Origin of the sequence: Zhengella mangrovi (genome assembly GCF_002727065.1) — a bacterium.
GTDB classification, from domain to species: Bacteria; Pseudomonadota; Alphaproteobacteria; order Rhizobiales; family Rhizobiaceae; genus Zhengella; species Zhengella mangrovi.
In genome coordinates this window covers 57,672-115,342 of the sequence record NZ_PDVP01000012.1, presented here as the reverse complement: position 1 = coordinate 115,342, position 57,671 = coordinate 57,672, and the positions used below count along the sequence as shown (strand labels likewise).

The 57,671-nt window shown below is 65.0% G+C and carries 48 protein-coding genes and 1 tRNA gene (2 of these 49 cut by a window edge); 20 read left to right on the top strand and 29 right to left on the bottom strand.

What is annotated here, in order from left to right; genetic code table 11:
• Both hpaR and CSC94_RS17370 read right to left on the bottom strand, forming a co-directional pair.
• Positions 1 to 351, bottom strand: the 5' portion of a protein-coding gene (hpaR, locus tag CSC94_RS17375; RefSeq protein ID WP_099307636.1) for a homoprotocatechuate degradation operon regulator HpaR. 102 nt of this gene lie to the left of the window's left edge; the window shows 351 of its 453 coding nt (coding positions 1-351); it begins with the start codon at positions 349 to 351; the stop codon falls past the left edge of the window.
• Between the two features lie 144 nt (positions 352 to 495).
• The gene (locus CSC94_RS17370) at positions 496 to 801 is read right to left on the bottom strand and encodes a DUF2218 domain-containing protein (protein ID WP_099307635.1); all 306 of its coding nucleotides are present in this window, start codon (positions 799 to 801) and stop codon (positions 496 to 498) included.
• A 120-nt stretch (positions 802 to 921) separates the two neighbouring features.
• Here CSC94_RS17370 and CSC94_RS17365 point away from each other — a divergent pair, with 120 nt between their 5' ends.
• From CSC94_RS17365 to CSC94_RS17355, 3 genes are all read left to right on the top strand, one after another.
• A complete protein-coding gene (locus CSC94_RS17365; RefSeq protein ID WP_099307634.1) occupies positions 922 to 2,319 on the top strand; it encodes a pyridoxal phosphate-dependent decarboxylase family protein in 1,398 nt (465 codons plus the stop codon).
• A gap of 140 nt (positions 2,320 to 2,459) precedes the next feature.
• Positions 2,460 to 3,773, top strand: a complete 1,314-nt coding sequence (gene rimO / locus CSC94_RS17360; protein WP_099307633.1) for a 30S ribosomal protein S12 methylthiotransferase RimO — start codon at positions 2,460 to 2,462, stop codon at positions 3,771 to 3,773.
• A gap of 96 nt (positions 3,774 to 3,869) precedes the next feature.
• On the top strand, positions 3,870 to 4,985 hold the full coding sequence (locus CSC94_RS17355; RefSeq protein ID WP_099307632.1) for an acyltransferase family protein: 1,116 nt from the start codon (positions 3,870 to 3,872) through the stop codon (positions 4,983 to 4,985).
• Between the two features lie 78 nt (positions 4,986 to 5,063).
• Here CSC94_RS17355 and CSC94_RS17350 read toward each other — a convergent pair whose 3' ends face one another.
• The 6 genes from CSC94_RS17350 to pcsA form a co-directional block, all read right to left on the bottom strand.
• Entirely contained in the window at positions 5,064 to 6,143 is a 1,080-nt protein-coding gene (locus CSC94_RS17350; RefSeq protein ID WP_099307631.1) for a BMP family ABC transporter substrate-binding protein, read from the bottom strand.
• A gap of 53 nt (positions 6,144 to 6,196) precedes the next feature.
• Positions 6,197 to 7,165, bottom strand: coding sequence for an ABC transporter permease (locus CSC94_RS17345; protein WP_099307630.1), 969 nt, complete (start codon positions 7,163 to 7,165; stop codon positions 6,197 to 6,199).
• Entirely contained in the window at positions 7,158 to 8,243 is a 1,086-nt protein-coding gene (locus CSC94_RS17340; RefSeq protein WP_099307629.1) for an ABC transporter permease, read from the bottom strand. The genes CSC94_RS17345 and CSC94_RS17340 overlap by 8 nt, the downstream gene beginning before the upstream one ends.
• Positions 8,243 to 9,814, bottom strand: coding sequence for an ABC transporter ATP-binding protein (locus tag CSC94_RS17335; protein WP_099307628.1), 1,572 nt, complete (start codon positions 9,812 to 9,814; stop codon positions 8,243 to 8,245). Before CSC94_RS17335 ends, CSC94_RS17340 begins: the two co-directional genes overlap by 1 nt.
• 104 nt (positions 9,815 to 9,918) lie before the next feature.
• Positions 9,919 to 10,896: a quinone oxidoreductase family protein gene (locus CSC94_RS17330; RefSeq protein ID WP_099307627.1), complete on the bottom strand. Its 978-nt coding sequence runs from the start codon at positions 10,894 to 10,896 to the stop codon at positions 9,919 to 9,921.
• Between the two features lie 2 nt (positions 10,897 to 10,898).
• Positions 10,899 to 11,645 carry a phosphatidylcholine synthase gene (gene pcsA / locus CSC94_RS17325; RefSeq protein WP_099307626.1) on the bottom strand — a complete coding sequence of 249 codons (747 nt, stop codon included), beginning with the start codon at positions 11,643 to 11,645 and terminating at the stop codon, positions 10,899 to 10,901.
• A gap of 191 nt (positions 11,646 to 11,836) precedes the next feature.
• On the opposite strand from pcsA, the gene CSC94_RS17320 reads away from it, so the two are divergent.
• Complete coding sequence (locus tag CSC94_RS17320) at positions 11,837 to 13,084, top strand: UbiH/UbiF family hydroxylase (RefSeq protein WP_099307625.1); 1,248 nt, start codon at positions 11,837 to 11,839, stop codon at positions 13,082 to 13,084.
• Here the strand turns inward: CSC94_RS17320 and CSC94_RS17315 are convergent.
• The gene (locus CSC94_RS17315) at positions 13,022 to 13,984 is read right to left on the bottom strand and encodes an AEC family transporter (protein ID WP_099307624.1); all 963 of its coding nucleotides are present in this window, start codon (positions 13,982 to 13,984) and stop codon (positions 13,022 to 13,024) included. The two genes, CSC94_RS17320 and CSC94_RS17315, sit on opposite strands and share 63 nt — an antisense overlap.
• 303 nt (positions 13,985 to 14,287) lie before the next feature.
• Here CSC94_RS17315 and hspQ point away from each other — a divergent pair, with 303 nt between their 5' ends.
• Entirely contained in the window at positions 14,288 to 14,620 is a 333-nt protein-coding gene (gene hspQ, locus CSC94_RS17310; protein WP_099307623.1) for a heat shock protein HspQ, read from the top strand.
• An 80-nt stretch (positions 14,621 to 14,700) separates the two neighbouring features.
• Here the strand turns inward: hspQ and CSC94_RS17305 are convergent, their stop codons facing one another.
• Positions 14,701 to 15,315, bottom strand: coding sequence for an invasion associated locus B family protein (locus CSC94_RS17305; RefSeq protein WP_099307662.1), 615 nt, complete (start codon positions 15,313 to 15,315; stop codon positions 14,701 to 14,703).
• A 263-nt stretch (positions 15,316 to 15,578) separates the two neighbouring features.
• Between CSC94_RS17305 and CSC94_RS17300 the strand changes: the two genes are divergently transcribed.
• Positions 15,579 to 17,375, top strand: coding sequence for an extracellular solute-binding protein (locus tag CSC94_RS17300; RefSeq protein ID WP_245408398.1), 1,797 nt, complete (start codon positions 15,579 to 15,581; stop codon positions 17,373 to 17,375).
• Positions 17,372 to 18,214, top strand: coding sequence for a nucleoside triphosphate pyrophosphohydrolase (mazG, locus tag CSC94_RS17295; protein WP_099307622.1), 843 nt, complete (start codon positions 17,372 to 17,374; stop codon positions 18,212 to 18,214). Before CSC94_RS17300 ends, mazG begins: the two co-directional genes overlap by 4 nt.
• A 24-nt stretch (positions 18,215 to 18,238) precedes the next feature.
• On the opposite strand, the gene hflX is transcribed toward mazG, so the two are convergent.
• From hflX to dusB, 9 genes are all read right to left on the bottom strand, one after another.
• Positions 18,239 to 19,633: a GTPase HflX gene (hflX, locus tag CSC94_RS17290; RefSeq protein ID WP_245408400.1), complete on the bottom strand. Its 1,395-nt coding sequence runs from the start codon at positions 19,631 to 19,633 to the stop codon at positions 18,239 to 18,241.
• 3 nt (positions 19,634 to 19,636) lie between these two features.
• Positions 19,637 to 19,879, bottom strand: coding sequence for an RNA chaperone Hfq (gene hfq / locus CSC94_RS17285; protein WP_099307621.1), 243 nt, complete (start codon positions 19,877 to 19,879; stop codon positions 19,637 to 19,639).
• A 137-nt stretch (positions 19,880 to 20,016) separates the two neighbouring features.
• On the bottom strand, positions 20,017 to 20,880 hold the full coding sequence (locus CSC94_RS17280; protein ID WP_099307620.1) for a D-amino-acid transaminase: 864 nt from the start codon (positions 20,878 to 20,880) through the stop codon (positions 20,017 to 20,019).
• Between the two features lie 40 nt (positions 20,881 to 20,920).
• Complete coding sequence (gene trkA, locus CSC94_RS17275) at positions 20,921 to 22,297, bottom strand: Trk system potassium transporter TrkA (RefSeq protein WP_099307619.1); 1,377 nt, start codon at positions 22,295 to 22,297, stop codon at positions 20,921 to 20,923.
• Positions 22,298 to 22,316: 19 nt separating this feature from the next.
• The gene (gene ntrX / locus CSC94_RS17270) at positions 22,317 to 23,678 is read right to left on the bottom strand and encodes a nitrogen assimilation response regulator NtrX (RefSeq protein ID WP_099307618.1); all 1,362 of its coding nucleotides are present in this window, start codon (positions 23,676 to 23,678) and stop codon (positions 22,317 to 22,319) included.
• Complete coding sequence (locus tag CSC94_RS17265; RefSeq protein WP_099307617.1) at positions 23,668 to 25,935, bottom strand: sensor histidine kinase NtrY-like; 2,268 nt, start codon at positions 25,933 to 25,935, stop codon at positions 23,668 to 23,670. Before CSC94_RS17265 ends, ntrX begins: the two co-directional genes overlap by 11 nt.
• A 153-nt stretch (positions 25,936 to 26,088) precedes the next feature.
• Positions 26,089 to 27,546 (bottom strand): nitrogen regulation protein NR(I), encoded by a 1,458-nt coding sequence (gene ntrC, locus CSC94_RS17260; RefSeq protein WP_099307616.1) that lies wholly within the window; start codon positions 27,544 to 27,546, stop codon positions 26,089 to 26,091.
• Positions 27,547 to 27,549: 3 nt separating this feature from the next.
• Complete coding sequence (locus CSC94_RS17255) at positions 27,550 to 28,692, bottom strand: two-component system sensor histidine kinase NtrB (RefSeq protein WP_099307615.1); 1,143 nt, start codon at positions 28,690 to 28,692, stop codon at positions 27,550 to 27,552.
• Complete coding sequence (gene dusB, locus CSC94_RS17250) at positions 28,689 to 29,717, bottom strand: tRNA dihydrouridine synthase DusB (protein ID WP_099307614.1); 1,029 nt, start codon at positions 29,715 to 29,717, stop codon at positions 28,689 to 28,691. Before dusB ends, CSC94_RS17255 begins: the two co-directional genes overlap by 4 nt.
• 175 nt (positions 29,718 to 29,892) lie before the next feature.
• Here dusB and CSC94_RS17245 point away from each other — a divergent pair, with 175 nt between their 5' ends.
• Positions 29,893 to 31,086: a bifunctional 2-C-methyl-D-erythritol 4-phosphate cytidylyltransferase/2-C-methyl-D-erythritol 2,4-cyclodiphosphate synthase gene (locus tag CSC94_RS17245; RefSeq protein ID WP_205853346.1), complete on the top strand. Its 1,194-nt coding sequence runs from the start codon at positions 29,893 to 29,895 to the stop codon at positions 31,084 to 31,086.
• A complete protein-coding gene (locus CSC94_RS17240) occupies positions 31,083 to 31,574 on the top strand; it encodes a CinA family protein (RefSeq protein WP_099307612.1) in 492 nt (163 codons plus the stop codon). The genes CSC94_RS17245 and CSC94_RS17240 overlap by 4 nt, the downstream gene beginning before the upstream one ends.
• 17 nt (positions 31,575 to 31,591) lie before the next feature.
• Here CSC94_RS17240 and CSC94_RS17235 read toward each other — a convergent pair.
• The 3 genes from CSC94_RS17235 to wrbA form a co-directional block, all read right to left on the bottom strand.
• A tRNA-Leu gene (locus tag CSC94_RS17235) sits at positions 31,592 to 31,677 on the bottom strand.
• Positions 31,678 to 31,712: 35 nt separating this feature from the next.
• On the bottom strand, positions 31,713 to 32,678 hold the full coding sequence (locus CSC94_RS17230) for an alpha/beta fold hydrolase (RefSeq protein WP_099307611.1): 966 nt from the start codon (positions 32,676 to 32,678) through the stop codon (positions 31,713 to 31,715).
• 124 nt (positions 32,679 to 32,802) lie between these two features.
• Positions 32,803 to 33,402 carry an NAD(P)H:quinone oxidoreductase type IV gene (gene wrbA / locus CSC94_RS17225; RefSeq protein WP_099307610.1) on the bottom strand — a complete coding sequence of 200 codons (600 nt, stop codon included), beginning with the start codon at positions 33,400 to 33,402 and terminating at the stop codon, positions 32,803 to 32,805.
• A 175-nt stretch (positions 33,403 to 33,577) separates the two neighbouring features.
• Here wrbA and CSC94_RS17220 point away from each other — a divergent pair, with 175 nt between their 5' ends.
• The 9 genes from CSC94_RS17220 to CSC94_RS17180 all read left to right on the top strand — a co-directional run bounded on the left by CSC94_RS17220 (position 33,578) and on the right by CSC94_RS17180 (position 47,537).
• Positions 33,578 to 34,330, top strand: a complete 753-nt coding sequence (locus CSC94_RS17220; protein ID WP_099307659.1) for a competence/damage-inducible protein A — start codon at positions 33,578 to 33,580, stop codon at positions 34,328 to 34,330.
• A 114-nt stretch (positions 34,331 to 34,444) separates the two neighbouring features.
• Positions 34,445 to 35,284, top strand: a complete 840-nt coding sequence (locus tag CSC94_RS17215) for a universal stress protein (RefSeq protein ID WP_099307609.1) — start codon at positions 34,445 to 34,447, stop codon at positions 35,282 to 35,284.
• Between the two features lie 176 nt (positions 35,285 to 35,460).
• A complete protein-coding gene (locus tag CSC94_RS17210; protein ID WP_099307608.1) occupies positions 35,461 to 36,297 on the top strand; it encodes a universal stress protein in 837 nt (278 codons plus the stop codon).
• 104 nt (positions 36,298 to 36,401) lie between these two features.
• Complete coding sequence (locus CSC94_RS17205; protein ID WP_205853345.1) at positions 36,402 to 39,191, top strand: bifunctional acetate--CoA ligase family protein/GNAT family N-acetyltransferase; 2,790 nt, start codon at positions 36,402 to 36,404, stop codon at positions 39,189 to 39,191.
• Positions 39,192 to 39,229: 38 nt separating this feature from the next.
• A complete protein-coding gene (locus CSC94_RS17200; RefSeq protein ID WP_099307607.1) occupies positions 39,230 to 40,147 on the top strand; it encodes a histone deacetylase family protein in 918 nt (305 codons plus the stop codon).
• Positions 40,148 to 40,258: 111 nt separating this feature from the next.
• Positions 40,259 to 40,756, top strand: a complete 498-nt coding sequence (gene gpt, locus CSC94_RS17195) for a xanthine phosphoribosyltransferase (RefSeq protein ID WP_099307606.1) — start codon at positions 40,259 to 40,261, stop codon at positions 40,754 to 40,756.
• A 160-nt stretch (positions 40,757 to 40,916) separates the two neighbouring features.
• Positions 40,917 to 41,405 (top strand): NUDIX hydrolase, encoded by a 489-nt coding sequence (locus CSC94_RS17190; protein ID WP_099307605.1) that lies wholly within the window; start codon positions 40,917 to 40,919, stop codon positions 41,403 to 41,405.
• 100 nt (positions 41,406 to 41,505) lie between these two features.
• On the top strand, positions 41,506 to 43,068 hold the full coding sequence (locus CSC94_RS17185) for an inorganic phosphate transporter (protein ID WP_099307657.1): 1,563 nt from the start codon (positions 41,506 to 41,508) through the stop codon (positions 43,066 to 43,068).
• 698 nt (positions 43,069 to 43,766) lie between these two features.
• On the top strand, positions 43,767 to 47,537 hold the full coding sequence (locus tag CSC94_RS17180; protein ID WP_099307604.1) for a vitamin B12-dependent ribonucleotide reductase: 3,771 nt from the start codon (positions 43,767 to 43,769) through the stop codon (positions 47,535 to 47,537).
• 152 nt (positions 47,538 to 47,689) lie between these two features.
• Here the strand turns inward: CSC94_RS17180 and CSC94_RS17175 are convergent, their stop codons facing one another.
• A complete protein-coding gene (locus CSC94_RS17175; RefSeq protein WP_099307603.1) occupies positions 47,690 to 48,730 on the bottom strand; it encodes an Ldh family oxidoreductase in 1,041 nt (346 codons plus the stop codon).
• 71 nt (positions 48,731 to 48,801) lie between these two features.
• Here CSC94_RS17175 and CSC94_RS17170 point away from each other — a divergent pair, with 71 nt between their 5' ends.
• Positions 48,802 to 49,674 (top strand): amidohydrolase family protein, encoded by an 873-nt coding sequence (locus CSC94_RS17170; RefSeq protein WP_099307602.1) that lies wholly within the window; start codon positions 48,802 to 48,804, stop codon positions 49,672 to 49,674.
• A 47-nt stretch (positions 49,675 to 49,721) separates the two neighbouring features.
• Here the strand turns inward: CSC94_RS17170 and CSC94_RS17165 are convergent, their stop codons facing one another.
• From CSC94_RS17165 to acnA, 5 genes are read right to left on the bottom strand one after another with little or no spacing between them, the layout of a single operon-like run.
• Positions 49,722 to 50,720: a TRAP transporter substrate-binding protein gene (locus tag CSC94_RS17165; protein ID WP_099307601.1), complete on the bottom strand. Its 999-nt coding sequence runs from the start codon at positions 50,718 to 50,720 to the stop codon at positions 49,722 to 49,724.
• Between the two features lie 45 nt (positions 50,721 to 50,765).
• Positions 50,766 to 52,088, bottom strand: coding sequence for a TRAP transporter large permease (locus CSC94_RS17160; protein WP_099307600.1), 1,323 nt, complete (start codon positions 52,086 to 52,088; stop codon positions 50,766 to 50,768).
• Positions 52,085 to 52,633, bottom strand: a complete 549-nt coding sequence (locus CSC94_RS17155; RefSeq protein WP_099307599.1) for a TRAP transporter small permease — start codon at positions 52,631 to 52,633, stop codon at positions 52,085 to 52,087. The genes CSC94_RS17160 and CSC94_RS17155 overlap by 4 nt, the downstream gene beginning before the upstream one ends.
• Positions 52,630 to 53,733, bottom strand: a complete 1,104-nt coding sequence (locus CSC94_RS17150; protein WP_245408397.1) for an isocitrate/isopropylmalate dehydrogenase family protein — start codon at positions 53,731 to 53,733, stop codon at positions 52,630 to 52,632. The genes CSC94_RS17155 and CSC94_RS17150 overlap by 4 nt, the downstream gene beginning before the upstream one ends.
• Positions 53,730 to 56,330, bottom strand: a complete 2,601-nt coding sequence (gene acnA / locus CSC94_RS17145; protein ID WP_099307598.1) for an aconitate hydratase AcnA — start codon at positions 56,328 to 56,330, stop codon at positions 53,730 to 53,732. Before acnA ends, CSC94_RS17150 begins: the two co-directional genes overlap by 4 nt.
• A 226-nt stretch (positions 56,331 to 56,556) precedes the next feature.
• Here acnA and CSC94_RS17140 point away from each other — a divergent pair, with 226 nt between their 5' ends.
• Positions 56,557 to 57,471, top strand: a complete 915-nt coding sequence (locus CSC94_RS17140; protein ID WP_099307597.1) for a GntR family transcriptional regulator — start codon at positions 56,557 to 56,559, stop codon at positions 57,469 to 57,471.
• Between the two features lie 64 nt (positions 57,472 to 57,535).
• Here CSC94_RS17140 and CSC94_RS17135 read toward each other — a convergent pair whose 3' ends face one another.
• A protein-coding gene (locus CSC94_RS17135; protein ID WP_099307596.1) for a 5-formyltetrahydrofolate cyclo-ligase crosses the window boundary here: on the bottom strand, positions 57,536 to 57,671 show its final stretch. 578 nt of this gene lie beyond the right edge of the window; the window shows 136 of its 714 coding nt (coding positions 579-714); the start codon falls outside the window, past its right edge — the gene reads right to left on this strand; it ends in the stop codon at positions 57,536 to 57,538.

Genomic DNA, 57,671 nt, shown 5'->3' with positions numbered 1-57,671 from the left:
GTCGAGATGCTGGAGGATCAGCACCCTGCCCTCGTCGGTGATCCGGACGAGGGTGCGGCGGCGGTCGGTCTCGTCGGTCCGCCGTGTGACCCGTCCCTGCCCTTCCAGGGTCTTGAGAATCCGGGTCAGGCTCGGCAATTGCAGACAGGCAGCCTCGGCGATCGCGCTCTGTTCCACTTCGCCCAGTTCATCGAGCACGCGGAGCACGCGCCACTGCTGTTCCGACACGCCACTCTTCTGAAGCATGTCCCGGATCGGCCCCATCACGGTCTCGCGGGCGCGCAGCAATGCGATGGGCAGGGAACGCGTGGTCGGCGCGAATTGGCCGGGTGCCTTGGAATCGTCGGTCATGCCCCCACTCTATCGACTGTTTTTTGGAACGTGCCAAGCCATGGTTGACCATCACTCCGGATAAACTTAACACATTAACCAACAGGGCGGCCGGGCATCCCGCGGTCCGGACCCGCAAGAGGCGGGGTCATCAGTTTGAGTTCATCAGGCAGCGGTCACATTTCGCCAGTCGAAGACAAGGTCCTCGCGAAAGGCAAAGCGAACGATGTGTTTTTCGACCACGTCCTTGAGCCGGTCCCGTTCTTCGGCACTGGCCGATTCGATGCTGACCAGCAGGGCCTCCTCTTCCGCCGCCATCTCGCAGAGGCCGGACGGAAGCTCGATCCGGCTTTTCTCGGGCGTGAAGTTGACCGGGAACTTGTGTGCCCAGTGCTTGCTGAGCTGCTGGAGGTATCGCGAGCCGGCGGCGGTCGGGACCCGCGCTGCGGCGGAAAAGGCCTGGTCTGTCATGGTTGAATCTTTCTTCGTTTGCGTTGCCCTTCAGATGGGATCAAGAAGCGGCTCAGACAACGGCACTGGCGAAGACACACTGTACCGGCCAGGGGCGGCCGGGATGAAGGAGGCAAGGACATGACGCCGGAAGATTTTCGATCCTGGTCGCGAAAGGCGGCCGACTGGGGCGCCGATTACCGCGATACGCTCCGCGACCGGCCCGTCCGGGCCAAGACCGCGCCGGGCGACATCGCCGCGCAATTGCCGCCATCGCCTCCGGAACACGCCGATGCGATGAACGCGATCATGGCCGATTTCGAGCGGATCGTCGTGCCGGGCATGACCCATTGGCAGCATCCGCGGTTCTTTGCCTATTTCCCGGCCAACGCCGCCGATGTTTCCGTCCTTGCCGAGTACCTTGTGACGGCCATGGCCGCCCAGTGCATGCTGTGGCAGACCAGCCCGGCTGCGACCGAGATGGAAACGCGGATGATGGACTGGCTTCGGCAGGCCATCGGCCTGCCTGGCGGTTTTTCGGGCGTGATCCAGGACAGCGCCTCGTCCGCCACCCTGGCGGCGGTGCTCACCATGCGCGAACGCGCCCTCGCCTGGGCCGGGAACCAGGCAGGCCTCTCCGGCCAGCCGCGGCTTCGCGTCTATGCGAGCGCCGAGGTGCACACCTCGGTTGACCGTGCCATCTGGATTTCCGGCATCGGGCAGGACAACCTCGTCCGGATCCCGGTCTCCGGACCCATGAGCGGCATGGATGCGCAGGCGCTGGAGGCAGCGATCGTGGCCGACCGGGAAGCGGGCTTCCTGCCGGCAGGCGTCATTGCCTGCACGGGCGGAACGGGCACCGGGGCCTGCGACGATCTGCGGACTGTTCTCGGTGTTGCCAGGGGCCACGGCCTCTACAGCCACGTCGACGCGGCCTGGGCCGGATCGGCGATGATCTGCCCGGAATACCGGTCGCTGTGGGAAGGCGTGGAGGGTGCCGACTCCGTCGTCTTCAATCCGCACAAGTGGCTCGGGGCACAGTTCGACTGCTCGGCGCATTTCATCGCCGATCCGGAAAGTCTGGTGAAGACACTGGCCATCCAGCCGGAATACCTCAAGACCCACGGTCACGACGGGCTGATCAACTACTCGGAATGGTCGGTACCGCTCGGGCGCCGATTCCGTGCGCTCAAGCTGTGGTTTCTGATGCGCGGCTACGGCCTGGAGGGCCTGCGCGAGCGCATCCGCAACCACGTCGCATGGTCGCAGGCCCTGGCCGAGCGGTTGCGTGCCCTGCCCGGCTTCGAGATCGTCACCGAACCGGTGCTGTCGCTTTTCACCTTTCGCCTTGCAGGGCGACCGGACGACGCGCAGATCGCCTTCGTCAACCGGATCAACGACGATGGGCGCATCTACATCACCCAGACCCGGGTCGACGGCCGCATCGCCATCCGTTTCCAGGTCGGCCAGTTCGACGCCACAGAGGCCGATGTCGCCATGGCCGGTGACGTGATCCGCGAATTGTCGCAGCACGGGTGACGCCAGCCGGCGCGCGGCGCCGGCCTGCCTTGCCCTCGACATCAATCCGGTCTATGCGCAGCGCCGTCGGCTGCGGTCTGGCCTGACGGCCGTTTTGCCGGCCTGCCGCCCTTCCTGCCCAAACGGACGAAGAGAGCCCCATGTCTGCACCACGCGTCAGTTTCGTTTCCCTCGGCTGCCCCAAGGCGCTGGTCGATTCCGAGCGGATCATCACCCGCCTGCGTGCGGAAGGCTACGAGATCGCCCGCAAGCATGACGGCGCGGACCTCGTGGTGGTCAACACCTGCGGGTTTCTCGATTCCGCCCGCGACGAGTCGCTGGGCGCGATCGGCGAGGCCCTGAACGAGAATGGCAAGGTAATCGTGACCGGGTGCCTGGGCGCCGAACCGGACGTGATCCGGGAACGCCATCCGAGCGTGCTCGCCATCACCGGGCCGCAGGCCTACGAGAGCGTCATGGCCGCGGTGCACGAAGCCGCCCCGCCGGCGCATGACCCGTTTCTCGACCTGGTTCCCGAGCAGGGCGTGAAGCTGACGCCGCGCCACTATGCCTATCTGAAGATCTCCGAGGGCTGCTCCAACCGCTGTTCGTTCTGCATCATCCCGCACTTGCGCGGCGATCTCGTGTCGCGGCCCATCGGTGACGTTCTGCGCGAGGCGGAAAAGCTGGTGAAGGCAGGCGTGAAGGAGATCCTCGTCATCAGCCAGGACACAAGCGCCTATGGCCTCGACATGAAATATGCCGAGAGTCCGTGGCAGGACCGGCAGGTTCGCACGCGCTTCCTCGACCTGGCGCGGGAACTGGGCGACATGGGCGTCTGGGTGCGGATGCATTACGTCTATCCCTACCCGCACGTGGACGAGGTCATCCCGCTGATGGCGGAAGGCAAGATCCTTCCCTATCTCGACATTCCCTTCCAGCACGCCAGCCCGGCGGTGCTGAAAAACATGCGGCGTCCCGCGCACCAGGAAAAGACGCTGGAACGGATCCAGCGCTGGCGGGACATCTGCCCTGATCTCGCCGTCCGTTCGACGTTCATCGCCGGCTTCCCGGGCGAGACCGAGGAGGATTTCTCCACCCTGCTCGACTGGCTGGACGCGGCGAAGATCGACCGGGCCGGCTGTTTCAAGTACGAGCCGGTGAAGGGCGCGCGCTCCAATGACCTTGGCCTCGAAGACGTGCCGGAGGACATCAAGGAGGCGCGCTGGAAGCGGTTCATGGAGCGCCAGCAGGGCGTTTCCGCACAGCTCCTGAAAAAGCGTGTCGGCAAGCGCCTTCCGGTCATCATCGACAAGGCGGAAGGAACGGTGGGCACGGGCCGCACCAAGTACGACGCGCCCGAGATCGACGGCGTCGTTCACGTCACGTCGCGCCGGCCGCTGCGCGTCGGCGACATCGTCACGGTCAGGATCGAGGCCGCGGACGCCTACGACCTGCACGGGACCGCCGTCTGAGCGGTTAACCCTGCCCGTTCACCCTGTCGCACGGATTTCCTGTTTCCTGGCCCGGACCGATGGCATTCTCCGGCCCGGAAACGGAGATGGACCCCCATGGCAGCACGGGATGAAACCGGGCGCGGCGCATCAGAGCGCATGGCATCGCTTGACCTGCTGCGCCTGTTCTCGGCGGTTGCCGTCGCCGGTTACCATTACCTGTTCCGCGGTTCGGCCGGCACACCGGCCTACCTCGACCACGGCGTCTCCACGGCCGCACCTGTCGCGATCTTCGGCTATCTCGGGCTGAACCTGTTTTTCATGATCTCGGGCTTCGTCATCGCCTGGTCCGCCGAGGGACGTTCGTTCACGGGTTTCGTCATCGCACGCTTTTCCCGGCTCTATCCGGGCTTCCTGGCTTGCATGACGATCACCTTCGTCGTCCTCCTGCTTGCCGGGGATCCGCGGCTGCCGGCCGGCGCCGGGCAATACGGGGCCAATCTGGCAATGCTGGCGCCGGCTTTCGGCCAGCCTTTCATGGACGGCGTCTACTGGACCATCATCCTTGAAATGGTGTTCTATTTCTGGGTTTCACTGGCCATCCTGTCCGGCCTGTTCTCCAGCCGGCGGCTGCTGCTCGTCGCGGCCTGGCTGGTCATCGCGATGATCAACGAGAGATGGCTTCAAAGCGGCGCCGTGCGCCTGGCGCTCATCACCGAATACGCGCCCTTCTTTGCCGGCGGCATTCTTGCCTATCACCTGGTCGCGCATCGTCGCGGCGGCGACGTTCTCATGCTGATGGCGGCGGCCTTCCTGATGGCGCTGAGCCACATGGCGGGCATGCAGGCCTGGATGCTCGAGCATTACGGAACGGCGCTCACGTCGCGCGAACTCGTCCTGGCCGGGATCGCGCTGCACCTGGTCTTCTGGGCGACGGTCATGGCGCGGCGGTTCGTTTCCCCGACGCCCCTGGTGCTGATGCTTGGCGGCCTGACCTATCCGCTCTACCTGCTGCACCAGAATATCGGCTACGTGACAATCAATGCGCTTGCCCCGTCCATCGGCGAGGCCGGCGCCCTGTCCGCCGCGTCGGTGATGGTGCTTTTGCTTTCGTGGTCGGTATGGCGGTTCATCGAGGCGCCCGGGCGCCGCTGGCTAGCCGGCCGGCTCCACGCGATGGCTTCTTATGCCTGGCGCTTTCTTCCGGCCGGCCGCACAACGGCTGCTTCCTGAGTTCGCAAACCGGTCAGAAACGACAGGAGCGCGGGACCGTCCGGCCCCGCGCTCCAGAAATGCTTCGATGCCGTGTCCTTACTGCGGCAGCTTGTCGTCGACGCCTTCGACGTAGAAGTTCATGCCGAGCAGCGTGCCATCGTCGGACACCTCGCCATCCTTCAGCCAAGGCGTGCCATCCTGCTTGTTGACGGGGCCGGTGAAGGGATTGAACTCACCCGACTTGATCTTCGCTTCGACGGCCTCGGCCTTGGCCTTCACGTCGTCCGGCATGTTGGTGTAGGGCGCCATCACGACTTCGCCTTCCGGCATGCCGGCCCAGACATCGACCTGTTCCCAGGTACCGTCGAGCACGGCCTTCACCCGCTTGATGTAATAGGGCGACCAGTTGTCGATGATCGACGTCAGCTGGGTCTCGGGACCGAACTTGATCATGTCCGAGGCCTGGCCGAAGGCCTTGATGCCACGCTCGGAAGCCACCTGCATGGGCGCGGTGGAGTCGGTGTGCTGGGTGATGATGTCGGCACCCTGGTCGATCAGCGCCTTGGCCGCGTCGGCTTCCTTGCCGGGATCGAACCAGGTGTTGGCCCAGACCACCTTGACCTTGAAGTCCTTGTTGACGGACTGCGCACCGAGCATGAAGGCATTGATGCCCATCACCACTTCGGGGATCGGGAAGGAGGCGATGTAGCCGGCCGTGCCGGCCTTCGACAGCGATGCGGCGATCACGCCCTGGACGTAGCGGCCTTCGTAGAAACGGGAATTGTAGGTCGAGACATTGGGATGCTCGCGCTTGTAACCCGTGGCATGCTCGAACTTCACGTCCGGGAACTTGGCGGCGACCTTGTTGGTGGCATCCATGTAGCCGAAGGACGTCGTGAAGACGATGTTGCAGCCGGAGCGGGCAAAACGCTCGATGGCACGCTCGGCGTCGGCACCTTCCGGCACGCTTTCCAGGTAGGCGGTCTCTACCTTGTCGCCGAGTTCCTTCTCGACGGCGAGGCGGCCCTGGTCGTGCTGGTAGGACCAGCCGAAGTCGCCGATCGGACCGACGTAGATGAAGCAGGCCTTGACCTTGTCCATTTGCGCCATGGCTGCGGTCGTCGCGGCAGCGGTCAGCGCCGTGGCCGTGGCGAGGGAGAGGATCAGTTTTTTCATGTGTTCAACCTCTTGAGTGTGAATGTCGCGGGGCTACCCGTCTTTTTTCTTGTCTAGCGGTCCGGCACGAACGGCCGCCCCAGCGAGGCCGGCGTGTTCATCATCGTCAGCCGCCTGTTCCGTGAGATAAGCACAAGCACCACCACTGTTGCCAGATAGGGCAGCGAAGAAAGGAACTGCGACGGCACGGATTTCACCAGTTCCGCGATCCAGAACAGCGGCGCTGGAAGGAATCCCAGCTCATTCAGGCTGATCGCCTGGATGTGAAGCTGGAGAATGGTGATGGCACCGAAGAGGTAGGCGCCGGCCAGAACCCGCCACGGACGCCAGGATGCAAAGACCACCAGGGCCAGCGCGATCCAGCCGCGTCCGGCGGTCATGTTTTCCACCCATTGCGGCGTATAGGCCAGCGACAGGTAGGCACCCGCGAGGCCGGCACAGCCACCGCCGAACATGACGGCAAGGTAGCGGATGCCGATGACCTTGATGCCCAGCGCATGGGCCGAACCGTGGCTGTCGCCCACCGCGCGCAAGGTGAGACCGGCGCGCGTGCGGAACAGGAACCAGGCGGTGGCGGCCGTCAGCGCGATGGAGACGTAGAACAGCGGATCCTGGCCGAAGAACAGCTTGCCGACATAGGGCAGGCTGGAAAGGCCGGGTATGCTGATCGCCCCCATGCGGACGCCCGGCATGCCGACGAAGGCCTCGCCGATCTGGCCGGACAGGCCTATGCCCAGCAGCGTCAGCGCCAGGCCCGTCGCTACCTGGTTGGTGACGAGCGTCAGCGTCAGAAAGCCGAAGAGAAGCGAGAAGGCCGATCCGGCGATAATGGCGGCAAGCGCGCCCAGCCAGGGCGATCCGGTGGAGAGCGCAACGCCGAAGCCGGTGACCGCGCCGATCAGCATCATGCCCTCGACGCCGAGATTGAGAACCCCGGAGCGTTCGACCACGAGTTCGCCGATGGCGGCAAGAAGGAGCGGCGTCGCGGCGGTGGCGACCGTCAGGAGGATGGCCTCAAGCACGATTTGCCTCCCCGGCGCCGCGCACGATGCGGACGCGATAATGGATGAGGGTGTCGCTCGCCAGGACGAAGAACAGGAGCATGCCCTGGAAGACGCGCGCGGTCTTGTCCGATATCTGGAGGGATATCTGGGCCGCCTCCCCGCCGAGGTAGGTCAGCGCCAACACAAAGCCGGCGACGATCACGCCAAGCGGGTTCAGACGGCCGAGAAAGGCGACGATGATGGCCGTGAACCCGTAGCCGACAGACAGCTTCTCGTTCAGGGCCTGGACCGCGCCGGAGACTTCCGTGATGCCGGCCAGGCCGGCGAGCGCGCCCGACACCAGGAAGGCAAACAGCGTCATGCTGCGGGGCGAGAAGCCGGCGAACCGGCCGGCACGCGGACTTTGCCCGAGGACGCGGACCTCGAACCCCTTCAGCGTGCGGGCGAGGATGAACCAGACGACGATGGCGGCGACGAGCGCGAACACGATGCCGATATTGGCGCGGCCGGAGGCGGGCAGGATTTCCGGCAGCAGCGCGTCGGCGTGGAAGGTGACGGTGCCGGGAAAGCTGAATCCCTCCGGGTTGCGCCATGGCCCGCGGACGAGCCAGTCGTTGAAGAGCTGGGCGACGTAGACCAGCATGAGGCTGGTGAGAATCTCGTTGGTCCCGAAGCGCATCTTCAGGACCGCCGGGATGCCGGCATAGGCCGCCCCCCCGATCATCGCGAGAAGGATCATGATCGGCAGGACCAGCGGCCCTGTGAAGCCCGGAAAGATCACCGGCAGCAGCGAGCCAAGAATCGCGCCGGTGATGAACTGGCCTTCCGCGCCGATGTTCCAGTTGTTGGACAGGTAGCAGACGCACAGACCCGTGGCGATGAGGATGAGCGGCGCCGCCTTGATGGCCAGTTCGTGCAGCGACCAGGTTTCGGTCAGCGGCTCGATGAAATAGGAATAGAGGCCGACGACCGGGTTCTTGCCGAGAAGAGCGAACATGATCGCACCGGCGAGGATGGTGAGGCCAAGCGCCACGAACGGCGACAGCGCGCTGAACAGCACGGAATGGCGCGGGCGCTTGACGAGTTCGATGCGCATCACAGGCCCTCCGCGTGGGCCGTCGCCTTGTGCCCGGGTTCGGCGCCGCCCATCAGCAGGCCGACGCTCTCATAGGTCGCCTCCGCGATCGGCACCGGACTCGACAGCGTTCCGTTGTGCATCACGGCGATGGCATCGGACATCTCGAACAGTTCATCGAGGTCCTGGCTGATGACGAGGACGGCCGAGCCGGAGCGCGCCAGCTCGATCAACGACTGTCGGATGCGGGCAGCAGCCCCGGCATCGACGCCCCAGGTCGGCTGGTTGACGACCATGACGGCCGGCCGCCGGTCCAGTTCGCGGCCGATGATGAACTTCTGCAGGTTGCCGCCCGAGAGTGCGGCGGCTTCCGGGTCTTCGCCGCTCTTGCGAACATCCATCTCCTGGACGATACGCCGCGCGCCCGCCGTAAGCGCGCCGTAGCGGACCGTGCCGAGCGGGCCGAGATAGGTCCGGCTGTCGGTGGCGTGCCGCGACAGCAGGAGGTTCTGCGACAGCGGCAGGCCGGGCGCCGCGCCATGGCCAAGGCGTTCCTCCGGCACGAAACCGGCACCCAGTTTCCGGCGCGCCGAGATGGAAAGCTGCCCGGCGTCCGTGCCGCGAATGCGCACCGCGCCTGCCTCCGGCTGCCGTACCTCGCCCGAGACCGCCTCGAAAAACTCGCCCTGGCCGTTGCCGGCAACACCGGCGATGCCGATCACCTGACCGGCGCGCACCGACAGGTCGATGTTGCGCAGCGGAACGGAGAATGGCGTCGCCGCCGGGCGGGACAGGCCGCGGATATCGAGCAGGGCTTCTCCGTCGCCGCCGGCGTGGTCCGGCCGCGAAACGGCCTGGACTTCCTCGCCGACCATCATGCGGGCCAGCGATGCAGCCGTCTCGTCGCGCGGATTGCAGTGATCGACCACCTTGCCGTGGCGAAGAACCGTGGCGCGGTCGCACAGACGCTTCACCTCTTCCAGCCGGTGCGAGATGTAGAGGATCGACTTGCCCTCGTCGCGCAGGCGTTCCAGCGTTTCGAACAGCTTGTCGGCTTCCTGCGGGGTCAGGACCGATGTGGGTTCGTCGAGAATGATCAGTTCCGGCTTCTGAAGCAGGCAGCGGATGATCTCGATGCGCTGGCGTTCGCCGACGGACAGGTCGCCGACGAGGGAATGGGGATCCAGCGGCAGTCCGTAATCCCGCGACAGCTTGCGCGCACTCTCGGCAATCTGGGCGATCGGCGTCGACCTGTCGAGGGCCAGCGCGATGTTCTCGGCAGCCGTCAGGGCCTCGAACAGCGAGAAATGCTGAAATACCATGCCGATGCCAAGCTGGCGGGCCATGCTGGGCGAGGTGATCGCCTGCGCCTCGCCCTTCCAGCGGATCGTCCCGGCATTCGGTTCTAGCGAACCGAACAGCATTTTCACGAAGGTCGACTTGCCGGCGCCGTTCTCCCCGAGCAGGGCGTGGATTTCACCCTTGGCGATGGAAAGGTCCACGCGGTCGTTGGCGACCAGCGACCCGAAGACCTTGGTCAATCCCTCGACATCCAGAAGACGCCTGTCATCGCCTGCTACCGGATCGTTCAAACGGCCCTACCCCTCGCAAATCCCAACCCAGCCAGTCTAAACGGCACTCCCGTGTTCTTTAGCCCTGCCCGATTTGAAACAGCTTCAAGGTTTTGCGCAACAAATCAAGGGATGAGAACGGTTGTCCCCGTGGTCTTTCGGCCTTCCAGATCACGATGGGCCCGGGCGACATCCTTGAGGTCATAGCGCTGGTTGATGTTGATGGTGACGATGCCGCGCGAGACGAGATCGAACAGTTCGCCGGCTGCCTGTTCCAGGTCCTCGCGGGCCGCGACATAGGTGAACAGCGTCGGACGGGTGGCGAACAGCGAGCCCTTCTGCGACAGGTGCGCCAGGTTGAACCCCTCGATCGGACCGGACGACTGGCCGAAGGATACGAACAGGCCGAAGGGCTTCAGGCAGTCCAGCGATCCGGGATAGGTATCCTTGCCCACCGAATCGTAGACCACGTCGCATTTCTTGCCGCCGGTCAGGCGGGCCACCTCGGCGACGAAATCCTGGTCGCGGTAGTTGATCACCTCGTCATAGCCATGGGCAAGCGCCAGCTCGATCTTGTCGGGCGAGCCTGCGGTGCCGATGACGTTGGCGCCCAGATGCTTGGCCCACTGTCCGGCGATCAGGCCGACACCGCCGGCCGCGGCATGAAACAGGATCGTTTCGCCCGGCTTGACCGCATGGGTACGGCGCAGGAGATACCAGGCGGTCATGCCCTTGAGCATCATTCCCGCGGCCTGGTCGTCGCTGACGCCATCGGGGATCCGGACGAGCCGGTCGGACGGGATCACCCGCTTTTCCGCGTAGGCACCAAGGCCGGCGGCATAGGCCACGCGGTCGCCCACGGCCACTTCGCTGACACCCTCGCCGATGGCCTCGACGACGCCGGCGCCCTCGTTGCCCGGAATGAAGGGCAGGCCGGCCGGCGCCGGGTAGAGGCCGGTGCGGAAATAGGTGTCGATAAAATTCATGCCGATAGCCGTATGACGGATCAGCGCCTCGCCCTTGCCGGGCGTCGGTGTCTCGACGTCGTCGTAGCGAAGAACGTCGGGTCCGCCGGTTTCGTGAACGCGAACAGCCTTGTGCATGATCACTGGCTCCTTTTGCCGAAATTTGGGAACAACTGCATGATGGCACCGATCCAGTAGAGGTAGAGGCCGGTCGCGGTGATGCCAGCCTTGACCCATACGCTCGCCTGCATTTCCTGGACCAGCGCGATCACGCCGAAGGCGCACCAGGCCAGGAAGACCGGCAGGTTGATCTCGCGCAACCGCTTGACGCGCACGGGATGGAGGAAATTGATCGGCAGGAAGGTGAGAACGGCGGAGAAAACGACGGCCGCAAAGGACGTCCACTCGCCCGGTTCGATGATGAACAGCGTGAAGACAAGCATGTTCCAGACGACCGGGAAGCCCTTGAAAAAGTTCTCCTTCGTCTTCATCGACGTGTCGGCGTAGTAGACCGCGCTGGAAATCACGATGATGGCGGCCGACAGGAACGACAGTCCCTCGCCCATGAAGCCGCGATTGTAGAGGGCAAAGGCGGGAATGAGGACGTAGGTGACATAGTCGATCACGTTGTCGAGCATGTCGCCCGACCAGGTCGGCAGCACCGATTTCACCTGCAGCTTGCGCGCCATCGGCCCGTCGATGCCGTCGACGAACAGGGCCAGCCCGAGCCACAGGAACATGGCCGTCCATCGCTCCTCGGCGCAGGCGACGAGCGACAGGAACGCCAGGAAGGAACCGGAGGCGGTCAGCAGATGAACGGAGAAGGCCTTGGCCTGCGGCCAGGTCACCTTCTTGCCGGTGGGGCGGCTGAAAAGCGGTCGTTTCATCCGCGCTCCGCTCGTGCCGACGATTGCTTGGGCAACATGTCCCCTCCCCTTATCCAGGCGGACCCTAGTCCACGCGCATACACGCGAACAAGACCAATGTCACTCTCTACCCTGCATTGCCGACGACGGGGTGGTGCCATATACCCTCTCTCGAATGCCAGTGTCGTCGCACGGGAGTGAATGGACGGACCATGAGGGAATGCGGGATCATCGTTGTCGGCGCCGGACCTGCCGGAATGGCGGCCGCGCTTGCACTGGCCGAATCCGGGCGCCAAGTCTGCCTCGCAGGCCCGCCGCCACGGCCGGATGACCGGCGAACGACGGCGATCATGGCGCCGGGAATGGCGTTCCTTGCTTCTCTCGGCGTTACGTTCGAAGCTGGCGAAGCGGCGCCGCTGCGCGTCATGCGTATCGTCGATGCCACGTCGCGGCTGGTTCGCAGTCCCACCGTCGCCTTCCGGTCGGCGGAAATCGGCGAGGAGGCGTTCGGCTGGAACATCACGAACACAGTGCTCAACCGCCGTCTATCGGAGGCTGTCGCGAAAAGCGGCGCGATCGAGCGGATCGAGAAACCGGTGCTGGCGTGGGCCACGGATCCGGAGGCCGTGACGATCACGCTGGACGGCGGAGAGGTCCTCGTCGCGAAATGCGCGGTGGCGGCCGACGGCCGGTCTTCCGGCGGACGCGAGGCTGCCGGCATCCGTGTTCATTCCCGGCCATTGCCGCAGGTTGCCCTCGTGACGACGTTCCGTCACGCCATCACGCACGAGGATACGTCCACCGAACTGCATACCGAGCATGGCCCGTGCACGCAGGTGCCGCTGGCCGATCCCAACCGGTCAAGCCTGGTCTGGGTGACCAGCCCGGACGAAGCGGACCTCCTTGCCTCGCTCGACGAGGCGTCCTTCTGCCTGGCCGTCGAACGGCGGATGCATTCCATGCTCGGCAAGGTTTCGGACCCCGGTCCGCGCCAGACTTGGCCGCTGTCGACGGGACTGCCGGCGCGATTCGCCGACAAGCGGATCGCCCTCGTCGGCGAATCGGCCCATGTCTTCCCGCCGATCGGAGCGCAGGGACTGAACCTCGGCTTGCGCGATGCAAAGGACCTGGTCTCCTGCCTGCGCAACGCTTCCGACCCGGGTGCGCCGGATGTCCTGAACGCCTATTCGGCGCGCCGGCGGCCGGACGTGCTGGCGCGGGCCGGTGCAGTCAATGCGCTCAACACGGCGCTGCTGTCCGATTTCCTGCCGGCGCAGATGGCGCGCAGCGCGGGTCTCGGCCTGTTGCGGGCGCTTTCGCCGCTGCGAAGCTTCTTCATGCGCGAGGGCATGGCGCCCGGCAGCGGCTTCCGGCGAATGGGTACGGAGATCCGTTCCCTAGGGAAAGAGGTCGGCGGGAAGATATCCGCCCGTGACAAGCAGCAGCAGTCCGGTCACTGAAACGACCGAGATGGTCGTGGTCACGAGGATCGTCGCCGAGGCGCGTTCGATCCAGACGCCATATTGCTGCGCGATGACGAAAACGTTCGTCGCGGTGGGCAGGCCTGCCAGCAGCACGGCCGACCAGACCCAGACAGGATCGAAATTGCCGATCCAGCTGAGCGCGATCCAGCAGATCAGCGGATGGACAATGAGCTTGAGCGGCACGATCAGCCCGATCTCGGAGGGAATGCGCTTCAGCGGTCGCAAGGCCAGCGTCACGCCCATGACGAACAGCGCGCAGGGAGCGGCGGCATTGGCAAGATATTGCAACAGCCGCTCCAGCGGCACGGGCGGGGTGAAGTGAGCCGCCGCCGCGCCGACGCCGACGATCGTCGCCAGGATGAAGGGATGCAGCGCGATCTTGCGGAGGACACCGATCGCGGTTTGCAATGGCGGTTCGTTGGTGCCGCCGGCGAGCCCCATCATCAGCGGGGCAATGGCAAAGTGCAGGATGTTTTCGAAACAGAAGATGAGGGCCACGGGAACCGCGGCCTCCTGCCCCAGTGCGAGCAGCGCCAGGCCCGGCCCCATGTAGCCGATGTTGCCATACGCGGCCCCGAGCCCCTTGATCGTGCTCTCGGCGATCTCGCCGCGGGAGCGGATGACCGAGATGACGAACATGAGCGCAAAGATCGTGTAGGTGGAGAAGACGGAGCCGAAGATATATCCCCACTCGGTCAGTTTCTCGATCGGTGTCTTGGAGAGAAGCTGGAAAAACAGCGCCGGCAGGGCGATGTAGATGATGAACGTGTTCATCCAGCCCAGCGCCTCGACCGGCTGGCGGGTGATGCGTGCGACGACGAATCCGAGAAGAATCAGCCCGAAGAATGGCAGCACGAGGCCGATGACATTGCTCATGGATTGACTGTGGCCGTCCGTGGCTTTGGCAGGTGACAGGTGAAGCCGGAAGTCTCCCAGCCCGGGAGATCTCCATGCCTCCCATACACAAGCAGGCCGACGGCGTCACGCCATGCCGGGCGGAAATTCCTTGTCCGACGGAAAAGCGAATGCCGTCCGGCGGTTCAGCGATGGTTCATCCATCCAATGCTATCCTGGCATCATCTGCCAGGTCCAGCGCACGGCTCACAGGCCTTCATCCCGGGAGGGATTGAACGATTGCGTCAGGATCCCACATAAGGGTTTCGGGAGTACGTGGAATCCATGAGCAAGATCAACGAAGCCAAGTTCCAGATCGGACAGGTCGTGCGTCACCGGTTGTTTCCGTTTCGTGGCGTGGTCTTCGATGTCGATCCGGTCTTTGCCAATACCGAGGAATGGTACGAGGCGATCCCGGCCGAAATCCGGCCGCGAAAGGATCAGCCTTTCTATCACCTGTTCGCCGAGAATGCCGAGACCGAGTATGTCGCCTACGTGTCAGAACAGAACCTGCTGCCCGACGAGACCGGCGAACCGGTGCGCCACCCCCAGGTCCAGGAATTTTTTGCCGGGATGAGCGACGGGCTTTACGTGCCGCGCGAAGCCAGCATGCACTGACCGGTCGCAAGAGATGAACCGGTAGAACGAAAAACGGGGCCGCAAGGCCCCGTTCCGCATTCTGTCGATGGAAGGCAAACTCAGTTCGACTTCGCCTTGTCCTGTTCGGCCTGGAGCTTCTTCTGGAACTCCTCCTGGCGCTTGGCGATCTCTTCCTGCAGCTTCTTCTGGCGCTCTTCGTAGTCCGACTGCTTGATCGGCTCGCCGTCGTAGGCCTCGGTGAAGCCGGAGAGGGTCACCTTGACCGGGGTCGGCTGGTTCTGGAAGTTCACCGCGGTGATGGTGAGCTCGCCGCCGCGCTTGAAGGAATTGATGATCTCGTCGGTCAGCGGTGCTTCGGCAATGCAGCTCGGCGACGGCTGGATCGGGCAGATCACGTAGTCGAGCTTGGCGGTCTTGCCGCCGTCAATCTGCAGGCCGATGCCGGGCGGCAGGATGCGCATGGGCGGAACCGTGATCTGGATGATCCGGCGCTGGGCCTTGCCGCTCAGTTCGATCAGCGAAATGCCGACGAGGAGCTGTCCGGTCTCCTTGGCCGCCTTGATGAACTGCACGTTGCAGACATCGCTGTCCTTCTGCTTCTGGCAGAGCTTGAACCAGCCCTCGGGAATATCACGCTGCTGGGCAGATGCGGGCGTTGCAGGCGCCATGCCAGCGAGGGCCAGGGCGAAAGCTGCAAGGGTCAGCTTCTTCATCATGTCTTTCCTCTTAATCCACAGGCGACCTCTCGCCGCCGCCAGCTGCTCTGGTGTTGCCCAAATAAGGCAAATACATGTCGCCGGAACAATGTTGGCCAACATGGGTATTCGCGCGGGTGTTACACCGTGGCGCGTCCGAGGGCAAGCATCGAAGGGAGGCGGAAGGCGCGCAGCCGGTGCGGCGACAGACATTGAGCCGCCGGACATGCATGCTACCTTCCTGAACGAATCAAGCCGTCCACCGCCAACGGGGCCGTCCCATGCCATTCCAACGCCTAGTCCTCGCCCTGGCCGCCATTCTCATGCTGACAGGCGCCGGGCGCAGCGACCCGGTTCACGCGATCTCGATGCACGGCGCCCCTGCCCTGCCCGAGGGGTTTGACCATTTTCCCTATGCCAACCCGGAGGCGCCCAAGGGCGGGCGCATCGTCTATGCGGTGCGCGGAACGTTCAATTCACTCAATCCCTTCATCGTCCAGGGCGACGCGGCGCGCGGCCTTTTCGACCAGGAGTTCGGCTACAACGTCTTTGAAAGCCTGATGGCGCGGTCGCGCGACGAGGCCTTCACGCTCTATCCGCTGATCGCCCGGCAGGTCGAGACCGACGAGGAGCGCACGTTCATCGAGTTCACGCTCGACGAGAGCGCCCGCTTTTCCGACGGCACGCCGATCCGGGTCGAGGATGTTCTCTTCTCGATGAAACTGATGCGGGAAAAGGCGCGCCCGCTGTACCGGCGCTGGCTCGATGGCGTCGATGCCATCGAGAAGACCGGCGAGCACAAGGTACGCTTCACTTTCAACGACAAGGCCGACCGCGAGCTGCCGCTGCTGCTGGCGCTGCTGCCCATCCTGCCCGAGAAGACGACCGATTTCGACACGTTCGACAAGTCGTCGCTGAAGCCGATGGTGGCGTCCGGCCCCTACGTGATCTCGGCGGTCGATCCCGGCCAGTCGATCACGCTGAAGCGCAATCCCGACTACTGGGCGAAGGATCTCCCGTCGAAACGCGGCTTCGACAATTACGACGAGATCCAGATCCTCTATTTCCGCGACGAAAGCACCATGTTCGAAGCCTTCAAGAAGGGCCTCGTGGACGTGTTCGTCGACAGGGACCCGATGCGCTGGCAGAGCGAATACGATTTCCCCGCCGTCACGAACGGGCGCGTCGTCCGGTCGGAGTTCGACGAAGGCCTTCCGTCCGGCATGCTCGGCTTCGTGTTCAACACGCGGCGTCCGCTGTTTGCCGACAAGGCGCTTCGCGAAGCGCTTTCGGGTCTTCTCGACTTCGAGTGGATCAACCGCAACCTGTTCAACGGCGCCTACACGCGCACCAAGAGCTTCTTCGACGGATCAGCGCTGGGATCGCACGGACGCCGGGCAAGCGAGGAGGAGCAAGCGCTTCTTGCGCCCTTCCCCGATGCGGTCGAACCGGCTGCCATGGACGGGACGCTCGAACCGCCGGTTTCGGACGGGTCCGGCCGCGACCGGACCTTCATGCGTCACGCTTTCAACATCCTGAAGCAAGCGGGCTACAGACTTGAGGACCGGCACCTGCTGACACCGGAAGGGAAGCCGGTTCGCTTCGAGATCCTGCTGCGCGGCAAATCCGGTGATGCGCTGGCATCGGCCTGGCGCCGGACGCTCGGCATGCTGGGTATCGAGGCCGAGCTGCGAAGCGTCGATGACGCGCAGTACCAGCAGCGTCTGCAGACCTACGACTATGACGTGATGATGCAGTTCTACTACTCTTCGCTGTCGCCCGGCGCCGAACAGATCGGCCGGTGGGGTTCGGCGTCACGCGACCTGCAGGGCACCTACAATTTCGCCGGCGTCGCCAACCCGGCCATCGACGCGATGATCGATGCCTTCCTCAAGGCGCGCGACGAGGACGATTTCGTCACCGCGGTGCGCGCCTATGACCGGGTCCTTCTCTCCGGTCACTACCTGGTGCCGCTCTACCACCTGGAAGGTCAGCGCGTGGCGCACGCCAGCGCGATCCACCACCCCGACAAGACGCCGGTCTACGGCTACCAGCTCCAGACCTGGTGGCGGCAATGAGCAATCCGCTGACGCCCGGACCGTCGCGCCGGATTGACGGCCTCATCGAAATCATGGCCGCGCTGCGTACGCCGGTGACGGGCTGCCCGTGGGACCTGGAGCAGGATTTCGCTTCCATCGCGCCCTATACCATCGAGGAGGCCTACGAGGTCGCCGACGCCATCCAGCGCGGCGACCTGCTGGACCTGCGGGATGAACTGGGCGACCTGCTGCTGCAGGTCGTCTTCCATTCGCGCATGGCCGAGGAAGCCGGCGCGTTTTCCTTTGCCGATGTCGTCGAGGCCATCAGCAGCAAGATGATCCGGCGTCATCCGCATGTTTTCGGACAGGGCGATGCCGAGGATGCCGCTGCGGTCAAACAGACATGGGAGGAGATCAAGGCAGGGGAGCGCGCCGAAAAGCGTGCCGAACGGCTGGCAAAAGGCCTCGATCCGGAGCCGGGCGGCAAGGGATACCTCGACAGCGTTCCGACCGCACTGCCGGCACTGACACGGGCGCTCAAGCTGCAGCAGCGGGCCGCCCAGGTGGGTTTCGACTGGAAGGATGCCGCGCCGGTTCTCGCCAAGATCGAGGAGGAGATCGGCGAATTGAGGGACGCGCTTGCCAGTGGCGACACCGCCCATGCGCGAGAGGAGTTCGGCGACGTGCTGTTCGCGCTGGTCAACCTCGGCCGGCATCTCGGCCTCGACAGCGAAGACGCCTTGCGCGGAACCAACGACAAGTTCACGAACCGCTTTCACAAGGTCGAGGAAAGCCTGGAAACTGCAGGCCGTTCGCTCCTGGAGGCGGATCTCGAAGAGATGGAGCGTCTCTGGCAGGAGGCCAAGGCCACCGATTGAGTCACCGGCGCCAGTGGTCGCGGTTCAGTCCTCCCAGGGCTCGCGCATGCGGCGCCCGTGGATACGGTCAAGCAGTTCGTCTGCGGCCGCCTGCGGCACGCTGAGTTCGAGGCTGACGCCGCCGTCATCCAGATCCTTGCGGGCCAGGACGGTGGCGTGGCGGTAAACCCAGTCGACCAAGGGCATCTGGTCCGGCCGCAGGGTTACCGACAAGGAACGCAGCTTGCCCGATATCCTCGTCTCGATGGCAGCCATGAGACCGTCCACGCCCTCGCCCGTGATCGCGGATACGGGAACGGGGCGCTCGATGGCATCGCGCGACTGTGCATCCTCCTGGAGGTGGATGCGGGCGGCCGCATCGAGGTTGTCGATCTTGTTCCAGACTTCCAGGACGCGTCGGCGGTCGCCAGGGTCGAGGCCGAGGCTGCGCAGGATTTCCTCGACGTCCTCGGCCTGGGCCGCCGTGTCGGGGTCGGAAATGTCGCGCAGGTGCACAACGAGATCGGCTTCCAAGACCTCTTCCAGCGTGGCGCGGAAGGCGGCCACGAGGTGAGTCGGCAGGTCGGAGATGAACCCGACCGTATCGGACAGGATGATGATGGCGCCGTGGGGAAGCCTGACCCGGCGCAACGTCGGATCGAGGGTGGCGAAGAGCATGTCCTCTGCCATGACATCCGCCCCGGTCATGCGATTGAACAGGGTCGACTTGCCGGCATTGGTATAGCCGACGATCGCCACGACCGGATAGGGAACCTTCTTGCGCTTGGCGCGGTGCAGGTCACGCGTGCGGCGCACCGTCTCCAGTTCGCGCTTCAGCTTGGTGATCTTCTCCTGCAGGATACGCCGGTCGGCCTCGATCTGGGTTTCACCCGGACCGCCGAGGAAACCCGCGCCGCCGCGCTGACGTTCCAGGTGGGTCCAGCTGCGCACCAGCCGGCCGCGCTGGTATTCCAGGTGGGCCAGTTCGACCTGCAGCACGCCTTCCTTGGTGCGGGCGCGACGTCCGAAGATTTCAAGGATCAGTCCCGTCCGGTCGAGGACCTTGGCACCCAGTTCCCGTTCCAGGTTGCGCTGCTGCACGGGCGTCAGCGGATGGTCGACGACGACCAGTTCCACGCCGTTGTCCTTGACGAGACCGGCGAAGCCTTCGATCCGGCCCGTTCCTAGCAGCGTCGCCGGACGCGGCTGTGCCACGGTGACGATTTCGGCATGGACGATTTCCAGGTCGATGGCACCGGCCAGACCGCAGGCTTCCTCGAGTCGGGCTTCCGGTGTCCGGCGCAGACGCGGCCGCGTTGTTCCGTCCGCCTCGCGCCTGTCCTGCTGGCGCGTCAGAACCGGCACGATGACAAGCGCGCGCACGCCAAGGCGCACACCGTCGTCAGGCCCGCCGGACAGTCCGTCTGACAGGGACTGGATCAATCAGGAGCCACTCTCTTCGCTTTCGAACATCTGCACGGGCTGGCTCGGCATGATGGTCGAAATGGCGTGCTTGTAAACAAGCTGGGAGTGCCCGTCCCGGCGCAACAAGACGCAGAAATTGTCAAAGGAAGTCACGACCCCGGTCAATTTCACCCCGTTGATCAAGAAGATTGTCAGCGGGTTCTTGTTCTTGCGGACGGTGTTGAGAAAGAGGTCTTGGAGGTTCTGTGAGCGTTCAGCCATATTCTTCTTTCACCGTATCATTCTTGTTGGACCATCCGGGGGCATCATTACCGGCGACCGGTATCATCTCGTCAAGGGAAGACGGCTGACCTAGCAACACACAAGAAACAGTCGACCCTCTCCGAATACTGCGGTTATCAAACCATGGTCTTCTCTGCAATGTCAAAGAAGGCTTTGCGCAAGGAAAGTGCTATCGAACCGGGCATCCCGTTGGCCACCTGCCTGTCGTCGATCTGCACGACCGGCATCACCAGCGTGGTGGCGGCGGTGATGAATGCCTCACGGGCGGCCTGCGCCTCTTCCACGCTGAACGGCCGCTCCTCGATGGCGAGACCCAGCGATGCCGCGACATCGAAGACCGTGGTACGGGTCACGCCGCGGAGAATGCCGAACTCGGCCGGCCTCGTAACCAGGATGCCGTCCTGGGTCACGATCCACGCATTGGTCGCCGCGCCCTCGGTCACGAGGCCGTCATCGTCGACGAACCAGGCTTCAGCGGCACCGGCCTCGCGGGCGGCCTGGCGTGCCATCACGTTGGGAAGCAGGCCGATGGTCTTGATATCGACCCGTTCCCAGCGGTTCTCGGGAACGGTGATGACCGAGATTCCCTTCTCCGCCTTCGCCATTGCGGCGGCCGGGCTGGTCTTTCGCGCGGTCAGGACGAGGGACGGACGGACCATCGGCACGGGAAAGACATGATCGCGCGGCGCCACGCCACGGGTCACCTGCAGGTAGACCATGCCGTTTCGCACGCCATTGCGGCGAACCACCTCGCGCATGACCACTTCCAATGCGCCCCGGCGCATGGGCCAGGCTATGTCGAGTTCATGCAGAGACCGGTCGAGGCGGTCCAGGTGCCGGCTGATGTCGATGATGAAGCTGCGTGCGACCTCGCAGACTTCATAGACGCCGTCGGCGAACTGGTAGCCGCGATCCTCGACATGGACCACCGCTTCGCGGTGCGGAACATAGCGGCCGTTGACGTAGGCAATGCGGGGCATGAGTGGCGTACTCCGACTCGAAAATTGGATGCAGCGTCGATCAGAAGAACTCGAGGCTGACGCGGAACATCTGCTCGACCTGCTTGACGGCCCGCTGCAGCGCGAAGATCACCACGCGGTCGCCGGGCCGGATCCGGACATGGCCACCCGGCTTGAGCATCTTGCCGTCGCGCCAGATGGCGCCGATTCGCATTCCGTCCGGCAGGTCCAGGTCCCTCAGTTCCGCGCCGACCAGCGAGGAGGTCTCCAGCGCTTCGGCCTCGATGATCTCGGCAGCGCCGCGCTGGATGGTGTGGACCGCGCGGATGCGGCCGCGGCGGACGTGCTGGAGCACGCGCGAGATGGTGATGTTGCGCGGGTTGACGTAGGCATCGATGCCGAGCGTGCGGGCGAACTCGTGGAAACCCGGGTTGTTGATGAGGACGAGGTTCGACTTGCAACCGAGCCGCTTTGCCATGGCCGATGCCAGGATGTTGACCTGGTCGTCATTGGTCAGGCCGACCATGAGATCGGCGTCGGAAATGTCGGCTTCCATCAGCAGGCGCTGCTCGAGCGCGTCGCCATGCAGCACGACGGTGCGGTTCAGCTGGTCCGCGATCTCGATGGCCCGCTCACGGTTGTTCTCGATGATCTTGACCTTGGCATGGGCCTGGCGTTTTTCCAGCGTCCGGGCCACGAAAAGGCCGATGTTGCCGCCGCCGACGATGACGATGCGCTTGGCTTCGGGCTCCTCGTGACCGAACAGGCCGAGCGTGCGCTTCACCTGCCCTTTCTCCGTGACGACATAGGCCAGGTCGCCGGCCGCCAGCTGGTCTGCCGAATGGGGAATGAACACCCTGCCGTCGCGGGAGACACCGACCACGGTGGACGGCAGGTCGGGGAACAGCTCGGTGAGCTGCGCCAGCGGCGTGTTGATGACCGGGCATTCCTCCATGCACTCGATGGCCACCATGACCACGTTGCCCTCGGAAAAGCGCACGATGTCCGTGGCGCCCGGCAGCGCGATGCGCCGGAGCACCATCTCGCCGACTTCCACCTCCGGCGAGATGATCACGTCGATGGGCATGTGATCGCGCGAAAACAGGTCGAGGTAGTGCTTCTGCAGGTAGGACTGCGAGCGGATGCGGGCGATCTTGGTCGGCACGTTGAACAGGGAGTGCGCCACCTGGCAGGCCACCATGTTCACCTCGTCATGCAGGGTCACCGCGACGATCATGTCGGCCTGCTCGGCGCCGGCGGCTTCCAGCACTTCCGGGTGCGAGCCATGGCCGATGAAGCCGCGCACGTCGAGCGTGTCGCGGACCGCGCGGATCAGTTCGGGCGAGGTGTCGATGACGGTGACGTCGTTTTCCTCGGCGGCCAGCCGTTCAGCGATGCCATAGCCCACGCGGCCGGCTCCGCAGATGATCACACGCATGAATGGCCTCCGCCCCTTGTCAAACGCCCAGCGACTTCAACTTGCGGTGAAGCGCGGACCTCTCCATACCAATGAATTCGGCGGTGCGCGAGATGTTGCCGCCGAATCGATTGATTTGTGCAACGAGATAATCGCGTTCGAACATCTCCCTGGCCTCGCGCAGCGGCAGCGCCATGATGTGCTGGTCGGTCTGGCTCGGGGTCCGCGGCATCATCTCGCCGATCTCGGCGGGCAGAAGGTCGGCCGTGATCGGCGCCTCCGGATTGTCGCCGCGGGCCAGGATCATCAGCCGCTCGACATTGTTGCGCAACTGGCGGACGTTGCCCGGCCAGTTGTGCGCCTGGAGCACGGCCATGGCGTCGTCGCCGATGCGGCGCGGCTTGATGCCGGACTGGCGGGCAATCTGGGTCACGAAGTAGTCCACCAGGTAGGGAATGTCCTCGCGCCGGTCGGCCAGCGGCGGCACGTTGACCGGGACGACGGCGAGCCGGTGGTAGAGGTCCTCCCTGAACAGGCCTTCGGCGATCATGGCCTCCAGGTTACGCGCGGTCGAGGAAATGATCCGCACGTCGACCCTGACGCGGCGGGTGCCGCCGACGCGTTCGAACTGCTGGTCGATGAGCACACGCATGATCTTGTTCTGCGTCTCGCGCGGCATGTCCGCGACTTCATCGATGTAGAGGATGCCGCGATGGGCTTCCTCGAGGGCGCCAACCTTGCGCTCGGCGCCGTTCGATTCGGTTCCGAACAGCTCGATTTCCATGCGCTCCGGCGTAATGGCCGCCGCGTTGATGGTCACGAACGGCGCATTGACGCGGCCGGACTGGCCGTGGATCGCGCGGGCAACGGCTTCCTTGCCTGAGCCGGACGGCCCGACGATCATCACGCGGCTGTTCGTCGGCGCCACGCGCTCGATCGTCTGGCGCAATTGCATCATCACGTTGGAATTGCCGACGAGATCGAAGGAATCGGTCGAGCGCTTGCGCAGTTCCGAGACTTCCCGCTTCAGTTTGGACGTCTCAAGGGCGCGCTCGGCGATCAGGATCAGCCGGTCGGACTTGAACGGCTTCTCGATGAAATCATAGGCGCCACGGCGGATCGCCGAAACGGCCGTCTCGATGGTGCCGTGGCCGGAAATCATGACGACCGGCAGGTCGGGATGCATCTTCTTGATCTCGTCGAGCAAGGCCAATCCGTCGAGCCTCGAGCCCTGGAGCCAGATATCGAGAAACACGAGGCGCGGCACGCGCTCCGAGATTGCCGCCAGCGCGCTGTCGCTGTCATGGGCAGTGCGCGTTTCGTGGCCCTCGTCCTCGAGGATCCCCGCCACCAATTCGCGGATATCCGTTTCATCGTCGACGATCAGGATGTCAGACGCCATGGTCCACCTTCCGGTCTTTTTCCTGTTTTTCCCCTGACCCGCCGGCGGACGGCGCGCGCGGCGCATCCCCTGCAGGCAGAATGATCTGGATCATCGCGCCACGGCCATCATGGAACGAGGCCGGTGCATCGTGAAGGCTCAAGGTTCCGCCGTGGTCCTCGATGATCTTGCGAACGATCGCCAGGCCCAGACCCGTGCCCTTTTCACGCGTCGTCATGTAGGGCTCGAGCAGCCGCTGGCGATTCTCCCGCGGAAGGCCGCGGCCATTGTCGATGACATCGATGACGATGCGGCCGTTTTCAAGGCGTGCATCTACGCGGATGACGCCTTTCAGGCCCGGCGTGTCCAGCATGGCGCCATCGATCGATTCGGCGGCATTCTTGACGAGATTACCGACGGCTTGGGCCATCAGCCGGTTGTCGAAGCGGCCCGGCAAAGGGGTCTCCATGAAATTGCGCTCGACGGTGATCTCGCTGCGCGACACCTCGACCAGGAAGGAGGCCTCCCTGAGGGCCTCGCGCAGGTCGGTCTCTTCCATGGACGGCTTCGGCATGCGGGCAAAGGCCGAAAACTCGTCCACCATGCGGCCGATGTCGCCGACCTGGCGGATGATGGTGTCGGTACACTGGTCGAAGACCTCGCGATCCTCGGTGATGACCTTGCCGTAGCGGCGCCTGATCCGCTCGGCGGAGAGCTGGATCGGCGTCAGCGGATTCTTGATCTCGTGGGCGATGCGGCGCGCGACGTCAGCCCAGGCGGAGGTGCGCTGCGCCGTGACCAGGTCCGTGATGTCGTCGACGGTGACGACATAGGCATTGTCCTCCTCGTCGGAGTCCTCGACCGTGATCTGGACGTTGAACGTGCGCTCCACGCCGTTGCGGTAGAAGGCGGTCTGTTCGCGCCAGACCGGTCGGCCGGAATTGCGTGCGATCTCGAAGACCTGGCCGATATGCGGCAGGATTTCCGACAGGTTCTTGCCTTCGACATCGGCCGACAGCACGCCGAGCATCTGTTCGCCGGAGCGGTTGACCAGCGAAATGGAGCCATCGAACTGCACGCCGATGACGCCTGCGGTAACGCCGGAGAGGACTGCCTCGGAGAAGCGCCGGCGGTCGTCGATCTGGTCCTTGGCGGAGAGGAGTTCGTTGCGCTGGCTTTTCAGCTGGGCGAGCATCTTGTTGAACGTGTCGCCGAGCGAAGCCACGTCGCCATCGGTGATGCGCACGGGCACGCGCACGTCGAGATTGCCGGTCGAGACCTCGTCGGCCGCGCCGATGAGCTGGCGGATCGGGCGGACCAGCCGGTCGGCCACCGCGATGCCGGTCCAGATCGCCGACAGGACGACGACCAGCGTCACGCCGAGGTAGAGCAGCGCGAACGCAATCTGCGTGGACGTGCGGTTGTTGGCCAGCCCCTGGTATTCGGCGACGTTCGCCGCCACGATCTGGCGGGCCTTGATGACCTCCGGGTCGACCAGGCGGACCGTGTAGAGAAACAGCTTGCCGTCGTCTAGGTCACGCAGCTTGATGACGCAGCCGACGAGGTTGCGGAACCTCGGCGGGATCAGCACGGGGCGGCCGTCCTTGGCCTGCTCGATAACCTCCGGGAAGGCTTCCGGCATCGGGAAGTCGGCGCCGGTCTGGGCGCTCATCACGAAGGCGCCCTGCTCGTTGATCAGCGCGGCATGGGCCAGCGCCCGGCCATTGGCCTGCTCGGTCAGGAACTTGAGGAAACCACCCTTGTCGAGGTCAAACAGAAGGCGGTTCTGGTCGAGGTCGCCGGCCATGGAGAGGGTCGTGCCCTGCAGGCTGCCGGCGTTTTCGCGGATATAGGCCTCGGCGATGGACAGCGAGGAATTGATGATCGCGCGGGTGCGGATCTCGAACCAGCGGTCGAGGCCGATGTCGAGTGTGATGGAGGCGACGATGGCGACGAGGATCGCGGGGATGGCCGCAACGACGGAGAACAGGGCCACGATGCGGACGTGGAGGCGCGAGGCCGCCTTGCCGATCCGGCGCGACTGGATGATGCGAATGGCCTCGCGCGCGATCAGGATGATCAGCAGGAGCACCAGTGCCGCGTTGACCGCGATGAGAACGAGCGTCGTCGCCTCGTCGGGCTTGATGGGCGTGAGACCCATCAGGATGACAAAGGAAACGACCGCCACGAGGAGCGCGGCAATGACCGTGAAAACGCCCGGCAGGGCGAGCAGCCTGCGCCCCTCGCCCGGCGTCATGCCATCCTGTTGCTGCGCCATGCGATCAAGCACGTGAAACCGTCCACCGTTCCGGATCGGCCTGATTGGCCGAGCGTGTCTCTATTGCAACGCAATGTGGCGATTCTGCAACAAAAAGACCGCGAAAGGAAGCGCTATGAAGGCGCGGTGGCCAAATTGAGGCGGGGCCGACCGCTAGCCGGGCTTGGCCGTGCGATAGACGTTGACGCCGAGTTCCCGGATTTTCTTGCGCAGCGTGTTGCGGTTGAGCCCGAGGAGTTCGGCCGCCTTGATCTGATTGCCGCGTGTCGCCGTCATACAGGCAAGCACAAGCGGATATTCGACCTCCTGCAGAATGCGCTGGTAGAGGCCCGGCGGCGGCAGGTCTTCGCCGAAACTGCGGAAATAGCGCTGCAGATAGTGTTCAACCGCCTGGGAGATCGTGATCTCCTCGGGAAGGCTCGACATGGATGCCGGCGTGGAGCCCGGTGTCACACCGGCCAACTCGCTCTCGACGATCTCGGCGGTGATCTCTTCCTGCGGATAGAGCGCGGCAAGGCGGCGGACGAGGTTCTCCAGTTCGCGGACGTTTCCAGGCCATGAGTAGCGCTTCATGATGTCCAGCGCATCCTGGGAGATCCGCTTGGCCGGCAGGCCTTCCTTTTCGCCGGCCTTGAAGAAATGGCGGACGAGATCCGGCACGTCCTCGGCGCGTTCCCGCAACGGCGGAAGCCGCAGCGGCACGACGTTGAGGCGATAGAACAGGTCCTCGCGGAAGAGGCCCTGGTTGATTGCGACCCGCAGGTCCTTGTTGGTCGCCGCGACGATGCGCACATCGGTCTTGATCGGCGTGCGTCCTCCGACCGTGGTGTATTCGCCCTGCTGCAGCACGCGCAGGAGCCGCGTCTGGGCCTCCATCGGCATGTCGCCGATCTCGTCGAGGAAGAGCGTTCCGCCCTCCGCCTGCTCGAAGCGGCCGGTCGAGCGGTGCTGGGCGCCGGTGAAGGCGCCGCGTTCATGGCCGAACAGTTCCGACTCGATCAGGTCGCGGGGGATGGCGGCCATGTTGATGGCCACGAAGGGGCCGTTGCGGCGGCGCCCGTATTCATGCAGCGCCCGGGCGACCAGTTCCTTGCCGGTCCCCGATTCACCGGTGATCATGACCGTCAGATCGGTCTGCATCATGCGGGCCAGCATGCGGTAGATGTCCTGCATGGCGGGCGAACGGCCGACAAGCGGCATCGAATCGGGCTGGTCCTCGGTGCCGCGGTCGGACACCGGGCGGCGCGGCTCGGCCATGGCGCGGCTGACGATGTTCAAGAGTTCGGTAAGGTCGAACGGCTTGGGCAGGTATTCGTAGGCACCGCGCTCGGACGCCCGGATCGCGGTCATGAACGTGTTCTGGGCGCTCATGACGATGACCGGCAGTTCCGGCCGGATCTTCTTGATGCGGGGCAGCAGGTCGAAGGCGTTCTCGTCGGGCATCACAACGTCGGTGATGACGATATCGCCTTCCCCGGCCGATACCCATCTCCACAGCGTACCGGCATTGGATGTCACGCGGACATCGTAGCCTGCGCGCGCCAGCGCCTGATTGAGGACGGTCCGGATTGCCGCGTCATCGTCGGCGACCAGAACGGTTCCGTTGGCCATGGATCAGATCTCCGTTGCCGGCAGGGGCTCGCCGGACTCTTTGCTTCCCGGCTTCCAGGCCGGCATGAGGATGCGAAAGGTGGTTCCGCGGGACGAGGTGTCACATTCGATGACGCCGCCATGCTCGCCGACGATCTTGGCCACCAGCGCGAGGCCAAGTCCCGATCCGTTCGTCTTGGTGGAGATGAACGGATCGAAGATATAGGGGAGGATATCGTCCGGCACGCCGGGGCCGTTGTCGCGGACGCAGAATTCGAGCGGCAGCGACACGCGCTCGGCAGTGCCGGGCACAGACAGGCGGATGCCCGGGCGAAATGCGGTGGAAAGCGTGATCTCGCCGTCGGCACGGTCGCCAAGGGCCTCGGCGGCGTTCTTCACCAGGTTCAGGAAGATCTGGACGAGCTGGTCGCGGTTGGCGAATACGGGCGGAAGCGACGGGTCGTAGTCCTCGTGGATGCGGAACTTGCGGGCAAAGCCGTTCTTGGCCAGTGCCTTCACGTGGTCGAGGACGACGTGGATGTTGACCGGGGTCCGGTCGATCGGCCGTTCGTCGGAGAAGATCTCCATGCGATCGACCAGCGCGACGATGCGGTCGGTCTCGTCCATGATGAGCCGGGTCAGGCCGCGGTCCTCGTCGGAAGCGGAGAGTTCGAGCAATTGCGCCGCGCCTCGGATGCCCGACAGCGGATTCTTGATCTCGTGGGCCAGCATGGCGGCCAGACCCGTGACCGAGCGCGCCGCGCCGCGATGGGTCATCTGGCGGTCGATCTTGTCGGCCATGGTGCGTTCCTGGAACATCACCACGACGGAGCCCGGCATCTCGATCACCGGAGCGACGTAGATGTCGACCACCTTGTCGGGACCGAGCCGCGGAGAGGAAATGTCGACGCGGTACTCATTGACCGGCGCGCGCCGCTCGCGGACCTGCTCCACGAGGGTCGCCAGTGGCGAGCCGAACGGAATGAACTGGTCGAGCCGGTTGCGCGCCAGGATGGCCGAGGACGAGCGGAAGAAAGATTCCGCATCGGCATTGGCAAAGGTGATGTAGCCGCCCTCGTCGACCATGATGACGGGATGGCGGATGGTGTTGAGAACGAGCTGGGCCGGATCGGCCGTGCTCGGCATGGACTGTGCGGCCGGCTTCATGCGGCACTCCGTTTCGTGAAAAAGGCGTCTTCTGTCAGGGCGAGCTCGAGGGCCGCGATGACGGCTTCCGGATCGGTTCCGGTCATGATGGCCGCGCGGGTCTGCGCGGGGCAGAAGGCCGCATGGCGGTCGAGGTACCAGCCCAGATGCTTGCGTGCCTGGCGCAGGCCGGATTGCTCACCGTAGAGGTCGAGCATGTCACGGTAGTGCTCCACAACGTAGGCCGCGAGGTCGCGGCGCGATGCAGGAGCAGCCCGGGCAGCAGACGGGCTCATCGCGCGCGCCGCGATCGTTCCGGCAAGCCAGGGCTGGCCGTAGTGGCCGCGCCCGATCATCACCGCATCCGCACCGGACTGTTCCAGGATTTCGGCGGCATCCTCCGCGCATTCGACATCGCCATTGGCCACCAGGGGAACCGACACGGCCTCGCGCACGGCGCGGATGGCGCGCCAGTCCGCCCTGCCCTTGTAGAACTGCTGGCGTGTGCGGCCATGCACGGTGATCATCGCCACGCCGGCATCTTGCGCCATGCGGGCGATCAGCGGCGCGTTGCGGCTGTCGTCATCCCAGCCAAGGCGCATCTTCAGCGTGACCGGCACGGACACGGCAGCGACGACCGCGCTGACCAGCGACAGGGCATGGTCCGGATCGCGCATCAGCGCGGAACCGCAATAGCCTCCGGTTACCTTCTTCGCCGGACAGCCCATGTTGATGTCGATGATGTCGGCCCCGCCCTCCTCGGCGATCCGGGCGCCTTCGGCCATGGCCTCCGCCTCCCGGCCGGCGAGCTGAACGGACTGCACCGGCACGCCTGCCAGCCGGATGCGGCGCACCGATTCGGCCCGCCCTTTCGCCAACTCGCCAGACGCGACCATTTCCGATATGGTCAGGCCCGCGCCGGCCCGGTGGGCGCGCAGGCGGAACGGCTGGTCCGTGACGCCCGACATCGGTGCCAGGAAGACCCGGTTCGGGACGGCGACCGAGCCAATCGTCAAGGGTTGCGCAAGTGCTGCCAGGTTGGGCATGATTAATTTTCGTGCATTCTTTTGTCTGCCTGTTTTCTAGACAGTTTCCCATTCCGATGCAATCGCGAATATTCGTCGCACCGCAGGAAAGCGTCTGGCAGGGTGGCGCCGGCACGCGTTGCCGACTATGCCTTTGGCCCGGCCGGTGCAAGGATGGGTCAGGAACAGGGCGAACATGGCAGAACAACGGATCGACGCAATCATCGTGGCTGCGGGCCGCGGCGAACGGGCCGGCCAGGCGGACGGGCCGAAACAATACCGGCGGATCGGGGGCAAGGCCGTGCTGCGCCATGCGCTGGATCGGTATGTCACGCATCCGGCCATCCGGCGAATCGTCGTCGTGATCCACGGCGACGATGCCGCGCTTTTTGCCGAGGCTGCCGCGGGCCTTGATCCGCGCCGCGTTTCGGCCGTCGTCGGCGGTGCGGACCGGCAGGATTCGGTCCTCAACGGGCTGGAGGCCCTGGCCGGCGATGTGCCGGACCACGTGCTGATCCATGATGGCGCCCGCCCCTTCTGCGATCACGCGATCATCGACCGCGTGCTGGATGCAATGTCACCGGACTCCGGCGTGCTGGCGGCCGTACCGGTTTCCGACACGCTCAAGAAGGCCGACGATGCGGGCCATGTCGCCGGAACCATCGCCCGTGACCGGCTGCATGGCGCCCAGACGCCGCAGGCCTTTCCTTTCGCATTCATCCTGGACGCGCACCGGCGCGCGAAGGCGCAGGGTCATGCCCGCTTCACCGACGACGCGGCGATCGCCGAATGGGCCGGCCTGCCCGTCCGTCTCGTCGCCGGCTCGCCCGACAACATCAAGATCACCTGGCCGAGGGACATTGCCATGGCAGAACGCATCCTGGGCGCCACGTTTCCGGATGTCCGGACCGGTAACGGCTACGACGTGCACACGTTCGGCCCGGGCGACCACGTCTGGCTTTGCGGCGTCAAAATCCCGCATGACAGGACCCTTTCGGGACACTCCGACGCCGATGTCGGACTGCACGCCCTGACGGACGCGCTTCTGGCGACCATCGGCGCCGGGGACATCGGAACGCACTTTCCGCCGTCCGACCCGCAATGGAAGGGAGTGCCATCGCGGATTTTCGTCGAGCATGCCGTCGGGCTCGTGAAGGCCAGGGGCGGCCGGATCGCCAATGCCGACATCACGCTGATTGCCGAGGCACCGAAGGTCGGCCCTCACCGCGCGGCGATGACCGAGGCGCTATGCGCCATGCTGGGGACCGGCGCGGACCGTGTTTCCATCAAGGCCACCACCAACGAGAAGATGGGTTTCGTCGGCCGCCGGGAAGGCATTGCCGCCATCGCCACGGCCAGCGTGGTCTATCCCGGCGAGGTGCCTGAATGAGCGCGGTCACGGAAGCGCTTGCAAGCGCCGTCCTAGCGGCAGCACGGGAGCGCGGCGTGATGATCGCGACGGCGGAGAGTTGTACCGGCGGCATGATTGCGGGCGCCCTGACCGATATCGCGGGGTCGTCGGACGTTGTCGACCGCGGCTTCGTGACCTATTCCAACGAGGCCAAGCAGGAGATGCTCGGCGTCAGGGTGCAAACCCTTGCGCGCTTCGGCGCCGTGTCCGCCGAAACAGCGGCGGAAATGTCGGCGGGTGCGCTCGCGCGCTCGCGGGCAGGACTCGCCGTCTCCGTGACCGGGATCGCCGGCCCCGGCGGCGGTTCGCCCGGAAAGCCTGTCGGGCTGGTATGGTTCGGTCTGGCCAGGGCCGGTGAACCGGTCCTCACGCAGCACCGGATCTTTGCAGACGCCGGCCGCGCCGGCGTCCGCCGGGCAACGGTTGTCCACGCGCTGGAAATGCTGCTCGCCGCGCTCAAGGATTGACGGTCCGGACCGGAACATGGTGCCCCCTGCCGGGCTCGAACCGGCACGGCCTAGGGCCGAGGGATTTTAAGTCCCTTGTGTCTACCAGTTCCACCAAGGGGGCACGGGTGAGACCGGTATCCTGACCGGGCGATTCAATCAAGCCGGGAAGGCGCGGGCCGCCATGGCCTTGACGAAGGCAGCGGTTTCCTCGGGCGCCGCGTACTGGACCATGTGCCCGACCCCGTCGAGAAGGCGGACATCCGTGCCCGGCAGCCGCTTTTCCATCGTCAGGGCCTGGCGGCGGTAATCCAGCACGCGATCGGCCGTGCCGATCAGGATGCCGGTCGGGACGGTAATCTCGCCCACGCGCTCGCCCACTTCCGGCATGGCGCGCTCGACCGAGACGAAGTCGGTCGACGCGGCATAGAAATGGGACGGGCGAACGCCGGTCAGGGCTGCCCCGCCGACAGCGAAATCGTCCGGCGGCTGCTGCGGGCCGAAGACGAAATCGAGCGTCTCCTCGGTGGCCTTGACGGCAGCGGGAATGGCGTAGGTATGCGCCAGGAACTTGCGCATGCGCGGTGACCGGATGAACAGCGGGCGGAACTGCGGAGCGATATCCGGTACGTGCATGGTCAGGGGCGCGATCAGGGCAAGGCCGGCCACCTTTTCAGGCGTGGTCAGCGCCGCGGCCAACGAGACAGCACCCCCCAGCGAATGACCGACGTAGAGCGCTTTCTCGACGCCCAGTTCATCGAGGATGGCCGCAATGTCAGCGGCATGGGTGGTGATCGCGCCGTCGTCCCCCCAGTCCTGCTCGGAGTAACCCGACCCGCGCCTGTCGATGGCGATCAGGCGGTATCCCTGGCCCATGGACGGCCACAGCGGAATGTCGAAATGGTGCAGGTTTCCGGCCAGGCCGTGGACAAACACGATCGGCCGCCCCTGCCCGCGATCCTCGATGTGGAACTTGCGGCCCCGGACCGTGACGAAGCGGCCGGTCGGCGGCACCATCGTTTCGGCGAACTGCGCGATGCCGCGGGTCTTTCGCGCATACCACCAGATGTGAAGTGCGACAGCCAGCAGGCCGAGAACTGTCGACAGAAGAAGCGTCGCACCCATGAATTCCGCATGTCCCCACGTTCAATGCCTCGTCCGGGACTGTGGCCCATGTTGGCCGCGGCTGCAATGCAGACCGTACACGAAAACCGGGGCGCCGATGGTGCCCCGGTCCGGTCGAGGGATGTCAGCCGGCAAGCTTCGCGGCAATTTCCGCGACACGGCGGCCCTGGAACCGGGCGCCGTCGCGTTCCTGGTCGGACGGCATGCGCGAACCGTCGCTGTTGCTGGTCGTGGTCATGCCGTAGGGCGCACCGCCACGCACGACGTCGTTGCCGACCTGGTCCTGGTAGGCATAGGAAAGCGGAACGATGATCATGCCATGATGCTGAAGCGCGGCCTGGGTGGTGATCAGGGCGAGTTCCGCGCCGCCGTGCTGCGTGGCGGTGGAGGCCATGACGGAAGCCACCTTGTTCACCAGCGCGCCCTTCGCCCAGAGCGGGCCGGTCTGGTCGAGGAAATTCTTCAGCTGCGAAGCCATCATGCCGTAACGGGTGGAAATGCCGAAGATGACGGCATCATAGTCGGCCAGTTCCAGCGGTTCGGCAACCGGCGCTTCCTGATCCAGCTTGTAGTGCGCTGCCCTCGCCACTTCCTCCGGAACGAGTTCGGGAACGCGCTTGACCGTGACATCGGCGCCCGCTTCCCGCGCGCCTTCGGCCGCGGATCGGGCCATGGCTTCCATGTGACCCCAGCTGCTGTAATAGAGAACGAGTACTTTCGTCATTTCCAATCTCCTTGTTGGCCGATCCCGCCGGGACCGGCTTTTCAGGAGGGCAGATATCGTCTGGATTCGAGATTGAAAGATGAACGATGAACGACAGATTGTTCATGAAAAAGCATGCTTGCCAGGATGGGCGGCATGACCGAACCTCCGCGCGCGGAAACCGGAGCATATGTGCATGAGCGAAATCATTACGGCCGGCATGGTGGTCATCGGCGACGAAATCCTGTCCGGCAGGACGAAGGACCGCAACGCCGGGCATCTGGCCGACATGCTGACCGCTGTCGGCATCGACCTGAAGGAGATCCGGGTCGTGCCCGATGACGAGCCGGCCATCGTCGAAGCGGTCAACGCCCTGCGCGCGCGTTTCACCTACGTGTTCACGTCCGGCGGGATCGGGCCGACGCATGACGATATCACCGCCGATTCCATATCGGCAGCCTTCGGGGTGCCTTGCGAGACCGACAGCGAGGCCGAACGGCTTCTTGCCGCCCACTACGACAAGCGCGGCATGGACTTCACCCCGGCGCGCCGGCGCATGGCGCGCATGCCACACGGCGCCCGGCACATCGAGAACCCGATTTCGGTCGCACCCGGCTTCGTCATCGGCAATGTCCACGTGATGGCCGGTGTGCCCTCGATTTTCCAGGCGATGCTCGACAACGTGATGCCGACCCTGAAAACCGGCGCCCGGCTGATTTCCCAGTCGGTCCATTGTCCCTTCGGCGAAGGAACCATCGGGGATCGCCTTGGCGTCATACAGAAGGAACATCCGGAAACGATCATCGGCTCCTACCCGAAATACGAAGGGACCCGTTTCTGGACCGATATCGTCGTCCGGGCACGTTCGCAGGATGTGCTCGCGCCCGCCGTCGCCGCGGTCGAGGCCATGGTCCAGGACCGCGTGACGGCCGGGGCCCCGAACATGTAGGCATTGACGCCGATCAAGGCAGGGTGAAATCTCGTCCTGCATGGTCGCGGCCATGGAGGGATACCGCAGGCAGGCAAAGCCGGCCGTGCACGGGTCCGAAGAAGGGAGAAACCAATGACCTACAAGACGATCGTCACGATCATTCCCGATGCGGAAACGGGGGCACGCGTGCTCGAAACCGCCATCTTGGTCGGCAGCCAGCATGACAGCCACATCATCGCCGTCCATGCCGAGCCGAGCGCGGCCGCCTATGCGACGCCGATCGGTTTTCCCGACGCGGGCGTTCTGGAAACAAATCTCGAGGAAGGGCGCGAGAGAGCCCGCGACCTCAAGGAAAAGATGACGGAAAAGGCACGCGCCGCCGGTGTCTCGCTGGAATGGCGCGACATGGAGAGCTTCATCGGTGACAGCGCCGTGGCCGCCCTGTCGTCCGCCTATTGCGCGGACCTCGTGATCGTCGGGCAGCCCGAACCCGGAAACGCGGCGGCCCCTGCCGACGACGTTGAAGCGTTGCTGTTCGAAGGCGGCCGCCCGGTTCTCTTCGTGCCCTACGCGGCGAAAATGCCCGCCAAACTGGACAAGATCCTCGTTGCCTGGAACGGCACCCGCGAGGCTGCCCGTGCCGCCTTCGACGCGCTTCCCTTCCTGCGCGAAGCCGGATCGGTCGAGGTCTTCACAGTCGATCCGCCCAACAATGCCGACCAGAGCAGCGCGGTCGCCGGGGCGGAAATCGCAGCCGTCCTGGCACGCCATGGCGTCGAAGTGTCGGTGGAAACACAGATCTCCGACGGCGTGGCGGCGTCTGCCATCATCGAGAACCGGCTCGCCGACACGCAGGCGGACATGCTGGTGATGGGTGCCTATTCCCATTCGCGCCTGGCGGAACGCCTGTTTGGCGGCGTGACACGGACCGTGCTGAAATCCATGCCCGCCATCACCCTGATGTCGCGCTGACAGCATTTTGACGAGACTGCATCGACCCGCCGGTCTGCCGGCGGGTTTTTTGTTTTTTCAATGCTCCCGCTTTGACCGACATCAAGGAATTTGTGCACTGCCGAAGGCATGGTCCGCTCCATCAGCCGGGCCTGAATGATGACCAAGGACCAGGTCGCGGCGTGAAGGAGAGGACGATGAGCTACAAGACGATCCTGGCGTTCCTGCAAAGCCCCGCCGACGAAGACCGGGTGCTCGACACCGCATTCCCGATTGCCAGCCTGTTCGGGGCCCACCTGATCGGCTTTCATGCCGAGCCGGATCGTGCGGCGATCGCGGCGCCTGCCTACTATGCGCAGATGAACAAGCAGGTCGAACTGGCCGAACGGTTCGAAGAACGGATGGCCACCATGGCCGACCGGTTCCGCGAGCGCGCCAAGCGCGAGGACGTGCTTTGCGAATGGCGTTCTGCCTCGACCCGCAGCATGGACACGTCGCGGGCCGTCATCGACAGCGCGCGCTGCGCCGACCTGATCGTGGTTGGCCAGCCGGACGGCAAGGGCGCCAGCAAGCTCAGCGCCGAGATCGAGCGGGTGATTTTCGAGAGCGGGCGGCCGGTGCTGTTCGTTCCCTATGCGGCCAGGATTCCGGCGCGCATCGACCGCGTGGTCGTTGCCTGGAATGCCACCCGCGAGGCGGCTCGCGCCACGTTCGACGCGCTGCCCTTCATCATGGGCGCCAACGAGGTCGAGGTTTTCACCGTCGATCCGAACGGCAATGACCAGACGCCTGCGCTCGCCGGGGCCGAGATCGCCTCGGTCCTGTCGCGCCACGGCGCCAACGTGAAGACCGAAACCCAGATTTCCGACGGGATTCCGGTGTCGGCGATCATCGAGAACCGCCTCGCCGACACGCAGGCCGACCTGCTCGTCATGGGCGCCTATTCCCATTCGCGCCTCTCGGAACGGCTGTTCGGCGGCGTGACCCGGACGGTGCTCGAATCCATGCCGTGCATCACGCTGATGTCGCGCTGAACCCAATTTCCGATCACGAGACCCGGCGCTTGTCATGGGACGGGCGCCGGGTTTTACTGCGCACCTGTAACGGGTTGTGGCTGCCGGGGGGAGATCAGGCTGTCATGACAATCAACGAGAATGACCGGGAACCGGGCCGTGGCGGAAGCGCCCTGCCCAGAGACCAGTCCGAATACGAAAGGCCGGGCAAGCGCGCGGCAGGCAATCCAGTCATGGGACCCACTCAACTCTCCCCGCTCTTCAATCCCGAATCCGTCGCGGTCTTCGGGGCATCCGAATCAAGTGATTCCGTCGGCGCCAAGGTTTTTGCCAACCTCATCGAGGGAGGTTATTCCGGCGAACTGATCGCCATCAATCCGAAGCATGACAAGGTTCTGGGCAAGCCCTGCTTTCCGACCATTGCCGCCGCCGAACGCGATATCGACCTCGCCGTCATCGCGACGCCGGGCAAGACCGTGGCCAAGATCCTGCGCCAGTGCGGCGAGGCCGGCATTCACCACGCCGTTGTCCTTTCCGCCGGTTTCGGCGAGACCGGCGAAGCAGGCCACGACAGCGAGACGGAACTGGCCCAGATCGCGCGGCGCTACGGTATCCGCTTCGTCGGCCCCAATTGCGTCGGCATCGTGCGCCCGTGGCTCGACCTCAATGCCACCTTCCTGAAGTCGGCACCGCCGAAAGGGCGTCTGGCGCTGGTGTCGCAATCCGGGGCGCTGTGCTCGGCCATCGCCGACTGGGCCGAACCCCAGGATCTCGGATTCTCCGCCATGGTATCGCTCGGCAATTCCGTCGATATCGATTTCGGCGACGTGCTGAACTTCCTGGCGACCGACCCGAAGACCGACGCCATCCTGCTTTACGTCGAAGGGGTGCGTCACGCACACTCGTTCGTGTCGGCGCTCCGGGTCGCGGCGCAGATCAAGCCGGTGATCGTGCTGAAGGCCGGGCGCCACAACCAGTCGTCCAAGGCAGCCCATACGCATACCGGCGCCCTGATCGGCTCGGACGCGGTGTTCAACGCCGCGCTGGAACGTACCGGCGCGGTCCGCGCGCACACCTATGGCCAGTTGTTCGCTGCGGCCGAAATCCTGTCGGCAGGCAAGCGCGCGGCAGGCAACAATCTCGGCATCATCACCAATGGCGGGGGTGCCGGCGTGCTGGCGGCGGACCGGGCCGGCGACATGCATATCAACGTGCCCGTCCCCTCGCCCGAAACGGTCGAAACGCTCGACAAGGTGCTGTCGCCTTACTGGTCGAAATCGAACCCGATCGACATTCTCGGCGACGCCGGGCCGGAGGCCTATGGCGCGGCAGTGAAGGCCGCGCTCGCCGACAAGGCCTTCGACGGCGTGCTCGTGCTGCTGACGCCGCAGGCCATGACCAGTCCGGTGGAGGCCGCGCAGGCGGTTCTCGATGCCATTCCGCCCCGCAACCGCAAGCCGATCCTGGCCTGCTGGATGGGCGAGACCAATGTTCACGAAGCCCGCAAGCTGCTTTCATCCAACGGCATCCCGGATTTCATCACGCCGGAGCGTGCCATCGAGGGCTTTTTCTACCTCGCCCGGCACGAATTGAACCGGCGCATGGCGCTCGAACTGGCCAGCCCGCTCTCCGATCTCGAATCGCCGGATCTCCAGGGCGCACGGATGATCATCCAGCAGGTGCTCTCCGAAGGACGCGAAATGCTGTCCGACCTGGAATCGAAGGCCGTGCTGCGGGCCTTCCGCATTCCCGTCAACACGACGATCGAGGCCGACACGCCCGCCAAGGCGCTGATCGCGGCCCAGACGGTGGGATTCCCGGTGGCGGTGAAGATCAACTCGCCGCAGATCACCCACAAGTCGGACGTCGGCGGCGTGCGCACCAACGTCAACAGCGCCGGCACGCTGCACGCGGTGGTCCGCTCGATCATGGAGAACGCCCGCAAGGCGCGTCCGGATGCCGAGATCAAGGGCGTGACGGTGGAATCCATGGTCGATTATCCCCATGCCCGCGAACTGATCGCCGGGGCATCGCGCGATCCCGTCTTCGGTCCGACCATCGTGTTCGGCGCCGGCGGCAAGATGGTGGAAATCCTCGAAGACAGCGCCGTGTCGCTGCCGCCGCTCAACGAGGTCCTGGCCAAGCGCCTGATCCGCCGCACCCGCGTTTCCCGCCTGCTGGAAGCCTACCGCGATGCGCCGCCGGCCGACAGCGAGGCCGTCATCCAGGTTCTGATGCGGATTTCCGACATGGTCTGCGAGATTCCGGAGATCGAGGAACTGGACATCAATCCGCTGTTTGCCGGACCCGACGGGGTCATCGCCGTGGACGCGCGCATCCGCGTGTCGCGCCCGCCGGCGACCCAGGGGCGCTACGAGCACGTCGCCATCGCGCCTTACCCGCGCTACCTGGAACGCGAGGAGATGCTGCCGGACGGCCGCCTGCTGACCATCCGGCCGATCCGCCCCGAAGACGCCGAGAGTGAACGCGAGTTCGTACACAACCTCTCCGACCAGGCCCGCAAGTTCCGCTTCATGCATGCCCTGAACGACCTGACGCCGACCATGCTGGCGCGGTTCACGCACATCGACTATGCCCGCGAGATGGCGCTCATCGCGATCACCGAGATCGACGGGGAGCCCACCCAGGTCGGCGTGGCACGCCACGCGATCAACCCGGACGGCAAGTCCTGCGAATTCGCCATCGTGGTTTCCGACAAGGTCCAGGGCCAGGGCATCGGCACACGCCTGATGCAGGCGCTGATGGACGAGGCACGCGAACGCGGGCTTTCGATCATGGAGGGCACCGTGCTGGCCGAGAACCGCGGGATGCTCAAGCTGATGGAAGGACTGGGCTTCACCATGCGCCGTTCGCCGGACGAGCGCGACATCATCATCGTGGAACGCTGGCTCTAGGAACCGATCCCGGGGCCGGCCAGAGGGAGGGGGCGCCCATGCTCGCAATGATTTCGCACAACGATTGCCTGCTGCACGATCCGGGAAGCCATCATCCGGACCATGCCGACCGGCTCTACGCGATCAATAACCAGATCATCATGTCCGGCCTGGACTTCGTGATCCGGCACTACGATGCGCCGCTGGCCACGCGCGAAGAGCTCGCGCGGGCCCATGACCCGGCCTATGTGGAACGCGTCTTCGACATGGCACCGGACGAGGGCTCGGTCGAGATCGACGGCGACACGGTGATGTCCAAGGACACGCTGCAGGCGGCCCTGCGTGCCGCCGGGGCCGGCATCATGGGCGTCGACCTGATCATGCGCGGTGAAGCCAACCCGGTGTTCTGCGCCATTCGCCCCCCTGGCCACCATGCCGAATATGCCAAGGCGATGGGATTCTGCCTGTTCGACAACATCGCCGTCGCCGCCGCCCATGCCCTCGAGACCTACGGGCTGGAGCGCGTCGCCATCGTCGATTTCGACGTGCATCATGGCAATGGCACCGAGGACATCTTCAAGAACGACGAGCGCGTGCTGTTCTGCTCGTCGTTCCAGCATCCCTTCTATCCCTACACCGGGCACGAATCGGACACAAAGAACCTCGTCGACGTTCCGCTTTCCGCCGGCGCCGACGGGGCGGAGTTCCGCCGCCAGATCCGCGAGCACTGGCTGCCGGCGCTGGACGCGTTCCGGCCACAGTTCATTTTCGTTTCGGCCGGGTTCGATGCCCACATCCTCGACGACATGTCGGGCCTGAAGCTGACCGAGGCCGATTACGGCTGGGTCACCGAGGAGCTCGTGGCCATCGCCCGGACGCATTGCGGCGGACGCCTGCTGTCGATGCTGGAAGGGGGCTACGAGCCGTCAGCGCTGGCCCGCTCCGTCGTCGCCCATCTCAAGGCCATGCTTGGCTGAGCGCAATACCCGCGCGGACATGGCGGGCCGGACGGATTGCCGCCTTGCCCGCGCCGCCGCTTTTGCGCTATCTGCGTTTCCACCGTTTTTCGCTCAAGGATGAGGCCCCAGATGTCGTTGCCGGAAAAAGCCTTCCCCGTTTCCTGGGACCAGTTTCATCGCGATGCGCGCGCGCTCGCCTGGCGCCTGTCCGGCAAGGCGGAGAAATACCATGCCATCGTCTGCATCACGCGCGGCGGGCTTGTGCCGGCGGCGATCATCTCGCGGGAGCTGAACATCCGCGTGATCGAGACCGTGTCGATCGCCTCCTACCACGACTATACCGAGCAGGGTGAACTGAAGGTGCTCAAGGACGTCTCGGCCTCCATCCTGGAGAACGAGGGCGAAGGCGTTCTGATCGTCGACGACCTGACGGATACCGGCAAGACGGCCGGCATCGTGCGGGCAATGATGCCGAGGGCCCATTTCGCCACCGTCTATGCAAAGCCGAAGGGCGTGCCGCTGGTCGACACGTTCGTCACCGAGGTCAGCCAGGACACCTGGATCTATTTCCCCTGGGACATGGGCTTTTCCTACCAGGAACCGATTGCCGAGGGACACAAGGGCTGAGGGCGAACGCAGGCCGCCCCTTCCCTGCCCTACCGTTCGTCGCCTCGCCACGCGGCGCGGCGGTGCAATCCTGAATGGAATTGTCACATGACTGTCATGTGAATCGTCCAAGGCATGGTTCTTCACTGGCCATTCCTTTCCGACCACCTATCTTGAAGCCATGATCACCAACCAGACACGCATTCGCATGCTCGAAGGCGTCCGCCGTGTGCTTGGCGGGCCGGAGGCGGCCTTGCAGTCTGCGGCCCTGCCCTGGCGCAAATCCGGCAAGGAGATCGAGATCCTGCTGATCACCAGCCGCGGTACCGGCCGCTGGGTGCTTCCCAAGGGCTGGCCGGAAAAGGGCGAGACGATGAGCGAATCGGCCGCGCGCGAGGCGGCCGAGGAAGCCGGCGTCGAAGGCCCGGCGGACGAGGACAAGACCGGCGTCTATTTCTACGACAAGGAATTGCGCAACGGCGTGCTGCGGCGTTGCGAGGTTCACGTCTTCGCCCTGAGGGTGCGCAAGCTGGCCAAGGACTGGCCGGAGAGCGATCAGCGCCAGCGGAAATGGTTTCCCGTCGCCAAGGCGGCGAGCCTGGTGGACGAGCCCGACCTTGGCGAACTGATCGCAGGTTTCGGTGGAAAACCAGCCAAATCGCAAGGCTGAATCGCCTTTTATGACAGTTTTGTGACAATGCCCTTGCGGGACGTGAAGTCTCCGCGATATGGCGGTCGGAACGATCATGCAAGGACGCCCGGGAGCCGACATGCCAGCGAACAAGCCACCGCTTCGCAAGCACACTCTGGACAAGGATCTCGGCAAGCTCACCCGCATCGAGGAAGCGACCGTCACGCTGTCGCGGGGGCTCGTCGCTCCCGGCGTCGCCCTCGCCTTCCTGGCGCTGTCGGCCGTGTTCGCCGGTCTCTACGCGGGATCGGGCGCCGGCGCGCTCACGGTGATCGCGGCAGCGGCCATCGGCGCCTACATGGCGCTCAACATCGGCGCCAACGATGTCGCCAACAACGTCGGCCCGGCGGTCGGTTCGCGCGCCATGACGATGGGCGGCGCGCTGGTTCTGGCCGCTGTCTGCGAAAGCGCCGGCGCCCTGATTGCCGGCGGCGATGTCGTCTCGACCATTTCCAAGGGCATCATCGCGCCTGCCTCGGTGGCCAACCCGGATGTTTTTGTCGCCGCGATGATGGCGGCTCTCATCTCGTCGGCGCTCTGGGTCAACCTCGCCACCTGGATCGGCGCGCCCGTCTCCACCACGCATTCGGTGGTCGGTGGCGTCATGGGGGCAGGCATCGCCGCGGCCGGCATCGCGGCGGTGAACTGGCCCACCATGGGCGCCATCGCGGCGAGCTGGGTGATCTCGCCGATCCTCGGCGGCATCATCGCCGCCGCCTTCCTCGCCTTCATCAAGGCCTTCATCATCTACCAGGACGACAAGATTGCAGCGGCGCGCCGCTGGGTGCCGGTGCTCATCGCCATCATGGCCGGGGCCTTCGCGGCCTACCTGGCCATGAAAGGCCTGAAGCACCTGGTGAAGCTTTCCGGTCCGGCCATCCTGTTCCTCGGCATCGGAACGGCCATCGTGGCATGGACCGTCGTCAGCCCGATGATCCGGCAGCAGTCGGAAGGCATGGAGAATCGCAACCAGTCGCTGCGCAAGCTGTTCCGCCTGCCATTGATCTTTTCCGCTGCCCTGCTGTCGTTTGCCCATGGCGCCAACGACGTGGCGAATGCCGTCGGCCCGCTGGCCGCGGTGGTGCATACCGCGATGGAGGGCGACGTGGCGGCCAAGGTCGGCATTCCGCTCTGGGTCATGGTGATCGGCGCCATCGGCATCTCGGTCGGCCTGCTGCTCTACGGTCCGAAGCTCATCCGCATGGTTGGGGAGCAGATCACCAAGCTCAACCCGATGCGGGCCTATTGCGTGGCGCTGTCGGCGGCCATCACCGTCATCATCGCCTCCTGGCTCGGGCTTCCCGTATCCTCCACCCATATCGCGGTGGGCGCGGTGTTCGGCGTCGGCTTCTTCCGCGAGTGGTACACGGCCAATTCGAAACGCCGGCGGGCCTATCTCGAACGCAAGCAGGGCAAGCTGAAAGCTGAACGCAAGGCGGCCGCCGGCAAGCTGGAAAAGGCCTGGGAAGCGGCCGAGCGGCCGTGGGAAGACGAGCCGGATACCGGCCAGGACGAGATCCAGCGCCGCCGGCTGGTGCGCCGCGCCCACGTGACGACGATCGCCGCGGCCTGGGTCATCACGGTGCCGGCCGCGGCCGCTCTCGCCGCGCTGATCTTTACCGTCCTCCGGCTGTTCGCCTGAGGCCGGCCGGGACCCGCGGCGCAAGTCAAGTCCAACCTCCAGTTTTCTTGCGGGCCGGTATCCGGGAACGGGTGCCGGTATCCTGCCGGCTGCCTGGCGGAACGCCCGTGGCCTGCCCGCAGGACGGGTCCGGCCGGCAGGCGCTTTCCTTTCCCGACGGTGGATAACAATCGTCGTCCCTCCCCGATATCCACACCCTCCCACATACAAGATGTAGCGTCACACAAGTTTAAAGGAACGAGTGCTTGACGGTCCGGGGCGAGTCATTTTTTATGGCCTCAGGGTCGGAGTTCGGGCGTGGGCGCGCCGTTTCAGTCGCGCTGTCTTCCACTCAGTTTCAAGCGTTTTCAAGCCGCGGAGCACAGGCTTCCCGGTGCCGGCGGAGCCATGACGGCTTTTCCGGAATTGGGTCCGCAAGAGGGTGTGTAAACAGGGTATTAACACTATATTTAGTGTTTGCGACAAATCTGGACCCAAGATAAAGTGACCATCCCTGATTTAGGGAATCACAAAAAACTGGACGGGGAAGCGGGCGATTGGGCCGCTTGGGCAGCCGGAACACCGGATCTTGTCCGGCTTTCCGCGCCATTTGACGACAACGGGTGCATGTCCCGGCGGACATGGGCCAGACAGGCCAGGACGGGCCACAACATCTAGCGTCCGGGACGAGGACCGGACAACGAAGGGGACCTGGAAAGATGCGCATTGAACGGCGGTTCACCACTAAGGAAAGCGGAGCCTTTGGCGGGCTGGAATTCCGCAAGGCGACAAGCGAGATTCGCAACCCGGACGGCTCGGTCGTCTTCCGGCTGGACAACATCGACGTGCCGGCCCAGTTCTCGCAGGTGGCTGCCGATATCCTGGCGCAGAAATATTTCCGCAAGGCCGGCGTGCCGGCGCGCCTGATAAAGGTCGAGGAAAACGACGTCCCCTCCTTCCTGTGGCGGTCGGTCGCCGACAAGGATGCCCTGGCAGAGCTGCCGGAAGACGAGCGCTACGGGTCGGAAACCGATGCGCGCCAGGTCTTCACGCGCCTGTCCGGGACCTGGACCTACTGGGGCTGGAAGGGCGGCTACTTCAATTCGGAAGACGACGCGGCCGCCTTCATGGACGAGCTGTCCTACATGCTGGCCGCGCAGATGGTCGCGCCAAATTCGCCGCAGTGGTTCAACACCGGCCTGCACTGGGCCTATGGCATCGACGGACCCGGCCAGGGCCATTTCTACGTCGATCCCTTCACCGGCAAGCTGAAGCAGTCGGATTCCGCCTACGAACATCCCCAGCCGCATGCCTGCTTCATCCAGTCCGTCGGCGACGACCTGGTCAATGACGGCGGGATCATGGACCTGTGGGTGCGCGAGGCGCGGCTGTTCAAGTACGGTTCGGGCACCGGTTCCAACTTCTCGCACCTGCGTGGCGAAGGCGAACGGCTGTCGGGCGGCGGCAAGTCCTCCGGCCTGATGAGCTTCCTGAAGATCGGCGACCGCGCCGCCGGCGCGATCAAGTCGGGCGGCACCACGCGGCGCGCCGCCAAGATGGTGGTCGTCGACATCGATCACCCGGACATCGAGGCCTATATCGACTGGAAGGTGAACGAGGAACAGAAGGTCGCCGCGCTCGTCACCGGTTCCAAGATCGTCAAGAAGCACCTGACCGCCATCATGAAGGCCTGCGTGAACTGCGAGGGCCATGACGACGACTGCTACGATCCGAAGATCAACACCGCGCTGAAGCGCGCGATCCGCGAAGCCAAGCGTGACCAGGTTCCGGAGAACTACGTCAAGCGGGTGATCCAGTTCGCCCGGCAGGGCTACACGTCGATCGAGTTCAAGACCTATGACACCGACTGGGATTCGGAGGCCTACCTGACGGTTTCCGGCCAGAACTCCAACAACTCGGTCTCGCTGAAGGACGACTTCCTGCGCGCGGTCGAGGACGATGGCGACTGGAACCTCATCAATCGCATCGACGGCAAGGTCGCCAAGACGCTGAAGGCGCGCGACCTGTGGGAGCGCATCGGCCATGCGGCCTGGGCGTCGGCCGATCCGGGCCTGCACTTCAACACGACCATGAACGACTGGCACACCTGCAAGGCGGCCGGCCCGATCCGCGCCTCCAATCCGTGCTCGGAATACATGTTCCTGGACGACACGGCGTGCAACCTGGCCTCGCTGAACCTGCTGCAGTTCAAGGACGTGGAAACCGGCCGTGTGCGCATCGCCGACTACGAGCACGCAGTGCGCCTGTGGACGATCGTGCTGGAAGTCTCCGTCATGATGGCGCAGTTCCCGTCGAAGCAGATCGCCAAGCTGTCCTACGAGTACCGCACGCTCGGCCTCGGCTTCGCCAACATCGGCGGCCTGCTGATGACCTCGGGCATTCCCTATGACAGCCCGGAAGGCCGCGCCATCTGCGGCGCGCTGACCGCGATCATGACCGGTGTCGCCTATGCCACCTCGGCGGAGATGGCCGGCGAACTGGGCGCCTTCCCCGCCTACAAGCCGAATGCCAAGCACATGCTTCGCGTCATCCGCAACCATCGCCGGGCCGCGCATGGCCTCGGCGACGGCTACGAGGACCTGGCGGTGGCGCCGGTTCCGCTCGACCATGCAAGCTGCCCGGATGAAGCGCTGATCGAACATGCCACCCGTGCCTGGGACCTGGCGCTGGACCTTGGCGAGAAGAACGGCTACCGCAACGCGCAGGCCACCGTCGTCGCCCCGACCGGCACGATCGGCCTGGTGATGGACTGCGACACGACGGGCATCGAGCCGGACTTCGCCCTGGTGAAGTTCAAGAAGCTCGCCGGCGGTGGCTACTTCAAGATCATCAACCGCGCCGTTCCGGCGGCCCTGCGCACGCTCGGCTACGCGGAAAACCAGATCGCGGAGATCGAGGCCTATGCCGTGGGCCACGGCAACCTGAACCAGGCGCCGGGCATCAACCCCTCGACGCTGAAGGCCAAGGGGTTCACCGACGACAAGATCGCGGCACTGAACACCGCGCTGAAGAGCGCCTTCGACATCAAGTTCGCCTTCAACAAGTGGACGCTGGGCGAGGATTTCTGCCTGCACACGCTCGGCCTGACCAACGAGCAGCTCGACGACTTCTCCTTCGAGATGCTGCCGGCGCTGGGCTTCACCCGGAAGGAAATCGAGGCGGCCAACATCCACGTCTGCGGTGCCATGACGCTGGAAGGCGCGCCCTTCCTGAAGGACGAGCACCTGCCGGTCTTCGATTGCGCCAATCCGTGCGGCAAGATCGGCAAGCGCTACCTGTCGGTCGAGAGCCATATCGACATGATGGCGGCCGCGCAGCCGTTCATCTCCGGTGCGATCTCCAAGACCATCAACATGCCGAACGACGCGACGGTGGACGATTGCAAGTCGGCTTACCTTCGCTCCTGGAAGAAGGCGCTGAAGGCCAACGCGCTCTATCGTGACGGCTCCAAGCTGTCGCAGCCGCTCAATGCCTCGCTGATCGAGGACGAGGAGGACGAGGACGCGCTGGAGGCGATCGTGGAAGCGCCGAAGGCGGCAGCCGCCGCCACGGTGACCGAGAAGATCGTCGAGCGTATCGTCGAGAAGGTGTCGCGCGAACGCGAGAAGCTGCCGAACCGGCGCAAGGGCTATACCCAGAAGGCGGTGGTCGGCGGTCACAAGGTCTACCTGCGCACCGGCGAGTTCGACGACGGCCGGCTCGGGGAGATCTTCATCGACATGCACAAGGAAGGCGCGGCCTTCCGCGCGATGATGAACAATTTCGCCATCGCCATCTCGCTCGGCCTGCAGTACGGCGTGCCGCTTGAGGAATATGTCGAGGCGTTTACCTTCACCAAGTTCGAACCGGCCGGCATGGTCATCGGCAACGATGCCATCAAGAACGCCACGTCGATCCTCGACTACACGTTCCGCGAACTGGCGGTTTCCTACCTCGGCCGGCACGACCTTGCCCATGTCGACACGTCGGACTTCACCAACACGGCGCTCGGCAAGGGCATCACCGAGGGCAAGCTGCAGCCGGTTTCCAAGGGGCTGACCCGGGGCGCCACGCTCAAGGTCGTCACCGGGACGGACACGCCCAAGGGATCGGTCGGATCGCCTGCCCCCAAGGGCTCGGGCGCTGCGCCGGTGCGCGCGGTTGCCGCCTCGGCCGCCGTGGCGGTCGCGCCGAAGTCCAACGTGCTGGAACTGCGCGAGGAATCGACCGCCTTCAAGCGAGACTACGAGGAGCGCGCGAAGGAGTTCGAGGACGAGGTGGAGATGGAGGAACTTTTCTCCGACGACGCCCAGGCCGATGCCGAGACAGCCAAGGCGGAAGCCAGGAAGGTGGAAAGCGACCGCCGCGCCAAGGCGATCATGCAGGGCTATACCGGCAATTCCTGCCCCGAGTGCCAGAACTTCACCATGGTGCGCAACGGCACCTGCGAGAAGTGCGACACCTGCGGCTCGACGAGCGGCTGCAGCTGAGGACTGACGAAACCAGCCCGGCCCGGACTTCCGGGCCGGACGGCTGAAAAAAGGCAGGGCCATGGCCCTGCCTTTTGCTTTTCAAGCCGCAAGAATGCCAGCCATTTGGCGTCAGGGCGGTTCCCGTCGGACCGGGCCGCCCTGCCCCGGCCTCAAGCGTGTCCGGCCAGCCGGCTCAGGTCTTCCAAAAGGTCTGACGGCAAGGCGACCCCGCTTGCCTCGGCGGCGGCGAGATTGCGCATTTCCCGTTCTCCCGGCAGCATGACCGGGACGGCCTCGTCCACCGGCGGGGTCTCGTGGATGATCGCGGCAAAATCATTCATCCGCCCGGCGAGGGAACCCACCGGCATCAGTCTCCTGGTATCGATCAGGATGAAGGTGTGGCCCAGGTCCTGCGGCGCTTCCGGCTCATTGCTCCACGACCTGACCCGGGTGAGGTAGGACGCGCCGGAGAGAAGCCCGGTCATCAGGTCCACGCAAAGCGACAGGCCATAGCCCTTGTAGCCGCCGACAGGCGACAGGAATCCCTTCAGGGCGACGTTCGGATCGGTGGTTGGCCGCCCGTCCGCGTCCGTCGCCCATGTGTCCGGGATCGCCTGTCCCGCCTTGGCGGCATCGCGGATCTTGGCGCGGGCGACGACCGACATGGCCATGTCGAGGATGACCGGTTTGCCTACGGGGTTGGGAAAGCCGAAACCGAGCGGATTGTTGCCAAGGCGCGCCTCCCGGCCACCGCTCGGCGCGATGGTCGTCGTCGCGTTGGAGGCAATCATCGAGGCGAAGCCCTCCTGTGCCGCCATCCAGGCGTAAGGGGCGATCGGGCCGAAGTGGTTCGAGCCGCGGCAGAACACGGCTGCCATGCCGGTCTGCGCCGCCTTCTCCATCGCCGCTCTCAGCGCCACCGCGCCGATGGCCGGACCGAGGCCGTTGTTCCCCTCGACGATGGCCATGGCGGGCGCGATATCCACGACGGCAATGTTCGCGCGGGGGTCGATGCCGCCGATGCGCATGCGTTCGCCATAGGAGACGACGCGGGCCGTGCCGTGGGTGTGCAACCCCATCATGTCGGCAAGGACGAGGATGTTGGCGGCCTCGTCCGCATGCTGCCGTTCGACCCCGAACGCGCACAGGGCTGCGGTCGCCAGATCTTGCAGATCGGGCTTGTTTATAATCGTTTTTTCAATGGCTTGCATGAATTTCCTGATGCGCCTCCAGGTGCTTTTTGCTATGCTGACCCCAGTTTTGAAACCGGGAAATTGAACCAATGGATCTGCCGTTTCCGCCTCCGGGCACCACCGATTGCCACACCCATGTGGCCGGTCCGCGCGACCGTTACCCGATGGTCACGCCGCGTGCCTTCACACCGAAACCGGCGACGCCGGAGACGATGCGCGCGATGATGGACAGGGTCGGCAGCGACCGGATCGTGCTGGTCCAGTTCAGCGTCTACGGCACGGACAACACCTGCATGCTGGACGGGCTCAAGACACTCGGCGACTGCGCCCGCGGCGTTGCCGTTCCGCCGGCCGACATGGCGGGCCGCGACCTCGACGCCATGCATGCGCAGGGGGTGCGCGGGATCCGGGTCAACCTCAACACGACCGGTCTGAACGACCCTGCGCTGGCGCGCGAGCGGCTGGCGACCACGGTGCGGCAATGCGAACGCAACGGCTGGCACATCCAGCTCTTCACCACGCCCGCGGTCATCTCCGCGCTTGAAGCGGACCTGACCGGCCTGCCCGTGCCCGTCGTGTTCGATCACTTCGGCCTGCTGTCGCCGGTCGAGCGGGGCGCCCACGCGGAAGCCATCATCCGTTCGCTGCTTGAGAGCGGGCGCGGATGGGTCAAGGTCTCGGGCACCTACAGGCTTTCCGACCCGAACGCGAAAGTGGCCATTCGCGACCTCGCCCGCGACCTTTACCATGCCAACCCGGATCGCATCGTCTGGGGATCCGACTGGCCGCATTCGCCGCACCATGCCGGGGTCGCAGAGGCCGATCCGGCAGAACTTCCCTATCGCGACATCGACCCGGCCGACATGTTGGACACGATACGTCAATGGTTCGATGATCCTGCTGAGTGGCGCCGTATCCTGGTGGACAACCCGGCCCGCCTTTACGACTTCCCTTCGTCCTGAAGGGCGTGGCGCCGGCCTTGGAGAAAGCCGGCGCCCCCTGTTCTGGCTTATTCGGAAACGCCGCCGATCTCGCGCAGGCGTGCCATGACCTTTTCGCCGACCAGATCGGCGCCGAATTCCTTCCAGACCGGCTTCATCGCCACCGCCCATGCGGCGCGCTGCTCGTCGTTGAGCTCGTTCACGGTCTTTCCGGCGGCAACCACGGCCTCGTAGCCCGCCTTGTTCTCGGCCGCCGCATTCTCGAAGTTCCAGGCGGTCGCCACGTCGAGCGCATCCTGAACGGCCTTGCGCTCGTCGTCGCTCATCCCGTCCCACCACTGCTTGTTGGCGCCGACGATGTAGAACGAGTACTGGTAGCCGAACTTGGTCATCTGGTCGATGATCTCGATGAGGCCGGCGCCCTTCAGGGCATTCGGGGTCGGCTCGACCGCGTCGATGACGCCCTGCTGCAGCGCGGTCGGAACCTCGCTCCAGGACATGGAGATCACGTTGGCGCCGACCGCCTTCATCGCGGCGATGTCGGAGGGCACGTTCTGGACGCGGATCTTCACGCCGGCCAGGTCCTGCGGATTGAGGATCGCCTTGGAGCCGCGATAGCTCAGTTCACGCGGACCGTTGACCCAGATGGCGACGGGAACGATGTTCTTGGATTCCATCGCCGGGGCGAAGGCCTCGCGGACCGTCTCGTCCTTCATTGCCTCGGAGATCTGCTCGGGCGAGGACAAAAGGAAGGGCAAGGTGAGCGCGCTCACGCCCGGCGCGATCGGCGCGTAGATGCCCGAGGTCGGGGCGATCAGGTGGGCTGACCCGAGCTGCAGGCCCTGGATCTGGGTCTTCTGGTCGAACAACGCGCCGGAATGGTGCACCGTGACATTCGCATCGGGAAGGCGGTTCTTGATTTCCTTGGCCAGCAGATCGAAGGTCTGACCCTTCACGCCGAGGGCGTTGTTGTCGTTCGACATGATGACATCCAGGGCGGATGCCTTGCCGGCGAGGCCGGTCATGGCCAGGGCGACAAGCGCGGTGGTCATCAGCAGTTTCTTCATATCCAAGTCTCCTCCAGAAACGTTCGGCAAATCAGGTCGACCGCGTCAGCCGAACATCAGACGCGGCAGGAAAAGCGAAAGCTCGGGCACGAATGTCACGATCATCAGCACGGCGATCGTCACGATCATCCACGGCAAGGCACCGCGAAACACTTCCAGCACCGGTTCGCGCGACACGCCCGAGGCGACGAACAGGTTCAGCCCGACGGGCGGCGTGACCAGGCCGAGCTCGATGTTGACGATGACGATGATGCCGAAGTGGATCGGGTTCACACCCATGGCCACGGCAGCCGGGAACAGCACCGGAACGAACATCAGGATCGTCGGCACGCCTTCCAGGAAGAAGCCGATCACCAGGAAGATCAGGTTGACCAGCAGCAGGAATTGCCACTGGCTCATGCCGAGCGAGGTGATGAAATCGGTCACGGCCGCCGGGATGCCGAGCTTGGTGATGAAGAAGGCGAAGAGCAGCGCGTTGGTGGTGATGAAGAAGATCATTCCGACCGAAGGCGCCGTGCTGACAACGGTGCGCACCGCGCCACCGACCGAGAGCTCGCGATAGACGAACATGCCGATCAGGAGCGCCAGGAGCGTTGCCATCACGGCTGCTTCGGTGGGCGTGAAGATCGCACCGCCGTCGTGTTCGAACCCGAACAGCGAGAAGGACGGGATGCCGTAGATCCCGATCAGGATCATCACCGGCAGCGCCAGGGCCGGAAGGGCCGACACGACCGGTGCGCGCCGCTCGGCCCACGACTTGCGGACCTGGCGCGGAACGCCTTCGCGACTGGCGAGATACCAGGCCATGAGCATCATGCCGCCGGCGTAGACCAGTCCCGGAAGCACGCCGGCCAGGAAGAGCCGGGTCACCGAGGTCTCGGTCACGAAGCCATAGATGATCAGCGGAATCGAGGGCGGGATCAGGATGCCGATGGACCCGGCCGTCACCAGCGCGCCCAGCGCATAGCGCGACGAATAGCCGTCGCGGACCAGCGCCGGGTACATGATCCGTCCGATGCCGGCGACCGTGGCCGGACTGGACCCGGAAATGGCAGCGAAGAAGACGCAACTCAGCACCGTCGTGACGCCGAGGCCGCCGGTCCAGTGCCCGACCAGGGCATTGGCCAGGTTGATGAGGCGACGCACCAGGCCGCCCGTCTCCATCAGCGCGGAGGCGAAGAAAAAGAACGGCACGGCCATCAGCGCGTAGTGGTCGAGATTGGAAAAGATCTTCTGGCCGATCACAGCCAGCGGGACCGGATCCAGGATCATCGAGGTGACGACAACCGCGCCGCCCAGCGCCACGGCGACCGGTGCGCCAATGGCGATCAGAAGGAAGAAGAGGGCAATCAGCAGCGCGACCGTCATTGCCAGCCCTCCGCACCGGTGGCCGCACCGTCGTTGCCGTCAGGGGCATGGTCGCCGGAGCCGGCGAGCGCCTCCCGGATCTTCAGCAGGTAGCGGATGCAGAACATCAGCAGGGCCAGCGGCATGATCGAATAGACGATCCAGTCCTTGATGCCGGTATCCGGGGATGCCGTGTCCATCATCTTCGCGAAACCCACGAAGAGATAGCCGCACCAGACATAGAAGGCGCAGAGGGCCAGGGCGGAGAGATAGGCCAGGACGTCCAGCCATTTCGCCACGGCCCTCGGGGCCACCATGTGGAGGACATCGACCCGCACGTGGACGTTCTCGCGCACCGCGCGGCTTCCGGCCAAAAGCATTCCCGTCACGGTGCACAGGATGAAGACGGCCTCGTTCCACTCGAAGCCCGTGTTGAAGACATAGCGCAGGACGACCTGCATCGTGCCGAGGGCGAGCGCGGCGAAGGCAAAGACCGCGATGAACACCTGCTCGATCCACCAGAGAACGATGTCGGTCCTGCGAGCGACGGTATCGCCGAGGCTCATGACGCCCCTCCCCTGACCTGTGCAGCGACGGCGCGGGCAAAGGCGGCGGTGCCGTTGCTGCCGCCAAGGTCGGGCGTGCGCTGGCCCGGATCGGACAGGACGGTTTCGAGCGCGGCATCGATGGCGCTGGCGGCCCGGGCGAGCGCCGGATTGCCGCGCCGCGTGGCAATCCAGTTGAGCAGCATGGCAGCCGAGCCGATCAGCGAGGACGGGTTGGCCACGTCGCGCCCGGCGATGTCCGGGGCCGACCCGTGCTGTGCCTGTGCCATTGCATAGGTGTCGCCGGCGTTGATGGAGGCGGCCAGACCGAGGCTTCCGGACAGTTCTGATGCCAGGTCGGAGAGGATGTCTCCGAACATGTTGGTGGTACAGATGACGTCATACTGGTCCGGCCGGCTGACGAGATGCGCGCACATGGCATCGACGATGCGCTCGTTGTAGTCGATATCCGGGTTCTCGGCGGCCACCTGGCGGGTGCATTCCAGGAACAGGCCGTCGCTGACGCGCAAGACGTTGGCCTTGTGCACGGCCGTGACGCGTCCCGGCGCGGTGCCTTCCGCCTTGCGGCGGCGTGCTTCCTCGAAGGCGGCCCGCGCGATGCGCAGCGAGGCGTGGCGGGTGATCTTGCGGAACGACATGGCAAGATCAGGTGTCGGCATGATCTCGCCGGGGCCCTGGTAGAGGCAGCGATCGGCGTAGAAGCCCTCGGTGTTTTCGCGCACGATGACCATGTTGAGGGGATGGCCGGCCCGGGGCGCGATGCCGGCGCGGGTGATCGCGGGCCTGATGTTCGCATAGAGATCGAGCCTGCGCCGCAATTCGCCGGACGGGTTCAGCCCGCCCTTTTCCCGCGACGGATAGTCGTTGTGCGAGACCGGTCCGAGGACAATCCCGTCACAGGCCGCGGCAGCCTCGAAGGCCGCGTCGGGCAACGTGCTACCCGACTGTTCGAGCGCCTTGAAGCCGATCTCGATCGTCCTGAAGGACAGTTGAAGGCCGAACGCGTGGTCGGCCGCCTCCAGGACAAGGCGTGTCGCCTCGGCAATTTCCGGCCCGATCCCGTCACCCGGCAGGACGGCCAGTTCCAGCGTCTCGCTCATGCAGTTGCCCTCTGTGAAGTCGTGCCGGCACTCTCGCCCAGCAGCCTGTTGATGGTGCGCGGGAAAACCCCGCCCGAAGCCAGGAGTTCGGCTTCCAGTGATGTGTGGCAGGCCAGCCGGCCGGTGCCTGTCGCCAGGCATTCGCCGGCGCGCATGTGCTTGAGCGAAACCGGAGCGTGGACGCCCGGCCTGTCGGGAAACGTCGCCGCTATCGTATCGCCTGGCTGCATCCGGCGTCGTTGCGGATGCCAGTCCTCCGGCAGTTCGATGGGGACGATCCCCATGCCGATGAGGTTGGAGCGGTGAATGCGTTCGAACCCGGTCGCGAGAATAGCGCGGATGCCGATGAGGGCCGGCGCCTTGGCCGCCCAGTCGCGCGACGAGCCCTGCCCGTACCGGTCGCCGGCCAGAAGCACCGGCATGCGCCCCTGCCCGGCCGAACGGCTGGCCGCTTCTTCCAGCGTGACCGGCGCCTCTTCCGTGGAAAGCCTCGTCATGCCGGGCATGGCATCTGGCGCGAGGAGGTTCTTCAAGGCGGGCGCGGTGAAAGCGCCGCGGCGCATGACTTCGAAATTGCCACGAAATGCGGCGTAAACGTTCAGGTCGCGCTCCGAGACGCCGAGGTCGCGCAAATAGTGGCCCGCCTGCGAGGCCGGAGGCACTGCGCCGGCGGGCGAAATGGCGTCGGTGGTCACGTCGTCGCCATAGGCGCCAATCACCGCCAATCCCTGCGTGCCGCGCGGCCAGGCGGGTGAGGAGCGCCTGACGAAGGGGGGCCGGCGGATGTAGGCCGATGCGGGGTCCCAGTCGAACCGTTCGCCGGTCCTGACGGGAATGTCCGCCCAGGGGGCCGGACCGGTCCGGTCCCCATAGGCCGAAAGCGTATTCTCGGGATTTCCTGCCTGCCGGACCGCAGCATCGATTGCGCTCGCCGAGGGCCAGATATCGGCCAGGGCCACGGCCCGCCCGTCGGCCGAGCGGCCGATTTCGCGCTCGATGTCGCCGAGGCGCCCGGCAAAGGCATAGGCCACGACGAGCGGCGGCGAGACGAGGTAGGCGTCCATGACCGCAGGGTGGATGCGGCCGGGAAAATTGCGGTTGCCCGAGAGCACCGCGACCCGCGCCATCTCCGGCCGGCCGGCGAGTGCCCCGTCCATCGCCGGTGCCAGGGGACCCGAATTGCCGATGCAGGTCGTGCAACCGATCCCGACGGCATTGAAGCCGGCCGCTTCGAGATCCGCCAGAAGGCCGGCCCGTTCCAGCGCATTCAGCATGGCCCGGGATCCCGGCGCGAACGACGTTTTCACCCAGGCTGGAACCGTCAGCCCTGCCCGTTTCGCGGCCCGTGCCACCAGCGCCGCGGTGACCAGCATCCCGAGATCCGCCGTGTTGGTGCAACTGGTGATCGCCGCGATGGCGACCGCCCCATCCGGCACGGCACCCGCTTGCGTCTCGACCGGATCAAGCGCGATGGCATGCAAGGGATGACGATCCTGCGGCCGGCGCGGACCGGCGGCCGAGGGGTCGATCGCGTCGAGGTCGATTTCGATCGCGCGGCTGTAGGCCGGACGGTCATCGGGATTCCGCCAGAGCCCGATGGTGCGTGCATAGAAGCCGACGCGGTCGACATGGCGGGACGGGCGGCCGGTCGCTTCCAGATATCGAAGCACGGCGTCGTCCACCGGGAAGAAACCGACTGTCGCTCCATATTCGGGCGCCATGTTGGCCACGGCCGCCCGCTCGCCGACGCTCAGGCCATCCAGACCCGGACCGAAGAACTCGACGAACTGCCCGACAACGCCAAGCTGGCGCAGCCGCTGCGTGACATGCAGGGCCAGGTCCGTTGCAAGAACGCCGTGCCGCAACCGGCCTGAGAGGCGGACACCGACGACGTCCGGCAGGGCCAGCGGCATGGCCTCTCCCAACATGGCGCTTTCAGCCTCCAGGCCGCCGACACCCCAGCCCAGGACCCCGATGGCATTGATCATCGGGGTGTGGCTGTCCGTGCCGATCATCGTGTCCGGAACGATGCGAACCGATCCGTCCGGACCTTCCACGCCATCGGCGACGCTGGCCAGGTGTTCCAGGTTGATGGTGTGAAGAATGCCGTATCCCGGCGGGAAGACCTCAAGCGATCCGAAAGCTCGGTCCGCCCATTTCAGGAAGCTGTAGCGTTCGGCGTTGAGCTCCACTTCCCTTGTGGTGTTGTAAGCCATGGCTTCCGGGGTGGCATGCCGCACCACGGACAGGGAATGGTCGACGGAAACGGCCACGGGACAGATCGGGTTGACCCGGGACGGATCGCCACCGGCTTCCGCAACCACATCGCGCAGGGTGGCGAGATCGACAAGAGCGGGCATGGCCGTCGTGTCGTGCATGAGCAAACGGCGCGGAACGAAGGCAACTTCGGCATCCGACCGGCGCGCCTCCAGCCAGTCGAGGATGGCACGTGCATCGTCCTGGCGGCCGTCGGCCAGCGCGCAGGCAAGCAGGACGCGGAAACTGTAAGGCAACAGGTCGAGCCGGGCGCCGGCAAAGGCCCGCACATCGATGCAGGACCCCACGCTGCTGTTTGTCCAGATCGGCCCCTGAGCCATCCTATCTGTCCTCCCTTGATCAAGGAGGTACCAGATCAGTCTGCCAGCCTCAAGCGTATTTTGTATTTTAAAATGCCAAAATGCAAAATACTGGCCTATTGCACTGCAATATGGATTTTAAGTGCTTCTTTATGCGATTGATGCATGAATGGATTCCAGATCGTGTTCGCGCTAGGGTCATCCCGTGCGATCGCGCGGGACAGGAAAGACGGATACTGAAGGCAAGATGAGTGACGGATGGACCGGCCAGGCCGGATTGAGCGACCAGCTGGCGGATCAGATCGAGCATTACCTGCATGATGCCGCCGTTCCCTCGGGGAACCACATCTCGGCCCAGGCGCTGGCCGACCGGTTCCACGTCTCCCGTTTCCCGATCCAGAAGGCACTCAAGATTCTCACCGAGAAGGGGGTCGTCACCCACGAGCCGCGGCGGGGCTATTTCGTTGCCGAACCGGGCGCCCATGGAACCGCGACGGATGAGACGGCAACGGCCGATCCGCTTTCGGAAATCTACTTCCGGATCGGCGAGGACCGGCTGAGCGGAAAGCTTCCGCAGTCGGTTTCGGAAAAGCTGATGCGGGAGCGATACGACCTCAGCCAGGCGAACCTCAAGTCGCTCCTGAACCGCATGCTCAGCGAAGGCTGGATCGAACGCCGGCAGGGGTATGGCTGGCGGTTTCACGACATGCTGACCACTCCGGACGCGCTGGTCCAGACCTACCGGATGCGCGCGGCCCTCGAGCCCGCCGCCCTGCTGGAGCCGACATTCCACATCGACATGCGGACGCTGGCAAGGCTCGGCGAAACGGAACAGCGCCTGCTGGACGGGGAGATCGAGACCGCATCCAGCGATGCGCTCTATTCACGCGGCGTGGTGTTTCACGAGACCCTCGCCCGAGCCAGCGGCAATCCCTACATTTTCGATGCGCTGCAGCGCGTCAATCGCATCCGCCGCCTGCTGGCCTACCGGTCGATGATCAATCGCGAACGCTACTACAAGCAGGCGGCCGAGCATCTCGAGATCGTCAATCTCATCAGCCGCGGTCTCAACGCCGAGGCTTCGGTCGCGATGCGGCACCACCTGGGAACCGTGATGACAAACCTCATCCAGCTCGAACCGATCCTGCGCCATGACAAGTAGTGCCGGCTGACACGATCGCGACGCGGAGTCGCGCGCATGTCCGTGCGGCGCGGACCCGGGAACCTCACCGTCGTGCTTCCGGGCGTTCGACCCGCGTTCCGGCCTCGGTCAGGATGAGATCGAGCGGAATGTCGTGGGGTTGTGGAAAGATCGTTTCGAGCCTTGCGCCATCATACCCGATGCCGATCGTGAATGGTTTG

Bases quoted from the DNA above. Each gene is read 5' to 3' on its own strand.
- CSC94_RS17370 (WP_099307635.1), bottom strand. From the start codon at position 801: ATGACAGACCAGGCCTTTTCCGCCGCAGCGCGGGTCCCGACCGCCGCC.
- CSC94_RS17365 (WP_099307634.1), top strand. From the start codon at position 922: ATGACGCCGGAAGATTTTCGATCCTGGTCGCGAAAGGCGGCCGACTGG.
- rimO (WP_099307633.1), top strand. From the start codon at position 2,460: ATGTCTGCACCACGCGTCAGTTTCGTTTCCCTCGGCTGCCCCAAGGCG.
- CSC94_RS17355 (WP_099307632.1), top strand. From the start codon at position 3,870: ATGGCAGCACGGGATGAAACCGGGCGCGGCGCATCAGAGCGCATGGCA.
- CSC94_RS17350 (WP_099307631.1), bottom strand. From the start codon at position 6,143: ATGAAAAAACTGATCCTCTCCCTCGCCACGGCCACGGCGCTGACCGCT.
- CSC94_RS17340 (WP_099307629.1), bottom strand. From the start codon at position 8,243: ATGCGCATCGAACTCGTCAAGCGCCCGCGCCATTCCGTGCTGTTCAGC.
- CSC94_RS17330 (WP_099307627.1), bottom strand. From the start codon at position 10,896: ATGCACAAGGCTGTTCGCGTTCACGAAACCGGCGGACCCGACGTTCTT.
- pcsA (WP_099307626.1), bottom strand. From the start codon at position 11,645: ATGAAACGACCGCTTTTCAGCCGCCCCACCGGCAAGAAGGTGACCTGG.
- CSC94_RS17320 (WP_099307625.1), top strand. From the start codon at position 11,837: ATGAGGGAATGCGGGATCATCGTTGTCGGCGCCGGACCTGCCGGAATG.
- CSC94_RS17315 (WP_099307624.1), bottom strand. From the start codon at position 13,984: ATGAGCAATGTCATCGGCCTCGTGCTGCCATTCTTCGGGCTGATTCTT.
- hspQ (WP_099307623.1), top strand. From the start codon at position 14,288: ATGAGCAAGATCAACGAAGCCAAGTTCCAGATCGGACAGGTCGTGCGT.
- CSC94_RS17305 (WP_099307662.1), bottom strand. From the start codon at position 15,315: ATGAAGAAGCTGACCCTTGCAGCTTTCGCCCTGGCCCTCGCTGGCATG.
- CSC94_RS17300 (WP_245408398.1), top strand. From the start codon at position 15,579: ATGCCATTCCAACGCCTAGTCCTCGCCCTGGCCGCCATTCTCATGCTG.
- mazG (WP_099307622.1), top strand. From the start codon at position 17,372: ATGAGCAATCCGCTGACGCCCGGACCGTCGCGCCGGATTGACGGCCTC.
- hfq (WP_099307621.1), bottom strand. From the start codon at position 19,879: ATGGCTGAACGCTCACAGAACCTCCAAGACCTCTTTCTCAACACCGTC.
- CSC94_RS17280 (WP_099307620.1), bottom strand. From the start codon at position 20,880: ATGCCCCGCATTGCCTACGTCAACGGCCGCTATGTTCCGCACCGCGAA.
- trkA (WP_099307619.1), bottom strand. From the start codon at position 22,297: ATGCGTGTGATCATCTGCGGAGCCGGCCGCGTGGGCTATGGCATCGCT.
- ntrX (WP_099307618.1), bottom strand. From the start codon at position 23,678: ATGGCGTCTGACATCCTGATCGTCGACGATGAAACGGATATCCGCGAA.
- CSC94_RS17265 (WP_099307617.1), bottom strand. From the start codon at position 25,935: ATGGCGCAGCAACAGGATGGCATGACGCCGGGCGAGGGGCGCAGGCTG.
- ntrC (WP_099307616.1), bottom strand. From the start codon at position 27,546: ATGGCCAACGGAACCGTTCTGGTCGCCGACGATGACGCGGCAATCCGG.
- CSC94_RS17255 (WP_099307615.1), bottom strand. From the start codon at position 28,692: ATGAAGCCGGCCGCACAGTCCATGCCGAGCACGGCCGATCCGGCCCAG.
- dusB (WP_099307614.1), bottom strand. From the start codon at position 29,717: ATGCCCAACCTGGCAGCACTTGCGCAACCCTTGACGATTGGCTCGGTC.
- CSC94_RS17245 (WP_205853346.1), top strand. From the start codon at position 29,893: ATGGCAGAACAACGGATCGACGCAATCATCGTGGCTGCGGGCCGCGGC.
- CSC94_RS17240 (WP_099307612.1), top strand. From the start codon at position 31,083: ATGAGCGCGGTCACGGAAGCGCTTGCAAGCGCCGTCCTAGCGGCAGCA.
- CSC94_RS17230 (WP_099307611.1), bottom strand. From the start codon at position 32,678: ATGGGTGCGACGCTTCTTCTGTCGACAGTTCTCGGCCTGCTGGCTGTC.
- wrbA (WP_099307610.1), bottom strand. From the start codon at position 33,402: ATGACGAAAGTACTCGTTCTCTATTACAGCAGCTGGGGTCACATGGAA.
- CSC94_RS17220 (WP_099307659.1), top strand. From the start codon at position 33,578: ATGAGCGAAATCATTACGGCCGGCATGGTGGTCATCGGCGACGAAATC.
- CSC94_RS17215 (WP_099307609.1), top strand. From the start codon at position 34,445: ATGACCTACAAGACGATCGTCACGATCATTCCCGATGCGGAAACGGGG.
- CSC94_RS17210 (WP_099307608.1), top strand. From the start codon at position 35,461: ATGAGCTACAAGACGATCCTGGCGTTCCTGCAAAGCCCCGCCGACGAA.
- CSC94_RS17205 (WP_205853345.1), top strand. From the start codon at position 36,402: ATGACAATCAACGAGAATGACCGGGAACCGGGCCGTGGCGGAAGCGCC.
- CSC94_RS17200 (WP_099307607.1), top strand. From the start codon at position 39,230: ATGCTCGCAATGATTTCGCACAACGATTGCCTGCTGCACGATCCGGGA.
- gpt (WP_099307606.1), top strand. From the start codon at position 40,259: ATGTCGTTGCCGGAAAAAGCCTTCCCCGTTTCCTGGGACCAGTTTCAT.
- CSC94_RS17190 (WP_099307605.1), top strand. From the start codon at position 40,917: ATGATCACCAACCAGACACGCATTCGCATGCTCGAAGGCGTCCGCCGT.
- CSC94_RS17185 (WP_099307657.1), top strand. From the start codon at position 41,506: ATGCCAGCGAACAAGCCACCGCTTCGCAAGCACACTCTGGACAAGGAT.
- CSC94_RS17180 (WP_099307604.1), top strand. From the start codon at position 43,767: ATGCGCATTGAACGGCGGTTCACCACTAAGGAAAGCGGAGCCTTTGGC.
- CSC94_RS17175 (WP_099307603.1), bottom strand. From the start codon at position 48,730: ATGCAAGCCATTGAAAAAACGATTATAAACAAGCCCGATCTGCAAGAT.
- CSC94_RS17170 (WP_099307602.1), top strand. From the start codon at position 48,802: ATGGATCTGCCGTTTCCGCCTCCGGGCACCACCGATTGCCACACCCAT.
- CSC94_RS17165 (WP_099307601.1), bottom strand. From the start codon at position 50,720: ATGAAGAAACTGCTGATGACCACCGCGCTTGTCGCCCTGGCCATGACC.
- CSC94_RS17160 (WP_099307600.1), bottom strand. From the start codon at position 52,088: ATGACGGTCGCGCTGCTGATTGCCCTCTTCTTCCTTCTGATCGCCATT.
- CSC94_RS17155 (WP_099307599.1), bottom strand. From the start codon at position 52,633: ATGAGCCTCGGCGATACCGTCGCTCGCAGGACCGACATCGTTCTCTGG.
- CSC94_RS17150 (WP_245408397.1), bottom strand. From the start codon at position 53,733: ATGAGCGAGACGCTGGAACTGGCCGTCCTGCCGGGTGACGGGATCGGG.
- acnA (WP_099307598.1), bottom strand. From the start codon at position 56,330: ATGGCTCAGGGGCCGATCTGGACAAACAGCAGCGTGGGGTCCTGCATC.
- CSC94_RS17140 (WP_099307597.1), top strand. From the start codon at position 56,557: ATGAGTGACGGATGGACCGGCCAGGCCGGATTGAGCGACCAGCTGGCG.